The organism is Verrucosispora sioxanthis (assembly GCF_010560025.1).
Taxonomy (GTDB): domain Bacteria; phylum Actinomycetota; class Actinomycetes; order Mycobacteriales; family Micromonosporaceae; genus Micromonospora; species Micromonospora palythoicola.
The window spans coordinates 1-54,397 of sequence record NZ_SAIY01000016.1 but is presented as its reverse complement, the minus strand read 5'-3'; the positions used below and the strand labels follow the sequence as shown (position 1 = coordinate 54,397).

57 protein-coding genes and 2 pseudogenes are annotated in these 54,397 nt (G+C 71.6%); 21 read left to right on the top strand and 38 right to left on the bottom strand.

The window, feature by feature from the left end; genetic code table 11:
* The coding region (locus ENC19_RS29020) for a rhodanese-like domain-containing protein (protein ID WP_164450226.1) at positions 1-402 on the bottom strand (402 nt) is incomplete at its 3' end.
* A gap of 151 nt (positions 403-553) precedes the next feature.
* Between ENC19_RS29020 and ENC19_RS29015 the strand changes: the two genes are divergently transcribed.
* Complete coding sequence (locus tag ENC19_RS29015) at positions 554-820, top strand: metal-sensitive transcriptional regulator (protein WP_099846331.1); 267 nt, start codon at positions 554-556, stop codon at positions 818-820.
* 19 nt (positions 821-839) lie between these two features.
* Here the strand turns inward: ENC19_RS29015 and ENC19_RS29010 are convergent, their stop codons facing one another.
* The gene (locus tag ENC19_RS29010) at positions 840-1,463 is read right to left on the bottom strand and encodes a DUF6518 family protein (protein ID WP_164450225.1); all 624 of its coding nucleotides are present in this window, start codon (positions 1,461-1,463) and stop codon (positions 840-842) included.
* A 171-nt stretch (positions 1,464-1,634) separates the two neighbouring features.
* On the opposite strand from ENC19_RS29010, the gene ENC19_RS29005 reads away from it, so the two are divergent.
* Both ENC19_RS29005 and ENC19_RS29000 read left to right on the top strand, forming a co-directional pair.
* Positions 1,635-2,294, top strand: a complete 660-nt coding sequence (locus ENC19_RS29005) for a hypothetical protein (protein ID WP_164450224.1) — start codon at positions 1,635-1,637, stop codon at positions 2,292-2,294.
* Between the two features lie 39 nt (positions 2,295-2,333).
* Positions 2,334-2,771: a VOC family protein gene (locus ENC19_RS29000; protein ID WP_164450223.1), complete on the top strand. Its 438-nt coding sequence runs from the start codon at positions 2,334-2,336 to the stop codon at positions 2,769-2,771.
* Positions 2,772-2,788: 17 nt separating this feature from the next.
* Here the strand turns inward: ENC19_RS29000 and ENC19_RS28995 are convergent, their stop codons facing one another.
* The gene (locus ENC19_RS28995; RefSeq protein ID WP_164450222.1) at positions 2,789-3,163 is read right to left on the bottom strand and encodes an ArsR/SmtB family transcription factor; all 375 of its coding nucleotides are present in this window, start codon (positions 3,161-3,163) and stop codon (positions 2,789-2,791) included.
* 43 nt (positions 3,164-3,206) lie between these two features.
* Here ENC19_RS28995 and ENC19_RS28990 point away from each other — a divergent pair, with 43 nt between their 5' ends.
* Positions 3,207-3,686 (top strand): SRPBCC family protein, encoded by a 480-nt coding sequence (locus tag ENC19_RS28990; RefSeq protein ID WP_164450221.1) that lies wholly within the window; start codon positions 3,207-3,209, stop codon positions 3,684-3,686.
* A 24-nt stretch (positions 3,687-3,710) separates the two neighbouring features.
* On the opposite strand, the gene ENC19_RS28985 is transcribed toward ENC19_RS28990, so the two are convergent.
* From ENC19_RS28985 to ENC19_RS28970, 3 genes are all read right to left on the bottom strand, one after another.
* The gene (locus ENC19_RS28985; protein ID WP_164450220.1) at positions 3,711-4,925 is read right to left on the bottom strand and encodes a MalY/PatB family protein; all 1,215 of its coding nucleotides are present in this window, start codon (positions 4,923-4,925) and stop codon (positions 3,711-3,713) included.
* Positions 4,926-5,335: 410 nt separating this feature from the next.
* The gene (locus tag ENC19_RS28980; protein ID WP_164450219.1) at positions 5,336-6,112 is read right to left on the bottom strand and encodes an HD domain-containing protein; all 777 of its coding nucleotides are present in this window, start codon (positions 6,110-6,112) and stop codon (positions 5,336-5,338) included.
* A gap of 465 nt (positions 6,113-6,577) precedes the next feature.
* Positions 6,578-6,760, bottom strand: coding sequence for a hypothetical protein (locus tag ENC19_RS28970; protein ID WP_235945213.1), 183 nt, complete (start codon positions 6,758-6,760; stop codon positions 6,578-6,580).
* A 54-nt stretch (positions 6,761-6,814) separates the two neighbouring features.
* Between ENC19_RS28970 and ENC19_RS31160 the strand changes: the two genes are divergently transcribed.
* From ENC19_RS31160 to ENC19_RS28960, 3 genes are all read left to right on the top strand, one after another.
* Positions 6,815-6,943, top strand: a complete 129-nt coding sequence (locus ENC19_RS31160) for a hypothetical protein (protein ID WP_268968114.1) — start codon at positions 6,815-6,817, stop codon at positions 6,941-6,943.
* A 193-nt stretch (positions 6,944-7,136) separates the two neighbouring features.
* Entirely contained in the window at positions 7,137-9,326 is a 2,190-nt protein-coding gene (locus tag ENC19_RS28965) for an EAL domain-containing protein (protein WP_164450218.1), read from the top strand.
* Complete coding sequence (locus tag ENC19_RS28960) at positions 9,323-9,646, top strand: hypothetical protein (protein ID WP_164450217.1); 324 nt, start codon at positions 9,323-9,325, stop codon at positions 9,644-9,646. The genes ENC19_RS28965 and ENC19_RS28960 overlap by 4 nt, the downstream gene beginning before the upstream one ends.
* A 337-nt stretch (positions 9,647-9,983) precedes the next feature.
* Here ENC19_RS28960 and ENC19_RS28955 read toward each other — a convergent pair whose 3' ends face one another.
* From ENC19_RS28955 to ENC19_RS28925, 8 genes and pseudogenes are all read right to left on the bottom strand, one after another.
* Positions 9,984-11,555, bottom strand: coding sequence for a pectate lyase family protein (locus tag ENC19_RS28955; RefSeq protein ID WP_164450216.1), 1,572 nt, complete (start codon positions 11,553-11,555; stop codon positions 9,984-9,986).
* A 40-nt stretch (positions 11,556-11,595) separates the two neighbouring features.
* The gene (locus ENC19_RS28950; RefSeq protein ID WP_164450215.1) at positions 11,596-12,987 is read right to left on the bottom strand and encodes a pectate lyase family protein; all 1,392 of its coding nucleotides are present in this window, start codon (positions 12,985-12,987) and stop codon (positions 11,596-11,598) included.
* A gap of 215 nt (positions 12,988-13,202) precedes the next feature.
* A complete protein-coding gene (locus ENC19_RS28945; protein WP_328824404.1) occupies positions 13,203-14,357 on the bottom strand; it encodes a Gfo/Idh/MocA family protein in 1,155 nt (384 codons plus the stop codon).
* 105 nt (positions 14,358-14,462) lie between these two features.
* A complete protein-coding gene (locus ENC19_RS30825; protein ID WP_328824403.1) occupies positions 14,463-15,437 on the bottom strand; it encodes a mannitol dehydrogenase family protein in 975 nt (324 codons plus the stop codon).
* Between the two features lie 28 nt (positions 15,438-15,465).
* Positions 15,466-15,951: pseudogene (locus ENC19_RS30820) on the bottom strand (mannitol dehydrogenase family protein); the annotation flags it as partial.
* Positions 15,942-17,243 carry an enolase C-terminal domain-like protein gene (locus ENC19_RS28935; RefSeq protein WP_164450213.1) on the bottom strand — a complete coding sequence of 434 codons (1,302 nt, stop codon included), beginning with the start codon at positions 17,241-17,243 and terminating at the stop codon, positions 15,942-15,944. The gene ENC19_RS28935 and the pseudogene ENC19_RS30820, both read right to left, overlap by 10 nt.
* The gene (gene uxaC / locus ENC19_RS28930) at positions 17,240-18,667 is read right to left on the bottom strand and encodes a glucuronate isomerase (RefSeq protein ID WP_164450212.1); all 1,428 of its coding nucleotides are present in this window, start codon (positions 18,665-18,667) and stop codon (positions 17,240-17,242) included. Before uxaC ends, ENC19_RS28935 begins: the two co-directional genes overlap by 4 nt.
* 24 nt (positions 18,668-18,691) lie before the next feature.
* Positions 18,692-20,020: a Gfo/Idh/MocA family protein gene (locus ENC19_RS28925; RefSeq protein ID WP_164450211.1), complete on the bottom strand. Its 1,329-nt coding sequence runs from the start codon at positions 20,018-20,020 to the stop codon at positions 18,692-18,694.
* A 236-nt stretch (positions 20,021-20,256) separates the two neighbouring features.
* On the opposite strand from ENC19_RS28925, the gene ENC19_RS28920 reads away from it, so the two are divergent.
* The 7 genes from ENC19_RS28920 to ENC19_RS30810 all read left to right on the top strand — a co-directional run bounded on the left by ENC19_RS28920 (position 20,257) and on the right by ENC19_RS30810 (position 26,090).
* Positions 20,257-21,387, top strand: coding sequence for a LacI family DNA-binding transcriptional regulator (locus ENC19_RS28920; protein ID WP_164450210.1), 1,131 nt, complete (start codon positions 20,257-20,259; stop codon positions 21,385-21,387).
* A 19-nt stretch (positions 21,388-21,406) separates the two neighbouring features.
* Complete coding sequence (locus ENC19_RS28915) at positions 21,407-22,747, top strand: ABC transporter substrate-binding protein (protein ID WP_164450209.1); 1,341 nt, start codon at positions 21,407-21,409, stop codon at positions 22,745-22,747.
* 30 nt (positions 22,748-22,777) lie between these two features.
* A complete protein-coding gene (locus ENC19_RS28910) occupies positions 22,778-23,761 on the top strand; it encodes a carbohydrate ABC transporter permease (protein ID WP_164450208.1) in 984 nt (327 codons plus the stop codon).
* The gene (locus tag ENC19_RS28905) at positions 23,761-24,645 is read left to right on the top strand and encodes a carbohydrate ABC transporter permease (RefSeq protein ID WP_164450207.1); all 885 of its coding nucleotides are present in this window, start codon (positions 23,761-23,763) and stop codon (positions 24,643-24,645) included. Before ENC19_RS28910 ends, ENC19_RS28905 begins: the two co-directional genes overlap by 1 nt.
* Positions 24,629-25,261 (top strand): hypothetical protein, encoded by a 633-nt coding sequence (locus ENC19_RS31635; RefSeq protein WP_164450206.1) that lies wholly within the window; start codon positions 24,629-24,631, stop codon positions 25,259-25,261. Before ENC19_RS28905 ends, ENC19_RS31635 begins: the two co-directional genes overlap by 17 nt.
* Positions 25,258-25,587: a DUF6807 family protein gene (locus tag ENC19_RS31630; RefSeq protein ID WP_328824402.1), complete on the top strand. Its 330-nt coding sequence runs from the start codon at positions 25,258-25,260 to the stop codon at positions 25,585-25,587. Before ENC19_RS31635 ends, ENC19_RS31630 begins: the two co-directional genes overlap by 4 nt.
* 122 nt (positions 25,588-25,709) lie before the next feature.
* Positions 25,710-26,090: a DUF6807 family protein gene (locus tag ENC19_RS30810; RefSeq protein WP_309246104.1), complete on the top strand. Its 381-nt coding sequence runs from the start codon at positions 25,710-25,712 to the stop codon at positions 26,088-26,090.
* A gap of 102 nt (positions 26,091-26,192) precedes the next feature.
* On the opposite strand, the gene ENC19_RS28890 is transcribed toward ENC19_RS30810, so the two are convergent.
* The 4 genes from ENC19_RS28890 to ENC19_RS31155 are packed head-to-tail and all read right to left on the bottom strand — an operon-like array spanning position 26,193 to position 28,799.
* The gene (locus tag ENC19_RS28890; protein ID WP_164450205.1) at positions 26,193-27,089 is read right to left on the bottom strand and encodes a CHAT domain-containing protein; all 897 of its coding nucleotides are present in this window, start codon (positions 27,087-27,089) and stop codon (positions 26,193-26,195) included.
* Entirely contained in the window at positions 26,990-27,583 is a 594-nt protein-coding gene (locus ENC19_RS28885; RefSeq protein WP_164450204.1) for a hypothetical protein, read from the bottom strand. The genes ENC19_RS28890 and ENC19_RS28885 overlap by 100 nt, the downstream gene beginning before the upstream one ends.
* A complete protein-coding gene (locus ENC19_RS28880; protein WP_164450203.1) occupies positions 27,580-27,786 on the bottom strand; it encodes a hypothetical protein in 207 nt (68 codons plus the stop codon). Before ENC19_RS28880 ends, ENC19_RS28885 begins: the two co-directional genes overlap by 4 nt.
* Positions 27,732-28,799: a tetratricopeptide repeat protein gene (locus ENC19_RS31155; protein ID WP_164450202.1), complete on the bottom strand. Its 1,068-nt coding sequence runs from the start codon at positions 28,797-28,799 to the stop codon at positions 27,732-27,734. Before ENC19_RS31155 ends, ENC19_RS28880 begins: the two co-directional genes overlap by 55 nt.
* A 195-nt stretch (positions 28,800-28,994) precedes the next feature.
* On the opposite strand from ENC19_RS31155, the gene ENC19_RS28870 reads away from it, so the two are divergent.
* Genes ENC19_RS28870 through ENC19_RS28860 form a run of 3 tightly spaced genes read left to right on the top strand, consistent with a single transcriptional unit; the run spans position 28,995 to position 31,402 of the window.
* Positions 28,995-30,308: a S8 family peptidase gene (locus ENC19_RS28870; RefSeq protein ID WP_281604406.1), complete on the top strand. Its 1,314-nt coding sequence runs from the start codon at positions 28,995-28,997 to the stop codon at positions 30,306-30,308.
* Positions 30,292-30,963: an RNA polymerase sigma factor gene (locus ENC19_RS28865; protein ID WP_309246098.1), complete on the top strand. Its 672-nt coding sequence runs from the start codon at positions 30,292-30,294 to the stop codon at positions 30,961-30,963. The genes ENC19_RS28870 and ENC19_RS28865 overlap by 17 nt, the downstream gene beginning before the upstream one ends.
* Complete coding sequence (locus ENC19_RS28860) at positions 30,938-31,402, top strand: hypothetical protein (protein WP_164450201.1); 465 nt, start codon at positions 30,938-30,940, stop codon at positions 31,400-31,402. Before ENC19_RS28865 ends, ENC19_RS28860 begins: the two co-directional genes overlap by 26 nt.
* A gap of 48 nt (positions 31,403-31,450) precedes the next feature.
* On the opposite strand, the gene ENC19_RS28855 is transcribed toward ENC19_RS28860, so the two are convergent.
* The gene (locus ENC19_RS28855; protein ID WP_164450200.1) at positions 31,451-32,476 is read right to left on the bottom strand and encodes a hypothetical protein; all 1,026 of its coding nucleotides are present in this window, start codon (positions 32,474-32,476) and stop codon (positions 31,451-31,453) included.
* A gap of 180 nt (positions 32,477-32,656) precedes the next feature.
* Positions 32,657-33,664: a LacI family DNA-binding transcriptional regulator gene (locus tag ENC19_RS28850; RefSeq protein WP_164450199.1), complete on the bottom strand. Its 1,008-nt coding sequence runs from the start codon at positions 33,662-33,664 to the stop codon at positions 32,657-32,659.
* A 178-nt stretch (positions 33,665-33,842) separates the two neighbouring features.
* On the opposite strand from ENC19_RS28850, the gene ENC19_RS28845 reads away from it, so the two are divergent.
* From ENC19_RS28845 to ENC19_RS28830, 4 genes are read left to right on the top strand one after another with little or no spacing between them, the layout of a single operon-like run.
* Entirely contained in the window at positions 33,843-35,111 is a 1,269-nt protein-coding gene (locus ENC19_RS28845; RefSeq protein WP_235945203.1) for an ABC transporter substrate-binding protein, read from the top strand.
* The gene (locus ENC19_RS28840; RefSeq protein WP_164450197.1) at positions 35,108-36,106 is read left to right on the top strand and encodes a carbohydrate ABC transporter permease; all 999 of its coding nucleotides are present in this window, start codon (positions 35,108-35,110) and stop codon (positions 36,104-36,106) included. The genes ENC19_RS28845 and ENC19_RS28840 overlap by 4 nt, the downstream gene beginning before the upstream one ends.
* The gene (locus tag ENC19_RS28835; RefSeq protein WP_093402815.1) at positions 36,103-36,969 is read left to right on the top strand and encodes a carbohydrate ABC transporter permease; all 867 of its coding nucleotides are present in this window, start codon (positions 36,103-36,105) and stop codon (positions 36,967-36,969) included. The genes ENC19_RS28840 and ENC19_RS28835 overlap by 4 nt, the downstream gene beginning before the upstream one ends.
* 35 nt (positions 36,970-37,004) lie before the next feature.
* The gene (locus ENC19_RS28830; RefSeq protein WP_164450196.1) at positions 37,005-39,341 is read left to right on the top strand and encodes a beta-xylosidase/alpha-l-arabinosidase; all 2,337 of its coding nucleotides are present in this window, start codon (positions 37,005-37,007) and stop codon (positions 39,339-39,341) included.
* A 111-nt stretch (positions 39,342-39,452) separates the two neighbouring features.
* On the opposite strand, the gene yidC is transcribed toward ENC19_RS28830, so the two are convergent.
* The 18 genes and pseudogenes from yidC to ENC19_RS28745 all read right to left on the bottom strand — a co-directional run.
* The gene (yidC, locus tag ENC19_RS28825; RefSeq protein ID WP_164450195.1) at positions 39,453-40,367 is read right to left on the bottom strand and encodes a membrane protein insertase YidC; all 915 of its coding nucleotides are present in this window, start codon (positions 40,365-40,367) and stop codon (positions 39,453-39,455) included.
* Positions 40,368-40,413: 46 nt separating this feature from the next.
* Entirely contained in the window at positions 40,414-40,746 is a 333-nt protein-coding gene (locus ENC19_RS28820) for a DUF6412 domain-containing protein (protein WP_164450194.1), read from the bottom strand.
* 82 nt (positions 40,747-40,828) lie between these two features.
* Positions 40,829-41,599 carry a hypothetical protein gene (locus tag ENC19_RS28815; RefSeq protein WP_164450193.1) on the bottom strand — a complete coding sequence of 257 codons (771 nt, stop codon included), beginning with the start codon at positions 41,597-41,599 and terminating at the stop codon, positions 40,829-40,831.
* A 14-nt stretch (positions 41,600-41,613) separates the two neighbouring features.
* Positions 41,614-42,069 carry a hypothetical protein gene (locus ENC19_RS28810; protein ID WP_164450192.1) on the bottom strand — a complete coding sequence of 152 codons (456 nt, stop codon included), beginning with the start codon at positions 42,067-42,069 and terminating at the stop codon, positions 41,614-41,616.
* 76 nt (positions 42,070-42,145) lie between these two features.
* The gene (locus ENC19_RS28805; RefSeq protein ID WP_164450191.1) at positions 42,146-43,069 is read right to left on the bottom strand and encodes a hypothetical protein; all 924 of its coding nucleotides are present in this window, start codon (positions 43,067-43,069) and stop codon (positions 42,146-42,148) included.
* Positions 43,066-43,662: a phage tail protein gene (locus ENC19_RS28800; protein WP_164450190.1), complete on the bottom strand. Its 597-nt coding sequence runs from the start codon at positions 43,660-43,662 to the stop codon at positions 43,066-43,068. The genes ENC19_RS28805 and ENC19_RS28800 overlap by 4 nt, the downstream gene beginning before the upstream one ends.
* On the bottom strand, positions 43,643-45,682 hold the full coding sequence (locus tag ENC19_RS28795; protein ID WP_328824401.1) for a putative baseplate assembly protein: 2,040 nt from the start codon (positions 45,680-45,682) through the stop codon (positions 43,643-43,645). The genes ENC19_RS28800 and ENC19_RS28795 overlap by 20 nt, the downstream gene beginning before the upstream one ends.
* A gap of 154 nt (positions 45,683-45,836) precedes the next feature.
* Positions 45,837-46,241, bottom strand: a complete 405-nt coding sequence (locus ENC19_RS30800) for a hypothetical protein (protein ID WP_235945202.1) — start codon at positions 46,239-46,241, stop codon at positions 45,837-45,839.
* Positions 46,238-46,699 (bottom strand): GPW/gp25 family protein, encoded by a 462-nt coding sequence (locus ENC19_RS28790; RefSeq protein WP_164450189.1) that lies wholly within the window; start codon positions 46,697-46,699, stop codon positions 46,238-46,240. Before ENC19_RS28790 ends, ENC19_RS30800 begins: the two co-directional genes overlap by 4 nt.
* The gene (locus ENC19_RS28785; RefSeq protein ID WP_164450188.1) at positions 46,696-47,034 is read right to left on the bottom strand and encodes a hypothetical protein; all 339 of its coding nucleotides are present in this window, start codon (positions 47,032-47,034) and stop codon (positions 46,696-46,698) included. The genes ENC19_RS28790 and ENC19_RS28785 overlap by 4 nt, the downstream gene beginning before the upstream one ends.
* Positions 47,034-48,629 (bottom strand): phage baseplate assembly protein V, encoded by a 1,596-nt coding sequence (locus ENC19_RS28780; RefSeq protein WP_164450187.1) that lies wholly within the window; start codon positions 48,627-48,629, stop codon positions 47,034-47,036. The genes ENC19_RS28785 and ENC19_RS28780 overlap by 1 nt, the downstream gene beginning before the upstream one ends.
* 352 nt (positions 48,630-48,981) lie before the next feature.
* A pseudogene (locus ENC19_RS30795) lies at positions 48,982-49,386 on the bottom strand (CIS tube protein); the annotation flags it as partial.
* Positions 49,386-49,721 (bottom strand): hypothetical protein, encoded by a 336-nt coding sequence (locus ENC19_RS28770; RefSeq protein ID WP_164450186.1) that lies wholly within the window; start codon positions 49,719-49,721, stop codon positions 49,386-49,388. The gene ENC19_RS28770 and the pseudogene ENC19_RS30795, both read right to left, overlap by 1 nt.
* Positions 49,722-50,880: 1,159 nt before the next feature.
* A complete protein-coding gene (locus ENC19_RS28765; RefSeq protein WP_093402636.1) occupies positions 50,881-51,360 on the bottom strand; it encodes a phage tail protein in 480 nt (159 codons plus the stop codon).
* 1 nt (position 51,361) lies between these two features.
* On the bottom strand, positions 51,362-52,606 hold the full coding sequence (locus tag ENC19_RS28760) for a phage tail sheath family protein (protein WP_164450185.1): 1,245 nt from the start codon (positions 52,604-52,606) through the stop codon (positions 51,362-51,364).
* A 31-nt stretch (positions 52,607-52,637) separates the two neighbouring features.
* Positions 52,638-53,330 (bottom strand): carboxypeptidase-like regulatory domain-containing protein, encoded by a 693-nt coding sequence (locus ENC19_RS28755; protein ID WP_164450184.1) that lies wholly within the window; start codon positions 53,328-53,330, stop codon positions 52,638-52,640.
* Positions 53,327-53,935: a glycine zipper family protein gene (locus tag ENC19_RS28750; protein WP_164450183.1), complete on the bottom strand. Its 609-nt coding sequence runs from the start codon at positions 53,933-53,935 to the stop codon at positions 53,327-53,329. Before ENC19_RS28750 ends, ENC19_RS28755 begins: the two co-directional genes overlap by 4 nt.
* A gap of 12 nt (positions 53,936-53,947) precedes the next feature.
* Positions 53,948-54,397, bottom strand: a 450-nt coding sequence (locus ENC19_RS28745) for a hypothetical protein (protein ID WP_235945201.1), incomplete at its 5' end; no start/stop codon positions are given.

Sequence of the window (54,397 nt, the reverse complement as noted above, 5' to 3'; positions counted from 1 at the left end):
GACGGCGAGCAGCACGACCCCGCCGGCGACGAGGCGGACCTGGCGTTCCAGGCTCCACCGCTGCCGGCCGCGCTCCACCGGGCCACCCGCGGCCACCCAGGCGTTCATGCCGCCGGTGATGACGGTGGCGTCGGTCAGACCGGCGTCGGCCAGCCGGGTGCAGGCCGCCGTGGCCCGGTTGCCTGACTGACACATCAGCAGGATCCGGCCGCCCGCGTCGTTGACGATCCGACCCAGGTGCGCGTCGACCTGGTCGAGCGGCAGGTTGATCGAGGCCGGCACGTGTGCGGTCTCGAACTCGCCCGGGGTGCGCACGTCGACGATCAACACGTCGGGGTTGTCGGCGATCAGGGCTCGTGCGGTGGGCACGTCGATGGTCGGGGAACTGCTCCTGGCGGTCACGGACACTCCATCCTCAGGTTCGGTGATATACCCTAGGGGGTATCTGATTCGAGTATTGACCACGAATCGGCGAACGGCAAACGGCTCGCGGCCGGGCGTCGGGAAATACCCCCCGGTGTACTGTTGTTCGACGAGCCGGGAGGGGTGGGAGATGCAGGTCGACGAGGACGCGGTCGGTGATGTGGTCAAGCGACTGCGCCGTGCCGAGGGTCAGATTCGCGGCGTCATCGGCATGCTCGAGGACGGGCGTGACTGCGCCGAGGTGGTGACCCAGTTGGCGGCGGTCTCGCGCGCGTTGGACCGGGCCGGATTCAAGATCATTGCGAGCGGCTTGGAGCAGTGTGTCAGCGGCTCCGCCGGGGAGGACCGCAAGGCCAACCTCGAACAGATGGAGAAGCTGTTCCTGTCACTGGCCTGAGGTGCGCAGTCTGGTTGGGTCAGCGGAACCCGGCCAGCAGGAACGCCGCCAGGCCCGCCAGCGCCAGCGGCACCGCCGCGGCGAGGGCCAGTACCCGCTGCCGGTTCGTCCGCGCGGCCAGGACGAGGGCCAGCAGGCCGAGCGCGATCCTGATCAGCGCGTCCCAGATCGGGTCGTCGCCGTAGTTGGGGTCGCCGATCCGGCGAATCTCCAGCCCCGCCTCGGCGAACAGCACGGCGGCCGGCAGTGCCGGTCCGACCACCTGTCGCCAGCCTGTGCCGCGTGCCCAGGTCCCGGCGATGCCGAAGAGCACCCCGGCGAGGACACCGAAACACATCCACAGCAGGGATGTCGGTGCCCACAGCACGGCCCAGTCGTCGCCCTGCACGAGTGCCGCCGTGACGTAGTAGCCGGGCACCGCGATCACGAGCGCGACAGCGGCGCCCGCCGCCGCGCGCAGCAGGCCCGACCGGACCCAGCAGCCGAAGATGAAGGCGGCAACCGCCCACACCGCGCTGGAGTTGCCGAGGTTGCCGACCGGATACGGCACGTACTTGATCCAGATGAAGTCGACGGCGCCGAGCAGCATGCCGCCCAGCACCGCCGCGAGCGCCACGTGTCGGTTGTCGGGTCCAGACCGCATGACACGCGAGAATACCGGGTATGCATCGATATCGCGCGTCGGGGCGCCGGACCGCCTCGATCAGCTCCCTTGCATACCCGTGCGGCCTTCCGGGTACGTCGATCAACGAGGACGGCCCCGGGGCGGTGCGCCGACCGGAAAGCCTGCACGGGCCGGGATGGGGAGCGAGGAATGTCGAAGCGAAGCCGGTTCGCCGCGGCGGGGGTGGTGGCACTGGCCGTGGGAGCCGTGGGGTGCGGTGACCCGGGTGGCACCGACGACGTCTCCGCCTCGCCGACGGTGACGGGTTCACCGATCGCCGAGGCCACCACCACGACGGTGCCCATGCCCACGGCGTCGACGTCGGCCAGCCCGGAGCCGACCGCCACCCCGGCGGTGCTGTCCGGCACCCGCCAGATCACCATCACCCGGATGGACGGCTTCGAGGCCGGACTGTCGTTGACCGACGACGGCCGCCTGGCCGAGGTGGACGACGACAGCGGTCGGCAGTTGTTCGTGCCGACCCCACTGGGCGGGCAGGACTTTCTGATCCGGTCGTACCGTGGGGCCGGCGGTGGCCCCGGCACCGGCGACCCGGTCTGCTGGCAGGTCCGCAACCCGGGCGGCGGCCGGCCGCTGCTGGTGGAGGGCGCCGCCTGTCGGAAGGACGAGCCACGACAGCAGTTCGCCATCACCGCCGCCGACGCGGATGAGGGGTTCCTGATCAGCAACAACTCGGCGTACCTGCGGACGTCACGGGACGCCGGGTTGATCCTGGAGGAGTTGGGCGACGGGCCGCCGACGAGCAGCTTCCGGTTCAACGATAACGGGCCGGCACCCAGCCGGGACTGACCGAGCCGCGTTTCCCACCTATGTCGGAGGTGACCCGGGATGGTCGAGCGGGAGAACACTCCCAGGCTGTGTCAGGTGGTGCTCGACTGCACCGACGCCAGGTCGCTGGCGGAGTTCTACCGGGCGCTGCTGGGCCTGGTCTACCGGCCCGGCGACGAGCCGCCCGAGCCCGGGCAGGTCGATGAGCGCGGAGCTGACTGGCTGGTGTTGAGGACCCCGGAGGGCAGCCCGCAGTTGGCCTTCCAGCAGGTTGATTCGTTGCCGCGACCGAGCTGGCCGGACGGCCCGGTGCCCCAGCAGCTGCATCTGGATCTCAGCGTGACCTCTGTCGAGCAGTTGGTGGCGCAGCACGAGCGGGTGCTCGCCCTCGGCGGTCGCCTGCTGGCCGACCGGCTGGCCGGCCCCGACGAACCGTTCCGGGTGTACGCCGACCCGGAGGGGCACCCGTTCTGTGTCTTCGTGACGGCCGCCGGCTGACGGCGCCGGTACGGCGGTCACCCTGCCCGGTGGCCGGGCGCACGGCCTTCGAGGTCGTGTCTGAGGGTGGCCAGCATTCCCACTGCGGCGCTGGCGTAGTCGCCGATCCACCGGTCGTGGATGTGCTTGATCGGTAGCGGATCGAGGTGGTTCCACCGCTCGCGGCCCTTGCGCTGGGCGATGACCAGCCCGGCCGCCTCCAGCACCCGCAGGTGCTGCATCACCGTGCAGCGGTCCAGCTGAGGGAACCGCTCGCAGAGAGCACCGGTGGTGCGTGGCTGGTTCTTCAACGCGTCGAGGATCTGTCGGCGGGTCGACGACGCCAGCGCCTTGAAGACGCGGTCCTCGTCGACCGGTTCCGGGCCGGAACGCTCTCCCTGGCGACTCGACATGTTATAAAGCTATAACATGTCGAGGATGTGAGAGGGGAACGCCGTGGACCTGCGATTCAAGATCGCCGGGCGGATCAGCCGCCCGGTGCACGAGGTGTTCGAAGCGGTGGTCGACCCCGACCAGCTCTCCCGGTACTTCACCACCGGTGGCGCGAAGGGCCGGCTGGTCACCGGCGCCACGGTCACCTGGGATTTCGCCGACTTCCCCGGAGCCTTCCCGGTCGAGGTGGTCGAGGTGGAGCAGGACCGGCGGATCGTGCTGCGCTGGGAGGCCGCCGACGGCGCCCAGTCCACCACCGACACCCCGGTCAGCGGAGCGTCCTACTTCACCACCGTCACCATGGAGTTCGAGTCACTCGGCGACGACAAAACCCTGGTTACCATCGCCGAGCAGGGGTGGCGGCCCACCCCGGAGGGCCAGGAGGCCTCGTACGGCAACTGCCAGGGCTGGACCCAGATGCTCTGCTGCCTCAAGGCGTGGCTGGAACACGGCATCAACCTGCGCGAGGGGTTCTTCGCCTGACCGTGCCCCCGCCGCGACGCAGCCCTAACCGGCCGTCGCGTGGTGCTCGGCGACAGCACGGCCCATCCGGGTCACCGCCTCGGTCAGGATGTCCGGTGCGGTGGCGAAGTTGAGCCGTACGAAGCCGGCACCGCCGGTGCCGAAGACATGCCCGGAGCTGAGGGCGACCCGCCCGCGGTCGAGGAACAGCTTCGCCGGCCCGGCGACGTCGGTCACCACCCCCGGCTCGTCGCCGACCGGACCACTGTCGATGCCGAGTGCGGTGCAGTCCAGCCAGGCGAGGTAGGTGCCCTCGGGACGGTGGTACCGGATGGCCGGGGCGTGCCGCGCCAGCAACATTCCCAGCAGCTCGCGGTTGTGGTCGAGTCCGACCAGCAGCCGGTCCAGCCATTCACCGCCGTCGCGGAACGCGGCGGTGTGCGCGATGACGCCCAGATGACTCGGCCCGTGGCTGACCTCCTCCGGGATCCGCCGCAGGTCGGCGACCGCCTGCGGGCCCGCCACCACGAGCGCCGACTTCAATCCGGCCAGGTTCCACGCCTTCGAGGCGGACAGCACGGCCAGGGCGTCCTCGGCACCGGCCACCGTCAGGTACGGCGTGAACCGCGCCCCCGGCAGCACCAGCGGGGCGTGGATCTCGTCGGAGACCACCCGCACCCCGTACCGGCCGGCGAGGTCGGCGACGGCTTCGAGTTCGTCGCGGCGGTGCACCACGCCCGTCGGGTTGTGCGGGTTGCACAGTAGGAACACCGCCCGGCGACCGTCCGCGCGGGCCCGGCGGAACGCCTCCTCCAGCGTCGAGGTGTCCATCCGCTGGTCCGCGCCGAGCGGTGCCTCGATCACCCGCCGGTCGGCGTGGCTGACAAAGGCATAGAACGGCGGGTAGACCGGTGCGCAGACCACGACCGCGTCGCCGGGACCGGTGAGCAACCGGAGCACCTCGACGATGCCGAGCATCACGTCCGGAACCAGGGTCGTACGGTCGACCGGCAGGTCGGACCACCCCCACCGGCGGGCCGCGAAATCGCCGAGCGCCTCGGCGTAGTGCGTCCCGCAGGCGTACCCGGTGTCACCGCGCCCGACCGCGTCGTGCAGTGCCTCGGCGACCGGCGCGGCCAGCGGGACGTCCATCTCGGCCACCCACAGCGGCAGCACGTCGTCGGCGTACTGGCGCCACTTGACGCTGGTACGTCGCCGTAGCTCGGCCAGGGACAACTGGGTCAGCGGATTCACCGTCACCGCCGATCAGGGGGCGGGCTGGGCATGCCGGAGCTCCTATCGGAGAGGTCGTCGGAAAGCGCCTAGATCACCGCATCCTACCCAGCGCGGACGCACCCGCGACGGGTGGACGATCCGCGCCCGCCGTGGCCAGGCTGTCCGGCGACGGACGGCATTGCTGCATCGAGCCAACGGGCACGGGACGGCTTCCACCGAGGCGTCCGAGGCGGACTCGGGGTTCGGACGGTGCCGCTCAGGTGGGGTGACGCGGCGTCCACGCCCTGTGTGCCGCGCGCTGTCGAGCTGAGGGCCCGGACGGATCAGGGGCGTCGTCGTCTCCGGCGGCGACGTGTTCTACGTGCCCTGGCGCAACCTCGGCGCGGCATCGCAGCGTCACTCGTGTGGCCTACGCGGCGTCGATCGGAAGGCTTTCAGGCGGGGTGCGCGGGTTGGTCGAGGATGGCGCTGAAGCGCTGCTCGGCCAGGTCGAGCTGGTCCAGGATGTGTCGCTTGACCGCCTCGGGCAGGGGAGTGTCGGCACGGGTGACGAGGTCGCGGTACACCGGCACCAACGGCCGGTACTTGCGGGCCGACGACTCGACCTTCGGGCCGACCGAATGGATCACCCCCACACCGTTGTCGGTGAAGTCGGAGATCTTGATGACCCGCGCCCACGGTTCCCGTTCGAGACTGGCCGCGACATGCTCCCGGTACTGCTCGTACCGGTCGCGCCCGGGATCCCACGGCGGGTTGGTGACCGCCGCGACCAGCCGCGCCACCCGCGAGCCGAACCGCTCGGCCAGCGCCCCCAGGGCCGCCGACCTGACGTCGGCGCTCAGAACCTCCTCAACGCCGCCCGCCTCTCCGCTCGGCTCTCCGCTCGGCTCTTCACCGCCGGCCAGCTCGGCGGGATGGTCCTCGACGGCGTCGTGCAGCAGTCCGGCGACGATCACGTCGACGTCGCGTACCTGGTAGTGGTGCAGCATCCGGATCGCCACCCGGAGCAGATGGTTGACGTACGGCTCCCGGGACCGCCGATCATCGCGGTGCAGCCACCCGGCCAGCTCAAGCGCCTCCTCGAGCCGGCCACGCTCCTCGGCCCCGAACCCCTCGATCTCCAGCCGGAACCGCTCCCGCAGCCCGGCCTCGCCGTGCATCTCGGTGATCGCGTGCATCGGCATCGTGGCCAGATACGGCGGCAACTCCATCCGTCCCTTATATCCGATCACCCCCACCATCCGGCGGACCCGCCCCTCCCACCCACCCCTCACCGGTACGCCGGCCCAGCTGACGTCCCCCGATTCGTGGCAGTCCTGACGTTCGCCACGCCGACCTCGCGCCACCTTCACTGCCACAGATCCGGAGCCTTCGACGGCGCCCAGCAGATTCGGTGGCGGGGTGGGGGTTCTCCACAGTGGGGCGGGTGTCCACAGGCGGCGCCCGGGTGGGGTCCCCGCCAGCGTGAGATCGACCTGCGCCGCGACGCCCTACTGGCGACCATCGGCATCTTGGTGGTCCGTTTCGCCCATCGTCGCCTGATGCACGAGCCCGACACCGTACGCCGGGAGACCCTGGCCATCCTCGCCACCCGCCGACCCACCGCAGCCCGCCGAGGCTGACCGGGCACCGGCACGGACGCACGAAATCGCAGCCTCACCAGGCGCGACCACTCGTCACCAGTTGGTGGCCTCGCCGCGCCGGTCGATGACGTACCCGGTCAGCCAGATCCAGCCGTCGTAGGCGTGCCGGTCGCTGACCGAGACGACGCGCAGGGTCAGCGCCCGACCACCGGCGAACTGCACCGAGGCGCGACCGTCGATCCGAAGCAGGTCGGCGGGAGTCGGGGGCGCGGTCACCAGGGGCCCTGGTTCGGTGGTCGACAGCCCCGGGCGTGCGTCGACGAGGACCGGGTGTTGAAGGAGTTCCGGTTGGAGGACGGCATCCCGGCCGCGGCACGGGTACGCGCGATGCTGCACCTGTACCGGGCGGACGAGCGGTTCCGGCGCCGAGTCGATCACGAGGCCAGGCGCATGCGTTGACATGTGCCGCGATGGCGGGCGGCGCCGCCCTCGACCTACCGCGTCGCGCGCAGGTGGCGCTTGGACACCTCGGCGGCCGTTTGACGGAAATCCGACGCTGCGCTGTCTCGTGAGCGAGACCCGATAAGGTCACTTACGGCGTTGACATGGATTCACATTGTGACCGCGCGACGGTTCGCCTCGGGGGTGTGCGATGGCGCCGAGCAAGCGACAAGCCGTCCTGATCGGAGTGAACCAGTGCGGCTACGACGTGCAGCTTCCCGCGCTGCGGTTCGCCGAGAGCGACGCGCAGGACCTGCGGGCCGTGCTGCTCGACCAGGATTACGGCACCTTCGACGACGGTGCCGTCAAGATGTTCATCGGGCCGGACGCCACCTGGCGTGAGATCAAGGCGTACCTGCGCGAGATCGTTGTCGGGTCCGGGCCGTCGGACGTGCTGCTGGTCTACTTCGCCGGCCACGCGCTGGTGCCGGAGTGGAACGACCAGCTCGACGCGTACCTGGTGACCGCCGACCTGGATCCGGAGGTGCTGCCCCGGGAGCCGGACAACGGGCTGCGGATGTCGTTTCTCAAGCAGGACGTGTTCGAGGCGTTCGCCGGCACGTCGTTCCTGGTGCTCGACTGCTGCCAGGCGGGCATCTACGCCGACGCCGACCGGCGACACGCCGCGGCGATGCACACGTACCGGACCCAGGTCGACCGGCACAGCGCCCTGCTCGCGTGTCCCCGGGGCGGTGTGGCCAGGGAGAGTCCGGAGTACGGGCACGGTGTGCTGACCCATCACGTGCTGCGGGCGCTGCGCGGTGACGCGGCGGACGAGGGGCGCCGGGTGTCCTTCGCCCGGATGGTGGCCTTCGTGGCGGAACAGGGGATCGACCCGCCGCCCGCGCAGTGGGTGAAGACCTACGGTCCAGCCATCCCGCTGACCCAGCCGCCGGTGTCCCGGCACGACCGGCAGGCGCTCAACACGCCGGCGAACCCCGGCATCATCCGTCCCTGCAAGAATCCACTCGAGGACCACGGCAACTCGATCATGCAGTTGCTCGGCCGGATGTTTCGTGGCCTGAATCGACCGAGGTACCACGCCCAGCAGGGCGGCCCCGCCGAGCGGGTGGAACTGATCCGGTACGCCGTCGACGCGGATTCGGTGGCGGTGGTGGAGTTCATCGGCGACGACTTCCGGGTGATGGACAAGACGGCGCGGTTCGACCGGGACCTGTTCCGGCCGATGCTGGAGCTCGCCGCGGACGAAGCCGTGCAGTACCGCACCTCGATGCCGGGCCATGTGGTCTCCGACGGTGGCCGGCGACGGATGCTCTGCGTCCCCGTCAAGTACGTGGACGAGCGGGTCGTCGCCCTCGCCGTCGTCAACCCGGCCCCCGCGCAACTGGAGATGGGGGAGCCGCTCGCGGTGATCCTGCGCGCAGTGTGGGATTCCGACCCGGTCGACGATCCCGTCGAGTCGGAGATGACGGTGATGACCGCGCTGCGCATCGCGTTCGGACGCCTGCCCGCGCCGGTGTACGAGTACGCGTTCACCATCTACCAGAAGCTCATCGACTCCATGACCATGGTGTTCCAGCCGGTGGTGGAGCTGAGCAGGCACCCCGCTGGAGTCGGCGTGCACAGCTTCGAGGCGCTGGCCCGCCGCAACGAGCGGGAGATGAGCGCACCGCTCGCGGCGCTGCGGATGGCGTACGACTGGGGCGACCGCTTCATCATCGAACGTGACGCTCTGCTCGTGTCGAAGGCCATCCGGTCGTACGCCGAGGCCGCCGGTGCGGCAGGCTGGCAGGGCATCAAACCGCTGTCGGTGAACGTCGCGGTCCGCTCGCTGCTCCGCGACGCATATCTGCAACAGGTGAGCAAGGCGCTCACTGAGGCGGACGTCAACCCCGGGACACTCACCCTGGAGATCTCCGAGCAGGATCCCATCGAGCCGGGGCCGGGCGAGGACTGGCCGCAGAAGCCGCTGGACTACTTCCACCGCAGGCTCACCGCACTGGCCAAGAAGCTGCACATCAACTTCGCCGTCGACGACTTCGGGGTCGGACACGCATCACTGGCGCGGATGGCCGAACTACGGCTCACCCAGATCAAGGTGGACCGGGCTGTGCTGCACCACCCGCTGGCCGTGGACGAGCTGCGGCTGGTGACGCAGGTGGCGCGCTATGCCAGAGATCAGGGAGACGCTCCCCATCCACGTGCCGTGGTGGTCGAGGGCTACGACGACGAGGCGCCGGTCAGCCTGCGACAGATCTGGGATCTCGGCATCCACCACGTGCAGGGATACTTCTGCGGCGCGGTGGCCAGCACCAGCCTGCGTCCGTTGGACGGGGACATGCTGGAACAGATCGCCTCGCGGGTCAAAGGAGAACGATGAGCGTCGTCAGACTGCAACTGCCAGCCGAGGTGCTGGACGAGGTCGATCTGCCGTACGAGGGTGTCCGTGGCGTGGAAGCCATCACGATCGCCGTGGAAGGGATTGCCGTGATGGCCAATCTCGCCACCCTCGCCGCCGTGCAGCCGCAGTTGGGCGCGCTGGTCGCCGCGATCCGTCACTGGCGCCTGCGCGACGAGCGGCCAACAGTCGTGTTGACGGCCAAGGGGCCCGGTATCGACATCCGCGTCGACCTGCCGCGAAACGTGGACACCGCCATGCTGCTCGACTGCCTCCGGCCACTGTTCGAAGGCCGAGAGTGAGGAAAGCCAGCCCGAGGCGGAGGATCCGCTCGGCACCGGCCGGGGCCAGGTCGGCGAGCACGGTGAGGATGGTCGCGTGTGCATCGCCCGCAGATTCTGCCGTACGCGATCACGGCCGGCTCCCGTCGGCGGCGTGGCGGTGCCCGCCGCCCGTGGCACCGTGCCGCTGGGCGGACCGTGCGCTGGCAGGGTATTGGTGTGCTCCCTTTGCTCTGCTTCAACCCACGCATCGGTTACGGGGCCAATCCGTTGCGTCAGTTGAAGCAGAGCAAAGGGGGCGGAGGGAACAGTGGTGGGAGCCGTCGGGTGGCGACGGCTCCCACCGGGTCGGTGCGGGCTAGCTGGCGTACGTCTCGAACTCGGCGACCCGTGGGGTGCCGGTCGAGCTGGTGATGTCGAAGGTGATCTTGCGGAGGGAGGTCGAGTTGAAGCTGATGACGCCCGCGCCGGTGCCGGTGGCGAGGACGGCGCCGGTGTCGTGGTTGAGCACCCGCCAGTTGCGGATGGTGCCGACGGAGCCGGACGCCTCCCGAATGTTGATCTTCGACACGGTGGTGGCCGAACCCCACTTGATCGAGATCTGGCCGGTCGTGCCGCTCGGTGACCAGGCGGTGTTCATGTTGCCGTCGCGCACGTCGCCGTAGCTGGTGCCGCTGGCCTTGCTGGAGCCGTCGGAGCCGGCACCGATGCTGAGGTTGGTGCCGCTGGGCTGGCTCGGCGTCGGCGTCGGGTTGCTGGTCGGTGGTGCGGTGGTGGTGGTCGGTCCGGGGGTCGGGCTGGTCGGCCCGGCGGTCGGGCTCTGCGGCGTGCAGTTGCCGTTGGAGGTACGGATGCCCTTGTTCGCGCCGGCGGTCTGGCTGACGATGCTCGGCACGCAACTGGCCGCGTCGAGCCGGTACGAGTACGGGATGCTGACGCTGGTGTTGGAGGTCGGGTTGGGGCCGGCCGGGTTGGTGTCGCCACTGCGCGAGGACCAGGTCACGTTGTCGAAGATGTTGCCGCTGACCTGCCAGTAACCGGCCGCGTCGGTGTAGAAGGTGCCCAGCACGTCCTTGGAGTTCTGGAAGTAGTTGTTGTCCACCTTGGCGCGTGCCCCGGCCCGGGAGTTGATGCCGGACTCGTTGAGGCGTACGTAGTGGTTGTTGTAGATGTGGGCGATGCCGCCGCGCAGCAGCGGCGTACGGGAGTCGATGTTCTCGTACAGGTTGTGGTGGAAGGTGACGTAACCGTTGGACGTGTCGCTCTCGCTGGACCCGATCAGGCCACCCCGGCCGGAGTTGCGCAGGATGCTGTAGGACAGCGTCACGTACTGGGTGTTGTTCTTCATGTCGAACAGGCCGTCGAAGCCCTCCGACTCGCCACCGGAGGCCTCCAGGGTGACGTGGTCGACCCAGACGTTGCGGACGTCGGCCTCCATGCCGATGGCGTCGCCGCCGTTCGAGGTCGGCGAGCCGGACTTCTTGACGTTCCGGACGGTCACGTTCTGGATGATGATGTTGCTGGCCTCGCGGATGTGGATGCCGATCTGGTCGAAGACGGCCCCGTTGCCGACACCGAGGATCGTGACGTTGCTGATCTGCTTGAGTTCGATCACGTCGGCGGCGGTGTTGCAGCTCGAACCGGACACCTTGGTGGTGTTGCCGTGGTTGATGGTTCCCTCGACCTGGATGGTGATCGGGGTGCTGCTGCTGGCCCGGTTGCACAGCGCCGCGTGGATCTGGGTGCCGCTGGTGGCGCGTACGGTCTGCCCGCCCGCGCCGCCGGTGGTGCCACCGTTGCCGGTCGCGAAGCCGGTGGCGCTGCCGACCGCGGCCGACGCCTGCGGCGTCGTCAGCGTCACGCAGACCGCGGCTCCCACGGCGGTGGTGGCCAGCCCCGCGAGGAGCCGGAGTGCGACTTGTCGTTTCATCCTCGTCTCACCTTCCTGGTTGGTGGTGGTGGTGTGGGATCTACAGCGGTAGGCGGTCGGCCCCGGCGAGTGGACGGACCACCAGCGGCACCAGCGGAGCCGGCAGCACCGGGCCGTGCCGCAACGTCGGCGTCCAGCCGGCGTCGGGGCCCAGGTCGGGATCGTGTCCGGCGTTGTACGCGGCCACCAGGTCCACCGGGCGGGACGGCGCACCGGCCGAGCTGACCCAGTTGCCCCGGGTGGTGATCGCCGTGCCGCCCCAGTCGTAGAGCAGATCGGCGGAGCTGACGTCGGCACCGAGGGTGAAGTGGTTGCTCTCGGCGTGCACGGCGGACTGGACGCCGACGCCGATGGCGTACTGGAAGCCGTCACCGCCGAGCCGGTAGGCGTTGTTGTAGACGTCCACCTGGCCGAAGCGGACGCGGGGCAGCCGTTGCAGCCCGCCGTCGAAGAAGTTGTGGTGCAGGGTCACGTTGAGCCGGCCGACGTCCGGGCCGACCGTGTTGGACGAGCCGATCAGCATCAGCTTGTCGCGACCGGAGAACCGGTTCCAGGAGACGGTCACCAGGCTCGCGGTGTGGGTGATGTCCAGCGCGCCGTCGTGCACCTGGTAGGGCCGTCCGAAGTACACGGGCTGGGCGCTGTCCGGGTTGTCGCCGTCGGTGAAGGTGTTGTGGTCGATCCAGACGTTCTCGCTGCGGCGCACCGAGACCAGGTCGTACTGCGAGTTCCAGTTGCCGGCCTCGCCGTCGGTCGGTGACCAGGCGGGGAAGCAGTCCCGGGCGTCGTCGAAGGTGATGTTGCGGACGATCACGTTCGTCGCCCGGTCGATCATCAGGGTCAGGCCGGTCAGTCGCGCTCCGCGCAACCCGATGATCGTGGTGTTCGGGCCGACGTTGATCTGGGTCTGGTGGGTCTGGTTGGTCACCGACCGTCGCCGCGCCTCCTCCAGCGGCCCGCTCGGTGCCACCAGACCCCACACCGCCGGGTCGTACGCGGCCAGGTACGCCTCCAGCGAGTACCCGGGATCGGCCAGGTCGGCGCAGTCGAGCAGTCGACCGTCGGCGGCCTCGAACCCGTCGACGTCGCCGCTGACGTACACGATCTTGGCGGTGGCGTTCGTCGCGTTCGTGGCGTTGTCGCCACCGAGCGCCGCGACCAACTCCGCGCGGCTGCTCACCACGTGGATCTGCTCGGCCGCGGCGGCGGATCCGCCGGTGGTGCCGGGACCGGCGGCGGCCCAGCCGTCACCGGCCGGGAGAGCCTGCCGGCCGAGCTGTCGGGCCAACGTGGACAGTGGAGCCCGGACGGCCCGGTCGCGGTGGTTACCGGAGGGCGTACCCGCGTCGTCCGACGGTTGCGCCACGGCGGCGGTGGGGAGGACGGTCAGGGCGATAATCGTCGATGCCGCGGCGGCGGCAAGTCTGCGCATCGGCTCGTTCCGTTTCCTTCGTCGTTGTTTCTTATTAGTGACGAAGGTTACGGTCGCGTTTTCACAAGGGTCAATATTAATGATGTGCAGATTTGTTGCAGTCAGTTCTGTCGGGTGGCATCGCCCCGACATGCTCTGTCGGGAAATCGCTGCTCATCGCGTTGTTGCTGATTCTGCGTGGGTTGGGAATTTGCAGTTTGTTGCGGTGGTGCCTCCTATTCTTGCCCGCCTGGTTCGGCGCGCCAGGGCGCCGTCGCCCACGACACGCCGAGTTCCGACGGCAGTCGGCCCTCGTCGACCACCCGACGTAGCACCTCGTTGATCCCGCGTATTCGCAGCACCCGCTGCGCGCCGGCACCGACAGTTTCCACCAGGTCGCCGTGCAGCAGCGCCGGCTCGGGTGCCGCCCGCAGGGCGGTCAGGACGGCGGTGAACGGGGCGGTCCGGGCCAGCGGCGCGATCAGCGGTGCCTGTGGATCGGCCCGGTGGGCAAGCAGGTTCTCCAGCAGCCCGCGCCGGCCGGGCACCGTGCGGGCGGTGGCCTCGCCGGGCAGCAGCAGCCGGTCGGTCGGGTACTCCAGCACCGCCCGCCCGGCGGCGCCGGTGACGATCACCTCTCCGGCGATGAAGTCCTCCCCGGCGAGGGTCACCGCGGCCACGATCGGTGGTCCGTGCCGAGTCCGTACCCGCAGCGCGGCGGTGTCGTCCACCTCGATCGGCCGTACCCGGTACCGCTCCACCTCGATGCTGACCGGCTCCACCGGTCGACCACCGAGCGCCTCGGCGACCGCCAGGCACTGCATCACCGCGTGGGCGAGGGGATTGGCCAGCGCGCCGTCGAGCACCGGTCGCCCGTCCAGCAGCCGGCGCCCGGCCCAGGGCGCGCGGGCGTAGTAGGCGTCCGGGCGTTGCCAGGCCGCCACCGTGGCAATGCCGTTCACCGCGCCCACCCGGCCGGCCGACACCGCGTCCGTCAACGCGCTCAGGGCCGCCGAACCGAGCGCCTGGAACCCGACCTGTACCACCCGGCCGGTGGTGGCCAGCGCCCCGGACAGTTCCTCGTGCTCGGCGGTGGACAGCAGCGGCGGCTTCTCCAGCAGCACGTCCGCCCCGGCGGTGACCGCGTCCCGGGCGATCCGCAGGTGGGTGTGCGGCGGGGTGCAGATGACCACCACGTCCGGGGTGACGTCGGCGAGCATCGCCCGGTGGTCGGTGAACACCGGCACGCCGGTCGGCACCGGCGCCGCCGGTTCGCACTCGATCGGCCGGGTGTCGACCAGGGCGACCAGCCGGACCCGCCCGGTCTCGTGCAGCGGCCCGATCACCCGACGGTGCCAGCGCCCGTGCCCGTTCGCCCCCACCAGCGCCACCCGGGGCACCGGTGCCGCGCGACCCCCGAGTTGCCGTGGTGCGAGCCAATGCGGCGCGGGCGGGGTCGACGCGGGTCGATCCCGCCGCGGCCCCATCAGCCGACGTCACCGTGCACCGGCCAGGTGGCGCGTACCCCGTGCTGGTGCAGGTCGGTGAGCCAGCCGATCACGTCGGTGCGGACCTGCGCGTCGGCGGCCACCTCGGGCGGCACGACCTCGTCGAGGCCGAGCATGGCATCCACCGCACCCGCCGGGGTCCGTGGCGCGGCGGCCAGCGCGGTCCGATCCGCTCCGCCAGTGGGTCGTCGAGGGGAGCGACCGGCCGTCGTCGGCGCTGCCCTGGGCGAACCGGATCCAGGCGGCGACGACCAGCGCCGCCCACCGGGCCGGCCGTCCGGCCGCGCGCAGGTCGGCGACCGTGTGCAGGATGCGCTGCGGCAGCTTCTGCGATCCGTCCATCGCCACCTGGAAGGTACGGTGCCGGATCGCCGGGTTGCCGAATCGTGCCAGCACCTGTTCGCCGTAGTCGACCACGTCCACCCCGTCGGGCGGGACGAAACTGGCGGCCACGTCCTCGGCGATCAGCCGGCGCAGCACGGTGTCCAGGTGCGGCAGCGCGAGGGCCTCGGCGATCGTGTCGCAGCCGGCCAGCGCGCCGAGGTACGCGGTCGCCGAGTGCACGCCGTTGAGGGCGCGCAGCTTCAGCCGCTCCCACGGGCCCGCGTCCGCGCAGAGCACCGCCCCGGCGCGGTCCCAAGCGGGCCGACCGCCGGGGAAGTCGTCCTCGATGACCCACTGGGTGTACGGCTCGGCCGCCACCGCCGCGAGATCCTCGACGCCGAGCGCCCGCTGGGCTGCCGACAGGGTCTGCGCGGTGCTGGCCGGGACGATGCGGTCCACCATGGTGCCCGGGAAACCGACCTGCGCCTCGACCCAGTCGACCACATTGTGCGGTGTGCCGGCGTACGCTAGGGACTGGGTCACCAGGCCGCGCAGCCGGCGGCCGTTGGCGGGCAGGTTGTCGCAGCTGACCAGGGCGGATCGGCCCGGCGTCGGCGGCGGCGCGGGCCAGCAGGCCACGCACCAGCAGCCCCGGCACGGTGGCCGGCGGTCGCTCGGTGGTCAGGTCGGCGACCAGGTCGGCGTCGGGACGCAGCGTGCCGGCGGCCGGATCGAGCTGGTACGCCTTCTCGGTCACGGTCAGCGTGACCACCCGGATCGCCGGGTCGGCCAGCAGGGCCACCACCGCCTGCGGATCGGCGGCGGCCAGCCGCACCCCGGCCAGTGACCCGACCACCCGGGTGCGCTGGTCGGCTGCGGAGAGCGTGCTGACGCTGAACAGGTTGTCCTGGTCGGTCAGGGTCGCCACCAGCGCCGCGTTGCGGGGGGCCACGCCGACGATGCCCCAGTCGCCGCCGGCCAGGCCGATCGCCTGCTCGGTGTAGACCGCCTGGTGGGCGCGGTGGAAGGCGCCGAGCCCGAGGTGCACCACGCCGGCCGGCACGGTGCCGGGGCGGACCAGTGGGCGGGCCTCGGCGGGCAACCTGCGCACCGCGCCCAGCCCGAGCCGGGACGCGCCCACGGTCACCGCCATGCCGGGCCGTCCGGGAAGCGGAAGGTGGCGATCGACTCCGGCCGCATGGTGGCGCTGTAACCGGGCGCGGTCGGCAGCAGGTAGCGCCCGTCGCGGGTGCGCACCGGGTCGACGAAGTGCTCGTGCAGGTGGTCGACGTACTCCACCATCCGTCCCTCCAGACTCGTGCCCACCCGCAGGTAGTCGAAGATCGCCAGGTGCTGCACGTACTCGCAGAGGCCGACACCGCCGGCGTGCGGGCAGATCGGCACCCCGAACTTCGCCGCCATTAGCATTTCGGCGAGCACCTCGTTGACCCCGCCGACCCGGCAGGCGTCGATCTGCATCACGCCGATCGCCTCGGCCTGCAACAGCTGCTTGAAGATGACCTTGTTGGCGGCCACCTCGCCGGTGGCGACCCGGCACCGTCCGTCGGTCAGCTCGTCCATCGCACGGGCGATCCGGGCGTGGCCGAGGATGTCGTCGGCGTGCGTCGGCTCCTCGATCCAGTACGGGTCGACCTCGGCCAGCGCCGTCATGTTGGTGATCGCCTCGTCGACGTCCCAGACCTGGTTGGCGTCCATCATCAGCAGCGCGTCCGGGCCGATCTCCGACCGGATGATCCGGGCCCGCCGCAGGTCGTCGGCGGGCGGCCCGCCGACCTTCATCTTCATCGCCCGCCACCCCTGCGCGTACGCGGCCCGGGTCAGCGCCCGGACCTTGTCGTCGGGATAGCCGAGCCAGCCCACCGAGGTGGTGTACGAGGGGAAACCGTCCCGCTCCAGCAGCGCCAGCCGGTCGGCGAGCCCGTCGCGTCCCTTTTCCAGGATCGCGGCTGCCTCGTCGGCGGTGAGCGCGTCGGTGATGTGCGTGAAGTCGACGTTGGCCACCAACTCGTCGGTGGGCAGCTCGGCCAGGTAGCGCCACATCGGCTTGCCGGCCACCTTGGCCCGCAGGTCCCACACCGCGTTGACCAGCGCGCCGGTGGCCATGTGGATGACCCCCTTCTCCGGGCCGAGCCAGCGCAACTGCACGTCGGCGACGAGCGAGCGCCAGAACGCCACCGGCTCGGCGGTGATCTCCGCCAGGCCCCGTCCCCGTACGTGGTGAGCCAGGGCCTCGACGGCGGCGCAGGTGATCTCGTTGCCGCGGCCGTTGGTGAAGGTGAACCCGGCACCGGTCGGGCCGTCGTCGGTGCTCAGCTCCACATAGGTGGCCGAGTAGTCGCCGCGGTTGATCGCGTCGGAGCCGTCGCCGCTGGCGGCGGTGGGAAACCGCACGTCGTGCACGGTCACCTCGGTGATGCTGGTCATGCCCTCTCCCCGAACTTGAAGACCCGCTTCGGCAGCCGGTACGCCAGGTCGACGATGGTCTCGGCGGCCTCGTCCATGGGCAGCCGGTGCTCGGCGACCAGCCGGGCCAGGAAGCCGGCGTCGACGCGGCGCGCCACGTCGTGGCGGACCGGGATGGAACAGAACGCCCGGGTGTCGTCAACGAACCCGGCCGTGTTGTAGAAGCCGGCGGTCTCGGTCACCGACTCCCGGAAGCGCCGCAGCACCTCGGGGGAGTCCAGGAACCACCAGGGAGCGCCCAGCAGCAGGGCGGCGTACCCACCGGCCAGGGGCGCCAGCTCCCGGGTGAAGGTGTCCTCGTCGAGGGTGTACAGCACCACCCGCAGCCGGGGATCGTTGCCGTACGCGTCCAGCAGCGGAGCGAGCGCGTGCACGTACTCGGTGACCTGCGGGATGTCGCCACCCACGTCGCGACCGTGCCGGGCGTGCAGCCAGCGGTTGTGGTTGCGCACCGCGCCCGGGTGCAACTGCATGACCAGGCCGTCGTCGAGCGACATCCGGGCGAACTCCAGCAGCATGTGGGCCCGGAACGCCTCCGCGTCGCCCGGCTCCGCCGCGCCCCGCCGTGCCCGGTCGAACAGCCTCGCCGCGTCGGCACCGAGATCGAGGGTGCGGGCGGTGGGGTGGCCGTGGTCGGAGGAGGTGGCACCGGCGGCGATGAAGGCGGCCCGCCGCGCCCGCAGGGCGGCCAGATAGCCGGCGTACGTCCCGGTGTCCTCTCCGGCGATCTCGCCGAGCGCGTCGACGTTGCTCGACCAGCCCTCGAAGTCCAGGTCGACGACGTTGTCGGGGCGGAAGGTGGTGACCACCCGCCCACCCGGGCCGCCCCAGCCGTCGGCGGCGAGCTTGGCGTGCCGACCCAGGTCGTCAAGGGGCGACTCGGTGGTGGCGAGCACCTCGATGTTGAACCGTTCGAACAGTGCCCGGGGCCGGAAGCCGGGCTCGGCGAGCCGGGCCGCGAGGGCGTCGTACACATGGTCGGCGGTGCCCGGGGTGAGCCGGGTGTCGACCCCGAACACCTCGGTGAAGGTCTGCTCCAGCCACAGTCGCGACGGGGTGCCCCGGAACAGGTGCCACCCGGCGGCGAAGCGACGCCAGATCCGCCGCCCGTCGGTCTCCACCGGGCTGCCGTCGCGACTGGGCACGCCCAGTTCGCCGGGGGAGACGCCCTGGCTGAGCAGCATCCGGGTCAGGTAGTGGTCGGGCACGATGAGCAGCTGCGACGGGTCGGGGAACGGCTGGTCCTCGGCCAGCAACGCCGGATCGACGTGCCCGTGCGGGGAGATGATGGGCAACCGCGCCACCAGCGCGTACAGCTCCCGGGCCAGCGCGCGTTGGCCCGGCTCGGCGGGGAGGAGCAGGTCGGGTCTGGTCGAGGTGGGCACGGGCAGCGGCTCCTGTGGTCGGTGTCAGTCGAGGGTGAGCAGGTCGGCGACCCGCACGGGGGCGCCGGTGTCGAAGGACCGGTTGGCGGCCAGGCCGGTGAGCAGGGCCAGCGCCCCGTCCCGGGCGGTCGCCGCGCGGTGCAGCGGATCGGGTACGCCGCCGAACAGCACCTGGGTCATCCGGGCGTCCGCCCCGCCGTGCCCGTGCCGGGTGTAGCCGTCGACCTCGATGCGTTGCGGCGGTGCCCAGAAGGGGCGCAGGGTCAGCGTGGCGGCGCCACCCTCGGCGGCGGCCTGGTCGCCGTGCAGCGCGGCACCCTTCAGCGCGCCCGCGGCCGCCGGGCTGACGAACTCGCTCTCGGTGACCTCCAGTTCGAGGCGGCCCCGGCTGCCGTTGACCATCACCCGGTATCCCTCCCAGGGCGCGTACGCGGTGAGGTGGTAGGTCATGGTCGCCCCGGTGGAGTAGGTGGCCAGCACCGCCATGTCGTCCTCGATGCTGACCCCGGGGGCGAAGACGTTGCGGTCGCGGTGGTAACCGTCCTCGACCTCGGCGTCCAGGTAGAGCTCGCGCAGTCGGGGGTGCTCGGCCAGCCGCAACGCGAACGGGTCGTCGTCGGCGGCCGGCGAGGCGTGCGCCCGGTCGTAGTCCCGAGCGTAGCCGTGCCGGCGGCCGTCGTCGCCGTAGAAGAACAGCCGGCCGGCCGCGTACACCTGCACGGGTGTGGCGTCCAGCCACCAGTTGACCAGGTCGAAGTGGTGGCTCGCCTTGTGCACCATCAGGCCGCCGGAGCTGGCCTTGTCGCGGTGCCAGCGGCGGAAGTAGTCGGCGCCGTGGCGTACGTCGAGCAACCACTCGAAGTGCACCGAACCGATCTCGCCGACCGCGCCGTCGGCCAGCAGCCGCCGCAGCTGCTCGTGCAGCGGGTTGTAGCGGTAGTTGAAGGCGACCGTCACCCGTCGGCCGGTGCGACGTACCGCGTCGAGGATGCGCTGGCAGCGCGGCGCGTCGGTGGTCATCGGCTTCTCACAGACCACGTCGCAGCCGGCCTCCAGCGCGGCCACCACGTACCCGTCGTGGGTGACGTCCACGGAGGTCACCAGCACCACGTCGACGCGCTCCTTGGCCAGCATCGCGGTGAAGTCACTCGCGTGGTAGGTCGGCACGGGCCGGTGGCCCAGCTCACCCAGCCACCGGTTGTGGGCGTCCATCCTGGCCTGGTTGACGTCGGCGAAGGCGACCAGCTCGGCGGTGTCGGCGTGCTCGCGCACCAGCGCCCGGACGAACATCTCGGCACGGGCGCCGGTGCCGACCACGGCGTACCGGGCCCGGGTGCCGGGTAGCGGTGACACGGAGCGATCCTCCTCGATCTTTCTGCAAACCTTTGCATCGAAGTAACCACGGTCGATCGGCTCGCGTCAACGACGGCGGAAAAATCGGCGGCCTTTGCCCCGATTGAAGGGCTTACCTGTGCATGACAAGCGGTCTGCCGAAACACAGTTGTAACCATCCACCGTTGACAGTGGCACAACCGTTTGCATTAATTGGCGGCACCGTGACCGCCGACACATCGACGAAGGGGGCCTGGATGCCAGTCACCATCAGGGACGTCGCCCGGGCCTCCGGAGTGCACATCTCCACCGTCTCCCGCACCTTCTCGGCACCGCACCTGGTCAACCCGGAGACCCGGGTACGCGTGCTCGCGTGCGCCGAGGATCTGGGTTACCGGCCCAATCGCGCGGCCCGCGCACTCATCACCGGCCGTACCCACAACATCGGGCTGATCATCGCCGACATCGCCAACCCCTTCTTCCCGCCACTGATCAAGGCGGCGGAGAGCCAGGCCCGCCACCGCGACTACCACGTCTTCGTCGCCGACACCAACGAGGACGCCGCCGCCGAGGAGGAACTGGTCCACGCGCTGGCCAAGCAGGTCGACGGGGTGCTGCTGTGCAGCCCCCGGATGAGCAACAGCCTGATCGAGCAGCTCAGCCGGGAGGTGCCGCTGGTGGTGGTGAACCGGCAACTGGCCGGGCTGCCGTGCGTGCTGATGGACGTCGGTCAGGGCGCCCGCTCGGCCATCGAGCACCTCGCCGGCTTGGGCCACCGGCAGATGGCGCTGCTCGCCGGGCCGCGCGGCTCGTGGACCAGCCGGGAACTCCGGCGGGCGGCCAGCGCCGCCGCCCGGGCCGCGGGTGCGGACCTGACGGTCCTCGGTCCCAACCCGCCCACCGAGACCGGCGGTCTCGCCCAGGCGGAACAGGTCCACCGGGCCGGCGTCACCGCCGTGCTCGCCTACAACGACCTGATGGCGATCGGCCTCCTGGAAGGGCTCGACGCACTCGGGGTCCGGGTGCCGCAGGAGATCAGTGTCGTCGGCGTCGACGACATCTCCCTGAGCCGACTCACCCGCCCCAAGCTGACGACGGTGGCCACGCCAACCGCGGCCGCCGGCCGGACGGCCGTCGACATGTTGCTGCAACAGGACACCGATCTCCCGCGTACCGCGCGGGGCGGCGGTGCCACCGTGGCAGTCGGCGTCCGTCGCACCACCGCACAGGTAATGCTCCAGACCGAGTTGGTCATCCGCGACTCCACCGGGCCGGGCCCCTACGCCGGCCGGGAACGTCCCGGAACCGCTGCCGCTGGCCCGGGCCCGCATCGCCGTGCGGACCCGGGCAACCCGGTCGTGGCCGCCGGTGACGTGGTCGCCTCCTAACGCCAAGGAGTGAGCGCACATGCACCCCGCAACACACCCCACCGCCAGCGCGTCCGACGGGCGCACCTACCGTACCCTCCTGCCACGCCGCCGGTTGCTGCGCGGCCTGCTCGCCGCGGTCGTGGCCCTGCCGCTGGTCGGCGCGGCGGCGGCCTGCGGCGACGACGCCGCATCCGACGGCAAGACCAAGATTTCGATCTTCTGGTGGGGTGGTGACGCCCGGGCCCAGCTCACCGAGCAGGCGCTGGACCTCTACACCCAGAAGAACCCGGACGTCGTCTTCGAGAAGGTCTGGCAGGCCAACCAGGGCTACTTCGACAAGCTCGCCACGCTGACCGCCGGCGGCAACCCGCCGGACATCTTCCAGATCGACGACAACTTCCTCGCCGAGTACGCGGCCCGCAACGCCACCCTGGACCTGGCGCCGTACCAGGACTCCGGTGCCCTCGACACCTCCAAGTTCCCGCCCAGCCTGCTTCAGTACGGGGTGGTCGACGGCAAGCTCGCCGGCGTGGCCGCCGGGGAGAACACCCAGGGTCTGGTTTACAACAAGACGCTGCTGACCAAGAACGGCCTGCCCGAGCCGACCACCGGGATGAGCTGGGAGGAGCACATCGCCTGGGCCGAGCAGGTCAGCGAGAAGACCGGCGTACCCGGCACCCAGGACCCCAGCGCCGACTACAAGGCGCTCTGGGTCTGGCTGCGCCAGCAGGGCAAGGACCTCTACGCCGGTACTGAACTCGGGTTCACCGTCGAGGACGTGACCAGGTGGTTCGAGCTGTGGAAGGGGGCCCGGGACCGGGGTGCCACGCCGACCCCGGACGTGATCCACGAGGGCAACGCCACCGACATCACCAAGCAGCTCGTGGTGACCGGCAAGTCGGCGACCTCCTGGGTCTGGGTGAACCAGATGCCGGAGTTGAAGAAGAACACCTCCGACGAACTCGGTGTGATCGCCTACCCGGGTGACCCGAGCGGCCAGTGGGCCCGTGCCTCGATGTACTGGTCGGTCTTCCGGGGCAGCAAGAACGCCGACATCGCGGTCGATGTGATCAACTTCCTGGCGAACGACCCCGACGCGGTCAAGCTGCTCGGCACCGACCGGGGCCTGCCGTCCAACCTGGACCTGCGCCGGGTCATCAGCGACGACACCACCGACGAGGCGATGAAGCAGTCCATCGCGGTGGAGACCGAGCTGGCCAAGACGTTCGGCGAGGCGCCGCAGGTGCCGATCAAGGGCCACAGCAAGGTCCGCGCCGAGCTGACCAAGGCCGCCGAGAACGCGCAGTACGGCCGGGCCACCCCCGCCGAGGCCGCCGCCCAGTTCGTCGAGGCATGCAAGGCGGCAATCGCCTCCTGACCCGCCGCACCACCCGGAGAGGAGCAGTTCGTGGCCCTGACCACGGCGCCCGACCCGACCCGACGCGGCACCGGATCCGTCCGGCCCGACGCCAACCGGCGCGGGACCGGACGGATCCGGCACGGTGAAGGTCTGGCCGGATACGTTTTCCTGTCGCCCTGGCTCATCGGTCTGATGGGCATCACGGCGCTACCCATGCTGTTGTCGCTGTATCTCAGCTTCACCGACTACGACATCCTCACCCCGCTGTCCGAGGTGGAGTGGGTCGGGCTGGCCAACTACGAGCGGATGTTCACAGGCGATCCGTCGTGGTGGCACTCGGTACGGGTGACACTCAGCTTCGCCCTGATCGCCGTACCGCTGAAACTGGCCGCGGCGCTCGGGGTGGCCCTGCTGCTCAACCGGGCCTGGCGTGGTGTCGGGCTGTTCCGCGGCCTGTTCTACCTGCCGTCGCTGCTCGGCGGCAGCGTCGCCCTGGCCATCGTCTGGGTCAACATGTTCAACCGGGAGGGCGCGTTCAACTCGTTCCTCGCCCTGTTCGGCATTCAGGGCAAACCGTGGGTGAACGACCCGGACTGGGCGCTGGAGACGCTGATGGTGCTGGCCATCTGGCAGTTCGGCGCACCGATGGTGATCTTCCTGGCCGGGCTCAAGCAGGTGCCGACCGAGCTGTACGAGGCCGCCTCGGTCGACGGGGCCGGCCGGTTCCGGCAGTTCGTCAACGTGACCCTGCCGATGCTCTCCCCGGTGATCTTCTTCAACCTGGTGCTGGAGACCATCAACGGTTTCCAGGGTTTCACCGCCGCGTTTGTGCTCAGCAACGGCACCGGCGGGCCGGTCGACTCGACCCTGATGTACACGCTCAACCTCTACATCACCGGCTTCACCGACCTGGAGATGGGCTACGCCTCCGCGATGGCCTGGGTGTTCCTGATCGCCATCGCCATCATCACGGTGGTCTTCTTCAGCACCGGACGGTTCTGGGTGCACTACTCCGACGGGGAGGACCGCTGATGGTGGCCGGTACCGTCGCCCCGCCGGGGGCGACCCGCCCGCAACGCCCCCGCAGCCGCTCCTGGCTCCGGCTGGTCGTGCTGCTGGCCATCGTCGCGGTGGTGCTCTACCCGCTGTTCTGGATGATCGGCACCTCCGTCAAGTCGCAGGAGGAGATCGTCAACAACATCGGTCTGCTGCCCCGCGACTTCACCCCGGGCAACTACCTCGACGGGTGGACCAACTTCGACGTCAGCTTCGCCCGCTTCTTCCTCAACAGCGCCCTGGTCAGCCTGCTCACCGTGGTCGGCAACGCGGTGAGCTGCCTGCTGGCCGCGTACGCCTTCGCCCGGCTGAGGTTCCGGCTGCGCGGGCTGTGGTTCGCCGTCATGATCGGCACCCTGCTGCTGCCGGGGCACGTGCTGATCGTCCCGCAGTACATCCTCTTCCGCACCCTCGGCCTGGTCGGTGGGGAGTGGCCCTACCTGCCGCTGCTGATCCCGCAGTTCCTGGCCACGGAGGCGTTCTTCGTCTTCCTGATGGTGCAGTTCATGCGCGGCATCCCCCGCGAACTGGACGAGGCGGCCCGCATCGACGGCGCGAACGCGTTCGGCATCTTCCGGCACGTGATCCTGCCGCTGAGCCGGCCCGCCCTGGTGACCACCGCGATCTTCTCGTTCATCTGGACCTGGAACGACTTCTTCCGGCAACTGGTCTTCCTGTCCGACCTGAGCGACTACACCGTCCCGGTGGCGCTGACCCTGTTCATCGACTCGACCAGCCAGAGCGCGGTCGGTCCGATGTTCGCCATGGCGGTGCTGTCCCTGCTCCCGGTCTTCGGATTCTTCGTGGCCTTCCAGCGGATGCTCGTCGAGGGGATCAACACCAGTGGACTCAAGGGCTGACGCTCGCACCGGGCGACGCGAGCCCGGGCGGGACTGGCGGGACACCGTCAGCGACGCCGCCGACCTCGCGTTGCTGGGCATCCTGACCGTGCTGGCCGCAGCGCCGGTGCTGACCGCCGGTGCCGCGATCGGCACCGCCAGCGCGACCGTGCACGACTGGCTCACCACCGGCAGTTGGCCGCCCGCACGGCGTACGCTGTCGCGCTTCGGACGGGGACTGCTGCCGGGCGTACCGGCGGTCCTGGTCGGGCTGGCCGCCGCCGGGCTGCTCGTCGCGGACCTGGTCGCGGTGGCCACCGGCCGCGTCCCGGGCGGTACGGTGGCGCTGGTCGTCACCATCGCCGTCGCGGCGTCCCTGCTCGGCTACGCCGCCGCGATCGTGGTCGAGGTGGGGCGTGCCGGCGGCACCGGGTGGCGGTCGGCGGTCACCCGGGCCGCCCGCGCCTGCCTCGACCACCCCGCGAACTGGGCCGCGCTCGCCGGCACCGCGCTGGTCGTGGTCCTGCTGGGCGTGCTCGTCACCCCGGTGGCGGTGCCGATCCTCGCCGGGTACGCGCTGGCCGCCGTGCACGCGGTCGCCCGCCGTCGACACGTCACCCGCGTGGAGCTGTCGTGACCGACCCACAGCTTTCCGTCGACGGTACGCCGGTCGCCCGGTACGTGCTCGCCCCCGACCTGGACGCCCGGCACGGGCCCCGGCCGTACCTGCATCCGGTGCGCACCCTGGCCGGCACCCCGGTCACTGACGCGCTGCCCGCCGATCACGTGTGGCACCTGGGGGCCTCGCTGGCCGTGCAGGACGTGGCCGGCACCAACCTGTGGGGCGGGCGGACGCGTGCGCGGCACCGGGTACACCTGGCGCGCCGACCACGGCCGGATCGTGCACACCGGCTGGACGCACCGGGCCGCGGACCGGCTCGACCACCAGCTGCACTGGTGTGACCCTCCGGCCAGGTGCTGCTCACCGAGCGGCGCGCGCTGGCCGCTGCGGCGGTGCCCGGTCACCGGAACGCGTGGCGGCTCGACGTGACCAGCACCCTGACCGCGCCGGCCGACCGGGACGCGTGCTGGGCAGCCCGGCCACCAACGGCCGCCCCGGCGGGGCCGGCTACGGCGGGTTCTTCTGGCGGGCGGTTGCCGCCGAGCCACCCGAGGTGTTCACCGCTGCGCGCCATGGCGAGGAGGCGGTCAACGGGTGCGCCGATCCATGGGTGGCGATGACCGGGCGGGCGCCGGAGGGCGGGGCCTACACCCTGGTCTTCAGCGGTCTCGGGCCGGGCGACAGGTGGTTCGTGCGGACCACGATGTACCCCGGGGTCTGTGTGGCCTTCGCTTTCGAGGAGACCGCCACGATCCGCGCGAACACCAGCCGGCACGGTCACTACCGCGTCGTCGTCGCCGACGGCCAACTCGACCGCCACACCGCCGCCGCCCTCACCCGCTGACGCCATCGAAGGCACCACGATCTGTGGCGGTCCAGGTGGTCGACACGCCGCTCGCGGAACTCCCGCACCGCCACGGATTCCTGGCCGCAGCGCCACCGTCGGTCAACCGGCGCCCAGGCAGACGAACGCCGCCGCGGTGGCCCGGGCGGTGCCGTCGCCGGCGGCGACGAATGCCTGCTGGGCCTCGGCGAGGGCGTGCGCCGGTCGGGCGCCGGCCCGCATCCGCCGGTGCAGGTCCAGCATGAGCGCGGTGGTCGGGTCGGCCGGCACCGGTAGCACCGTGGCGATCAGGCACCGGGTGCCCAGGGCCAGCAGCACCGCGGCGAATCCCATCACCTCGTCGCCCGGGCGAATGCCGGTCAGCCCCGACTCGCAGGCGGAGAGCACCACGCAGCCGGGTGGACGGGCGACGCGTTCCCACTCGTACGCGAACAGCGGTCCCCCGGCGAGCTCCAGGGTGGAGAACTGTGGATTGTCCGCGCGGAACGTGCCGTGAGCCGCGATGTGCACCAACCCGGCACCGTCCAGTGCCCGGGTGAGCGCGTCGGCGGTGGCGTCCGCCCCGGTGAGCAGTTGGGCTCCCGGCAACACCCGGGCGAGCCGGCGGACCTCGGCCTGCCCGGCCGGTAGCCGCGGGCCGCTGGCCAGGACCGGTGGTCCGGTCGCCGCCTCGCGTCGATCCGCGCCGAGCCATACCGTGGCCGACGGGGCGACCGTGACGGCGCGACCGGCACAGGTCGGCAACTCGGCCCAGCCGACGGCATGCAGCTCACCGACCGGAACGACCACCAGGGGCCGGTCGGCCAGACGGCGTCGCACCGGATCGAAGAGCTGACGGTCGAGTGCCGCGGCGGCGTGTGCGGCACCGGCCTGCGCGGCGGCCGAGTCCCCGGTGGTGATCAGTCGGCGTAGCCCGAACCGGTGCCATCGGACCAGCTTCGCCGCCTCGGCGAGCGGGCCGAGGTCGTGCAGGCTGACCCGACCGTCGCGGACCAGCACCGCCCGGAGCCGATCGCCGTGCGCCACCAGTTCGACCAGCACGCGCGAGCCGAGCCGCTCGGCCAGGGCGTCCACGGTGGGCGGGGCGACCACCTCGCTCCCGCCGGGCATCCGCCGGGCAAGGTCGCGGATGCGGTGTTCGAGTCGGCCTGCCGGCCGCGCAGGGCACGTACCGGACGGTCGGCCAGCACCGCGTCCTCGAGCAGCCCGCTGACCATCCTCAGCTCGGCGAGCGTGGCGACCAGCTCGGGGTCATCGGGCGGGAGCGCCGAGCGCATGCGCAGCGTGTTGGCGCGCCACCGCTCCGACCAGGCGAGGACCCGGGCCGGTGCGCCGGCGCGGACGGCGACGTCCAGCCCTTCGGCCGCCAGTTCCTGCCCGTACGCCCCGCTGTGGGCCCGCAGTTCCGTGGCGCCGAGCGAGGTGCGGTGCCGGTCGAGCACGGCCAGTCCGCGCCGGAGGGCGCGGGCCGCGCCGGACTCGTCGCCGCTCAACCGGCGTGACAGTGCCAGGGCGTACCAACCCTGAGCCCGTCGGGGAGCGGTGCCCGGCCCCGCGCCCGGGCGGCCCGGCCGAACAGCTCCATGGCGCGGTCGGTGCGGCCCGTGGCAGCCGCCAGCAGACCGGCGTCGATGCGGGTGATCAGCGCGGGATCCGGCCAGCCGGTGGCGTCGAGCTGGTCGGCGGTCCGGACCATCGCGGTGAACAGGGCCGGCGAACGGGTTCCCTGGCGGAACTCGGCGCGTAGCTCGACGTGCCGGGCGAACGCGGCCCAGGTCCGGCGGCCCTGGCGCCGGAACTGGTGCGGGCGGCCGCCGCAGCTGCGGTCGCGGTGTCCAGGTCACCGGCGAGCAACGCGGCCCGGGCCTGGGCCAGCAGCGCCTCGGCGAGATCGGAGGCCATCCCACGGCGGCGTAGTTCCCGGATCGCCACGGCGGCGACCTGCACCGCCTCGTCGACCAGCGGCACTGACAGCAGCAGCTCGACGCGGTCCAGCAGCAACGCCGGCCGGGGCACGGCCAGTCGCCGGTACTCCTCGCCGACGTCGGCGAAGCAGCGCAGCGCGGCCGCGATGTCACCGCGCCGGCCGGCCGCGATCCCACCGTTCCAGCGGGCGTCGGCCGCCGCCAGGTCCAGGCCGAGTCCATGGAAGACGGCCGCCGCCCGGGAGAGGTCGTCCGCGCCACCGACGGTGCCCCGGTGGGCGTTGAGCAGACCCCGGTTGTTGCGGGCCCGTGCCTCCAGCAGCAGGTCACCGTCGCGTTGGGCGATGTCGATGGCGTGGCCGTAGTCGCGAACCGCTTCGTCGTATCGTCCGCGGTAGTGCAGTACCACCCCGCGCTGCATCCGGGCACGCCCGGCGTCCGCACCGGTCAGCTGGGGCAGCGCGTCGGTTACGGCCCGCAGCGCCGCCGCGGTACGGCCGGCGTTGGCCAGTACGTAACCGAGACTCATCTGCGCCAGCGCCCGGGTCCGGGCGGTGCCGGCGGTGCGTACCGCCCGTCGCAGGTGACGTAGCGCGCCGGGTAGATCGTTGAGTTCCCGCAGAGCCAGGCCGATCGCCCGGTCGGCGGTGGATCGTTCGTCGTCGTCGGCGGTGCTGGCGGCGAGCACCCGCTGGGCGATCGCGATCGCCTCACGCGGACAGCGCTGGACGGTGTCGAGCGCCGCCATGGCGGTCCCAGCACCGGCGTCGGTGCTGCCGGGCATGGACAAAGAGTTCCCCATTCATGACGGTGCGTCAATGTCGACCGCCCCGGCTCATCGCCCTCGCCGGCCTGGGCTGGCCATTCGATCAATTGACATCCGCCGATTACTTGGAAGAATCGGGGAGGTCCGGGGGACTTTCGCCGCGTCGACCACCGGTGGCGCGTGCCGCTGCCCGGACCGTTCTTGGAGGACCTCGTGCTTCCTGATCATCGCGTCGCGTCGCGTCCCGAACCCGGGCTGTCCCGACGGTGGCTCCTGGCGGCGTCCGCCCTGGCTACGACCGCGGTGTCGCTCGGCGCCGGACTGCGTCCGCCGCCAGCGCGCGGCGACCTCGACGACGACAAGGCCTACCAGCTCGCGTTTGCCGAAGCGCTCAACGCCGATCGCGAGGTGCGGCGGCACACCACGTCGGGCCGGGAGATCCTCTACCGACCCCGGCAACTGCTGACCGCGGACGCGGACACCTGGCGGGTCGCCGCCTGGCTGCGCAACGGCGGCCACGCGGTGACCGTCGCCGACCGTTTCGCCGGTGTCACCCGGCTGCTGTTCGCCGGGGAGACCGACATTCCCGGGGTGGTGACGAGGCTGCGCGATCCCCGGCAGTGGCCCGGCCAGCCGGTGCCCGCGGTCCAACCGCACCACGTGCTGCTCGGTCTGGGCAACATCATGGGCAATCCGGGCGGACCGCCCAGGACGGTCGCTGCCCTGCCGCCACCGGATTCGGCCCGGCTCGGCGAGGGGGCGGGGGTGACGGTCGGCATCTGCGACACCGGCATCTGGCGGCAGGCGGGCGACGTCCACCCGGAGTGGCTCGGCGGCGCGTACCTGCCGGAGTCCGACGACGAGGACCCGCTCTACGTCCACGGCGACGTGCTCGCCCCGCAGGGCGGTCACGGCACGTTCGTCGCCGGGGTGGTCCGGCAGGCCGCGCCGGGCGTGCGCGTCGACCCGGAGTCGGCGCTGGGCCCGACCGGCGTCGGTGACGAGGCGATGCTGGTGGCAGCGCTCGGTCGGCTCGCGCCGGAGGTGTCCGTGGTGAATCTCTCGCTGGGCGGTTTCACCCTCGACGACCAGCCGTCGCTGCCGCTGGCCAACGCCGTGGCCGGACTACCGTCGACGACCGCGGTGGTGGCGGCGGCCGGAAACGCCGGCATCAACCGACCTGTCTGGCCGGCCGCGCTGCACCGGGTCCTGTCGGTCGCGGCGGTCGCCGCGACCGACACCGGCCCGGTGCCGGCGACCTACAGCGGCTTCGGACCGTGGGTCGACGCCTGCGCCCTCGGCCAGCACGACAGCACGTTCGTCGACGGCCGGTTGCCGTTGCCGGGTCGGCCGACCCGGCGGTTCCGCGGGTTCGCCACCTGGGCCGGTACCTCGTTCGCGTCGGCGTACGTCGCGGGTCGGCTCGCCGCACTGATGACCACCGCCGGCCTGAGCGCCGAGGCGGCACGGCTGGCGTTGCTCGCGGCGCCGCGCTGGCATCCCGACTACGGTGTCCTCGTCGGATGAGCGCCCGGACGGGGATGTCGTGCTGACCGATCGCAGCGCCACCGACCTGGTGTCCGCCGCGACGCACGGGGATGAGTCGGCCTGGGCCGAGCTGGTGCGCCGGTACACCCCGCTGGTGTACTCGGTGATCCGGTCCCACGATCTGGGCGGCGCCGACGCGGCCGATGTCAATCAGACCGTCTGGTTGCGGCTGGTGGAACACCTGAATCAGGTACGCGAACCCGAGGCGCTGGCCGCCTGGCTGGCCGTGACGACCCGGCGCGAGTGCTACCGGATGTCCCGCCTCGGCCGGCGTACGCAGCCGGTGGACCCGTCCGACGGTGCGTTCGAGGCGTACCACGGGACCTGGGCGGACGTCGCGGCGCCGGACGAGGACCTGCTGCGAGCCGAGCGGCGCCAGGCGCTGCGGGAGAGCTTCGCCCAGCTTCCGCCGCGGTGCCAGGAGCTGCTTTCGTTGCTGACCGCCGATCCGCCGCTGACCTACCGGGAGGTCGCCGGTCGGCTGGGCCTGCCGGTCGGCAGCATCGGGCCGACCCAGGCCCGCTGCCTGCGCAGGCTGCGCGACTCCCCGGCCCTCGCGTCGTACCTTGAACCGGGCGGGACGACCGGACGGAAGTGGGGTGAACGCGATGGAGCCGTGGCCGCCGGTCGATGACGACCGGTTGAAGGCGGAGCTGGGCGCGGCGCTCTGGGACGCCGGGGGAGTTCCCGAGGAGTACGTCACGGCGGCGCGGGCGGCGTTCGCCTGGCGGACGGTGGACGCCGAACTGACCCTGGCCGAGCTGGTCTTCGACTCGGCAAGTGGTGCGGAGCCGGCCGGGCTGACCCGGTCGGCGGGTTCCGTGCGTACCCTTTCCTTCCGCGGTGGCCCCGTCGTCGTGGAGATCGAGGTGACCGACGCCGGGATCGTCGGGCAGCTCTCCCCGGCCGGCGGCGGTCGGGTCAGCGCCCGCACGACCAGCGGCACCTACGAGGAGGCCCCGGTCAACGAGGTGGGCCTCTTCTCCCTGGGTGCTCCGCCGCCCGGTCCGATCCAGCTCCGGGCCGACGCGGGCGGACACACGGTGGTCACCGACTGGGTCTGCCTGCGCTGACGGGGGCCGCGGGTCGTCCGGCCCGCGGCCCCCGCGAGGGCGTCGGGACTATCGCCTGCCGGTGCTGATCAGATACTGCACGCCACCGAGGTCGGCCCGCCTCTCGCCGTTGTTGTCCGGCCCGAACTGGGTCACGTTGAACGCGATCTCCCCGTCGGACTCGGCCTCGGCCGAGAAGAGCAGCGAGAACCGCAACCGCTCACCGGGGTTCAGCTCCAGGTTCCCCAGGAAGGCCCGGGTGGGCTCCACGATCTCCACCTGGGTCCGGCCGACCGGGCGTATCCCCGCGCCGACCGCGCCACCGGCCCGCCAGCGCTCGAAAAGTTCCGGACCGAGGTCGACGACGACCCGACCGCCGATGGCCCGCAGCGGCTCGGCGGCCGCGAAGGTCACCTCGTTCCTGGAGGGCACCCTCAGCGTGTTGCCGATGGCGAAGGGCCGCACGACCGGTCCTGCGCCCGGGTTCAGCAGGACCGAGTCGACGTTGCGCCACGCGATGTTGTTGTTGTGGCTGGCGTTGATGGGGATGCTCGGACCCTCGACGGTCATCGGGTCGGAGTCGGAAATCCAGCGGGCGATCAGGCAGAAGTGACCCGGCCCGGGCACTCCGGTCCACGGGATGGTGACGGTCGTGACGCCCGGGGCGGCGATGACGCTGCTGGCCCCGATCTCGGTCCAGTGGGTCGGCCAGGTCGCGCCGCCGCCGGGCGTGGTCCGGTAGACCCGGAGCACGCCGCTGCCGACGCCGGAGCCGTACGGGCCGGGATTGCGCAGCTTGACGAAGACGTAGTTGGTCACCCCGACGATCGGGTTCTGGCTGGTGGCGCACTCGACGGCGGTCGGGCAGACCTTGATGTCGGGGCTGATCCACAGCGGCTCGAGCAGGTGCGGCTCGACCCCGACATCGGCGGCGACATCCTTGATGTAGACGTCGGTGCGGGCCGTCGCGGCCGCCCGCTCCGACGCCGGGAAGGGTGCGGCTGCGGCTGCGGTGACCGCCAGCAGACTGGTCAGCGTCGCTCCCGCGAGGACCACCAGGGCGGCTCTGCGGACACGTCTTCCTGCACTGCTCATGGCAGGTCTCTCCCATCGACGGGGGCTGGGCCGACGCGGTTCGTTTCCGTACCGTGTCGGCGCGGTTTCGTCATTCAGGAGCGGGAAGACGGGCTGGAAATACCGTCGCCGGGGCACCGCGCTGTCAGATGGCGCGACGACCGGCAAAATGTCCCCGGATCGTGTGGCCCGCGACCTCGGTCAATCAGGCAGCGCCTGGCAGGAGGAGCGGACGACCAGTTCGGTGGGCAGCCGGATGTGGGTGTCCCGTTCGACGCCGGCGATCAGGTCGATGAGCAGGCGCAACGCCTCGGCGCCCATCCGCTGCAGCGGCTGCATTATCGTCGTCAGCGGCGGGTTGACCAGCGCCGATTCCGGGATGTTGTCGAAGCCGATCACGGAGAGGTCGTCGGGGACCGACAGGCCCAGGCTCCGGGCGACGTCGATCGTGGAGATCGCGGAGAGGTCGTTTCCGGCGAAGACGGCGGTCGGGCGGTCGGGCAACGAGAGCAGCTCGGCGGCGGGCTCGGCGGCGCTGTCGACCCGGAACCCGCCGACCCGGACCAGCCGCTCGTCCACCGTCACGCCCGCGTCGGCCATGGCCTGCCGGAAGCCCGCCTCGCGGAGCCGGGACGATTCGAGGTCGGCGCGTCCGCTGATGTGCCCGATGCGGCGGTGGCCGAGGGACAGCAGGTAGTTGGTCGCCAGGACGGCACCGGCGAAGTTGTCGGAGTCGACGGTCGGCAACCCCGACGGGCCGGTGTGCGGGTCCACAGCCACGACGTGGAAGCCCTGCTTGGTCTCCACCACGGTCGGTGTGACGATCACGGCGCCGTCGATGAGCGTGCCCGACAACCGGGCCAGCGAGCGGCGTTCCCAACCCACGGCCGTCCCGGCGCCGTCGCCGCCGGAGTACGCCAGCAGTTGGTAGCCGGTGCCGGCGACCTCCACGCTGGCGCCCTTGAGCAGTTCGGTCGAGAACGGCTCGAACTCGGCGACCAGGATGCCGAGCACGTTGGTGCGATGGCTGCGCAGGCTCTGCGCCCCCAGGCTCGCCTCGTAACCGAGTTGACGGATGACCTGCTGGACCCGTTCCACGGTCGCCTGTGCCACTCCGTAACGGCCGTTCACCACCTTGGAAACGGTCGCCACGGAGACGCCGGCCGTACGGGCCACGTCCGACATCTTGACACGCTGGGGAAACGCCACGCCGATGATGATAGAGGGCCGGCGGGCCGGTTACGTAGACGAGTCGAAAACGTTATCGACACCGATTGACACTGGATTACCTTGCTGAAAAACTCGCTCAGGCCGAGCACCCGACTGACTGGTCGAGGAGACATCGATGGCTATAAAGCGCCGTGCAACCACCTTTCTAGCGCTGTCCATGACAACCGCACTACTCGTCGCCGGCTGCGGCGGCGGTGGCGAGAGCGAGGCACCTGCCGAGAGCGAGCTGTACAAGAATCCGGTGACGCTTACCTGGTGGCACAACGCCTCCCAGGACGGACCCGGTAAAGAGTACTGGGCGAAGGTCGCCAAGGACTTCTCCGCGCTGCACCCGACGGTCACGATCGAGGTCGAGGGCATCGAGACCAACCAGCTCCAGCGCACCCGGCTCCCCGCCGCGCTGCTGAGCAACGACCCGCCGGACATCTTCCAGGCGTGGGGCGGTGGCGAGATCCGCGAGCAGGTCGAGGCCGACTACCTCAAGGACATCACCGACCAGGTGAAGGACGAGGTTGCCAACATCGGCAGCGCGGTCGAGATCTGGCAGGTGGACGGCAAGCAGTACGGTCTGCCGTACCGGATGGGCATCGAGGGCATCTGGTACAACAAGGAACTGTTCCAGCAGGCCGGCATCACCGCTCCGCCGGCCACCTTCGACGAGCTGAACGACGCGGTCACCAAGCTCAAGGCGATCAACGTCATCCCGATCGCGGTCGGTGCCGGTGACAAGTGGCCCGCCGCGCACTGGTGGTACAACTTCGCGCTGCGCGCCTGCTCGGTCGACACCCTGCGCAAGGCCAGCCTCGAGAACAACTTCGACGACCAGTGCTTCGTCAAGGCCGGCCAGGACCTGAAGGCCTTCATCGACACCAAGCCGTTCCAGCCCAACTTCATCGCCACGCCGGGTCAGAACGACCCGACCAGCGCCAACGGCCTGCTGGCCAACGGCAAGGCCGCGATGGAGCTGATGGGTGACTGGAACAAGGGCACCCTGGACACCGTCACCGAGGACCAGGAGGCGCTGAACAAGTTCATCGGCTGGTTCCCGGTTCCGGCCATCACCGGTTCCGCCGGTGACCCGAAGGCGGCCCTGGGTGGCGGCGACGGCTTCGCCTGCGCCAAGAACGCCCCGGCCGAGTGCGTCGAGTTCCTCAAGTACATCGTCAGCCCCGAGGTGCAGAAGGGCTACGCCGAGACCGGCACCGGCCTGCCCGTCGCCAAGGGTGCCGAGGACGGCGTGAAGGACCCGGCGCTGAAGTCCATCCTGGAGGCCACCACCAGCGCCACCTACGTGCAGCTCTGGCTGGACACGGCGTTCGGCAGCACCGTCGGCAACGCGATGAACGACGCGATCGTCGCCATCTTCGCCGGCAACGGCACCCCCGAGCAGGTTGTCGAGGCCATGAAGGCGGCCGCGCGCAAGTGACCTCGACCAACCCGACCCTGGACCTCGCCGGCGGCGCTTCCGCGCCGCCGGCGGGACCCCGGCCTGCCCGACGCTCGTCAGCTCGGGCCGCCGAGACCCGACGCAAGTGGTACGAGATCATCGGTCTCACGACACCAGCCGTCATCGTCTATGTGATGTTCGTGCTGGTCCCGATGGGCTTTGCCTTCTACTACAGCCTGTTCCGCTGGCGTGGTGTCGGACCACCCACCGACTACGTAGGCTTCGACAACTACGTCCTGGCGTTCCAGGACCCGATCTTCCTCGACGCGCTGCGCAACAACGCGATAATCGTGTTCGGGTCACTGCTGATCCAGGGGCCGATCGCCCTGGGCGTGGCCCTGCTGCTCAACCGCAACTTCCGCGGCCGTACGCTGTTCCGCCTGCTGGCGTTCGTGCCGTACGTGCTCGCCGAGGTCACCGTCGGCATCATGTGGAAGCTGCTGCTCTCCGACGCCGGCACGGTCAACGCCATGCTGGAGTCGCTGGGGCTGGGCAGCCTGGTGCAGGCGTGGCTCGCCGACCTCGACGTGGTCATCTGGACGATGCTGGCCGTACTCACCTGGAAGTACGTCGGTTTCGCCATCATCCTCCTGCTCGCCGGCCTGTCGAACGTGCCGCAGGAGCTGAACGAGGCCGCCGCCATCGACGGCGCGAGCTGGTGGCAGATCCAGCGTCACGTGACGCTGCCACTGCTGGGACCCACGATCCGGATCTGGATGTTCCTGTCCATGATCGGTTCGTTGCAGGTCTTCGACGTGATCTGGGTGACCTCCGTGCCTGCGGTGCGGTCGCTCGGCGCGTCGGCGACCATGGCGACGTACATGGTGGACAACGGGTTCTTCGCCCGGCTGTGGGGCTACGGCAACGCGGTGGCGGTCATCCTGTTCGCCATCTCGTTCGTCGCGGCGGTGCTGTTCCAGCGCTTCCTCCTGCGTCGTGACATCGAGGGCGCCATCACCAGAAGGGCAAACTGATCGTGGCCGCGAACGCCGTCCTGTCTCCGACCGCCAAGCGTCGCCCGATCTCGTGGGGGAACCCGCTCACGTACGCGCTGGCGCTCGCGGTCGCCGCAGTGTCGATCACTCCGGTGGTCTACGTGATCGTCGGCGGGTTCCGTACCACGCCGCAGATCGTCGCCGATCCGGCCGGCCTGCCCGACCCGTGGGTCTGGGACAACTACTCCCGGGTGCTGACCCAGAGCGACTTCTGGCGGCAGGTGTTCAACAGCGCCGTGGTGTCCCTGGGCACCACCATCGGCGTCGTGGTGCTGGGGGTCTGCGCCGCGTTCGTGCTGGCCCGCTACACCTTCCGTGGCCGTGAGGTGCTCTACACCTTCTTCACCCTGGGTCTGCTGTTCCCGGCCGGAGCGGCGATCCTGCCGCTCTACCTGATGCTGCGTGACCTCAATCTGATCAACTCGTACTACGCGGTGATCCTGCCGCAGGTCGCCTTCGCGTTGCCGCTGACGATCGTGATCCTGCGTCCGTTCCTCACCGCCATCCCCCGCGAGTTGGAGGACGCTGCCGCGATCGACGGCACCGGTCGGCTCGGTTTCCTCTGGCGCATTCTGCTGCCCCTGTCGCGGCCCGCGCTGGTCACCGTCGGTATTCTCGCCTTCGTCACCAGTTGGAACGCGTTCCTGCTGCCGCTGCTCGTGCTGGGTGACGCGAGCCTGCACACCCTGCCGTTGGGCGTGCAGAACTTCTCCAGCCAGTACACCTCCGACACGGCGGGAATTCTCGCCTTCACCTCGCTGGCAATGTTGCCGGCACTCATTTTCTTCACGTTCGCCGAGAAGCAGATCGTCGGTGGCCTCCAGGGCGCGGTCAAGGGCTGAGCGTCAGCGGCACCAACACAAAGGGGTAACACAGCATGACTGAGGTCCGCGAGGTCGTGGGCGGGCCGGCGCCGGTGCCGGCCCAGACAGGATCGGGCCACGGCCGGCCCGACCGGTACGGGTCCGATGGGGAGACGCGCGTACGTGAACTGCTCGGTCGGATGACGATCGAGGAGAAGGTCGCGCAGCTCGTCGGCTTCTGGGAGAAGGCCGAGGGCGAGGCCGTCGCGCCGCTGCAGGGCGAGTTCGGTGACATCGGCCGGCTCGAGGACTTCTCCCGGCACGGTCTCGGTCACCTCACCCGCGCCTACGGCACCCGGCCCGTCGAGGCCGTGTCGCGGGCGTCATGGCTGTGGAAGTTCCAGTCCGACCTGGTGACGGGGACCAGGCTCGGCATCCCCGCGATCGTGCACGAGGAGTGCCTGACCGGGCTGTCGGCGTGGAAGGCGGCCACCTTCCCCACCCCGCTGGCGTGGGGGGCCGCCTTCGACCCCGACCTGGTCACCGAGATGGCCGCGGCGATCGGGGCGTCGATGCGGGCGCTCGGCATCCACCAGGGGCTCTCCCCGGTGCTCGACGTGATCCGTGACCCCCGTTGGGGACGGGTCGACGAGTGCATCGCCGAGGATCCCTACCTGGTCGGCACGCTGGGCACCTCGTACGTGCGCGGGCTCCAGTCGCAGGGCGTGCACGCCACCCTCAAGCACTTCGTCGGCTACTCCGCCTCCCGCGCCGGGCGCAACTTCGCGCCGGTGCACGCCGGTCCGCGCGAGCTGGCCGACGTGCTGCTCGTACCGTTCGAGATGGCGATCCTCGACGGTGACGCCCGCTCGGTGATGCACTCCTACGCCGAGATCGACGGGGTACCCGTGGCCGCGGATCCGACGATGCTGACCGGGCTGCTGCGGGACCGGTGGGGCTTCGACGGCACGGTGGTGGCCGACTACTACGGTGTGGCGTTCCTGAACCTGCTGCACCAGGTCGCCGGTGACCACGCGGACGCCGCCGTGCAGGCGCTGACCGCCGGTGTCGACATCGAGCTGCCCACCGGCGACGCGTACCTGACCCTTGCGGAGTCGGTGCGTGCCGGCCGGATCGACGAGTCGGTGATCGACCAGGCGGTGCTGCGGGTGCTGCGGCAGAAGCTGGACCTCGGGCTGCTGGACGCCACCTTCACCGACGAGCCGGTCCAGGCGGTCGACCTCGACTCGCCCGAGCACCGGGCGATCGCCCGCCGCCTCGCCGAGAAGTCGATCGTCCTGATCGCCAACCAGGACGCGTTGCCGCTGCCGGCGGGCCGCCGGATCGCGGTGATCGGACCGAACGCGGACCGGCAGGGTGCCCTCTTCGGCTGCTACTCCTTCCTCAACCACGTGCTCGTGCAGCATCCCGACGTGGAGGCCGGCATCGAGGTGCCGAGCGTGCTCGACGCGCTGCGCGCCGAGTTCGGCCCGGAGCTCGTCACCTCGGCCCTCGGCTGCGCGGTGGACGACGACGACCGCTCCGGCTTCGAGGCGGCGGTCGCCGCGGCGTCCGCCGCGGATGTCGCCGTCCTTGTCGTCGGCGACCACGCGGGCCTGTTCGGGCGCGGCACCGTCGGCGAGGGATGCGACCGGGACGATCTGGAACTGCCCGGTGTGCAGCGGGATCTGGTCGAGGCGGTGCTGGCGACGGGCCGGCCCGTCGTCCTGGTGCTGCTGACCGGCCGACCGTACGCGATCGACTGGGCGCTGAGCCGCTGCGCGGCGGTGGTGCAGACGTTCTTCCCCGGTGAGGAGGGCGCCGGCGCGATCGCCGGTGTGCTCTCCGGACGGGTCAACCCGTCCGGCCGGCTGCCGGTCAGCCTGCCCCGGTCAGCGGGGGCGCAGCCGTACTCGTACCTGCATCCGACGCTCGGTGACGGCAACGAGGTGACGAACCTGCTGGCGACGCCGGCCGCACCGTTCGGCCATGGGCTGTCGTACACGACCTTCGGGTACACGGACCTGACGGTGCCGGCCACGGTGCCGACCGACGGGGCGCTGGCGGTGAGCGTGCGGGTCACCAACACCGGCGCGGTGGCCGGCGACGAGGTGGTACAGCTCTACGGCCGGGACCTGGTGGCGTCGGTGACCCGACCGGTGGCGCAGCTGCTCGGCTACCAGCGGGTCCACCTGGCGCCGGGTGAGTCGGTCACCGTCGCGTTCACGGTGCCCACCACCCGGTTGGCCTTCTCCGACCGGACGCTCACCCGCGTGGTGGAGCCCGGTGCCGTCGATCTCTGGGTCGGCACCAGCGCACGCCGCGACGTGGCGACGTCGACCACCCTGGTGGGCGACGTCGCACCGGTCACCAACGCCTCCGCCCGCTGGACGACCGCCGAGATCAGCTGAGTCCGTGACAGCCGACCACCGCCGCGATGGTGGTCGACCGCACGATCCAGGGCAGTTCCCGATGATCGGGAACTGCCCTGGTGCACATGCGCCGCGCGGCGACCGCACGACTCAGGCGGCACGCCTCCGGCGGCGGTTGGTCGGCTTCGCCCCGACCTTCGGTGCGGCCGGGCGGCCAGGCTCGTCGCCGTTTCCGTTCGGGACGGCCTTCGGCGTGTCGGCCCGCGCCCCCGGGCTGGTGGCACCGTCGACCGGCGGCGGATACCGGCGCAGCATCCAGGTCTGCTGGCCGAGCGAGAAGAGGTTCGTGGTCACCCAGTAGATGATCACGCCGATCGGGAAGATCAACCCGGAGACGAGCAGTGAGGCGGGGATGCCGTAGAGCATCAGCCGCTGCACCAGCCGCTGCGGCGCATCCGAGGCCCAGCCGCTGCGCAGGATCAGCTGGCGGCTGGACAGGTAGGTCGTGGCGACCAGCACGGCGGCCACGATCCGGACCGTGGCGCCGTCGGCACCGAGCAGGGCCAGATCCTGCCCTGTGGAGCCGAAGGTACCCGCGATCGGGGCGCCGAACAGCGTGGCCGACGAGGCGCTGTCGAACTGGGTGACCGACCAGCCGTACAAGGTCTTCAGCTGCTCCGGCATCGTCGGCTTGAGATGGCGCAACACGTGCAGCAGGCCGAGGAACACCGGGATCTGCACCACCATCGGCAGCAGACCCATGAGCGGATTTGCCTTCTCCACCCGGTAGAGCTCGACCAGCTCCCGTTGCAGAGTTTCCCGGTCGTCGCGGTGCCGGGCCCGGAGTTCGGCGATCCTCGGCTGCAACGCCTGCACCGCCCGCTGCGACCGGATCTGCCTGACGAAGACCGGGAACAGGATGACCCGGACGGTGAGCACCAGGAAGACGATGCCCAGCACCCAGGACCAGTCCGTACCCAGCGCGGACGCCTCGCCGAGCAGCCGCTGCCAGGCGCTGTGCCAGAACAGCAGGATCGCGGAGATGGCGTGATAGATCATGGACATGGAACACCCCTCGACGTGCGACTACGACTGATGTGAGCAGGAACGGTCACCAGCAGCGGTCGCCGACGAGCGGCAGAAATGGGTGAGGTGAGGCTAAGGCGACCGCGAGGGTCGCTGTGGTGGGCGCTCGGGGGCGGGCCCGGCCGGCAGCGTCCGGATCACGGTGGCGGGGCACGCCGGTACGACCCGAGCGCTCCCGCAGCATCCGACGGGTGATCCGCAGGTCGGGGTCGGCCACCAGTGCGGGGATCAGGGCAGCGGCGGCCAGCAGGGCGGTCAGCAGTGCTCCGGTCACCGCCGCCGTGCCGGAGAGCATGCTGGTGGCACCGACGTCGGCCAGTACGCCGACGAGGTGCCACAGCAGGCCGAGCCCGATCACGGGGCAACCATATCCGGTGGACGCCACCGGGGACGTCCGGTAATCGCCGGCCGCCGCGACGCGGCCGGTCGCGGCCCCCGCCTCAACCGTGCGGGTCCGGTTCGGCGCGCAGCGCGGCGCTGGCTCGCACCGCCTTGACGATCGCCGGGATCGCTCCGATCAGCAGCACCAGCGCCCAGACGATCGCGATGACCGCGAAGACCACGGCACCGACGGAGTCGAGGATGCTCACCAGGATCACCGGCACCAGACCGTGCAGGAACCCCAGCACCACCGTGCCGAGCAGGCTGGTCAGGATCAGCAGGACCAGGCCCTTGTTCTGCAGGAACTTCGGTTGGGCCAGGATCAGCAACCCGGCCCAGGCGAGCTTGAGCAGCAGCACCAGGCCGAGCATCGCCGCGGCCTCACCGACCGGGAAGAACCCCCACAGCGCCAGGTAGGCGAGCGTGCCGAACGGTGGCGCCAGGAACAACGACACCATGATCGTTAGCTCGACGAAGGCGAGCACCAGCGCCAGCAGGGCCACGAGGATCAGGACGATCGAGAAGATCAGGGTGGCGACGCCCTGGATCCGGCCGTGCAGCCGCTCCGGCAGCACCAGGCCCAGGCAGAACAGGCCGGTCGTCCAGAGCGCCGCCGCGTCGATGAGCGCCAGATAGCCCGTACCGCGGCCGGACGGCTCGCTGACCTGGCGTACGTCACCGACCTCGACACCGAGGTCGGCGGCGCTGCCGGCCAGTTCCGCGCCGGCGTCGCCGCCACCGAGCAGCAGCCCGGCGCCCACCTCCACGCCCACCGCCAGCACCAGCGCCAGCATCGCCAGCAGCAGGAACGGCTTGCGCAGCCCACCCATTTAGCCTCCTCGCCTCAGTCCCGCGCGATCGTGACGAGGCACCCGGCCGGACAACTCACCAGCACCGTGGTGGCCCGGTCGACGGCGACGCGGGCCACCGCGCCGCTGCCGTCGGCGGCGGGTTCCACCTCGTCGGTGACGGTGAACTCGGCGTCACCCGGGGCCGTCGCCCGCACGCTGAACGCCTGCGGACCGCGCAGGACCAGCGTGCGCAGTCCACCCGGGTCGGCGACGCGCAGTTCGCAGCGGCCGTCGACGACGAACTGCCCGGTGGCCGCCAGGCAGTCCGCGTCCACGCTGGCCGGATCGACGGTGCCGCGTCCGCCGCCGGCCCGGCCCAGCAGGTCGACGAGCGGATGCCGGGCCGTCGGGTCGCCCCGGTCGTCGCGGCCCGCACCCACCGCCACCGCGAACAGCACCACCAGCAGTACGCCGAGCGCCGCCAGCAGTGCCTTCTGCTGTCCGCTCATGTCGGCACTCCGCTTCGCTGCGTGCCGTCATGAGACACCGCCGCGCTGAGTTGATGATTCGCTCGCTGCCGCTCGCTCACCGCTGGTCCTCCGGCCCGACCTCGGTGAACCGCAACTGGTCGACGCCGGCGAAGTAGCGGTTCGTGCTCTGCGTCTTGCCGATCACGACCAGGGTGATCTCGTGCGTGCCGGGGCCGAGCCGTACCCGACCCACGTCGACCCAGTCGGTGACCCGCACCTTCGGACTGAAGCCGATGAACGGGTCGCCGACCTGCCGGCCGTCGATCAGGAAGACCGTGTTGGCGTAGTCGAACGAGGTGGTCAGCACGGCGGAGAACTGCCAGGTCGCCTCGGCCGGCAGCGCCACCGTGACGGTCAGCCGGTCGTTCACCGCACGACCGAGGAAGAACAGTTGGGCGTCCTGCGACCAGGTCACCTCGCAACAGTTCTGCTGCACCTGCACGGTGGCCCCGGAACCCGACGGCGACTCGACCCGCGCCCCGGTCGCCAGGGTCTCCGCCTCGACGGTCACCACCCGCGCCTGCGGTGGCGGCTCGTCTCCGCCGGCCACCAGGAACACCACCACCGCCGAGACGATCAGCACCAACGCCGCGGCCGCGGCGATCCAGGGCCAGGGCGTACGCTTCGGCGGCGCCACCGCGCGTACCTCGTAGGTGACCCGGCCACTGGAGCGGGAACTCTCCTCCGGTGCCGTGTTCGCCGAGTACGCGAACCCCGTCATGTCGTAGCGCCGGGGTGGGGTGCCCGCCGGCACGGCCAGGCGGACCAGGAACGACACCGAACCCTGGGCGGGTACCACCCGCTGTGGCTCGGTGACGGTGAACCACGGCCGTTGGCTGCCCTCGCCGGGTGCCACGTCGAACACCACGGTGTCCGGCGCGACGCCCGGGTTGGAGACGGTGAAGGTCAGCTCACCGGCGTTGCGGGCGTCCAGGGTGAACTGCTCGGCGGCGGCGACAACGGTCCATTCGGTGGTCATGACGGCTCCTCGGGAGCGGAAACGGAGGATGACGGTGCGACGACGGGTGACGGCACGCTGGCCCGCCCGACCGCCCGCTCGGCCGGGGCGTCGCCGACCGTGACCTCGGCGGTGACGGCGGCCGGCTTCTCCGCCGCCACGATCCGGTCGACCAGGGCCAGTTGGTCGGCGGCGGCCGGGGGCACCCGGACGACCAGGTGGAACGGCCGGTCGGCTGGCTCGTCGAGGACGAATCCGGTGACTCCGGTGGCCAACTCCAGGGCGGTACGCAGACCGTCCGGGGTGCCCCGCCAGGCGGCCAGCGCGGCACCGTGCGTCACCAGATCCCGAAGGCGGTTCAGCGGCAGCGGCAGCGGGACGTCCCGCCGGGGCGCGGTGACCAGGTGGTCCATCGCCACCCACCGGGCCAGGTACGCCACCATCGGCGCCGGTGCCCGGTACGGCGCGAAGAGCGCGTCGACCTCGGCCAGCACCGCCTCGTCCGGGGCGTGCAACGCCTCCATCACGTCCAGCAGCGCCCCCAGCACGCTGCCCGGCCCGGCCGCCCGCTGGTAGGCCGTGGGCAGCAGCCGCTCAATGCCCGCTCGTCGCATCCTGCCGCACCACCTCGATGTCGTGCTCGCCGGAGCAGAGCAGCCAGGTGTCCGGGACGGTCACCACGTCGGCGGTGGCCTGGTTGGCGCTGGCCGACCACTCTGTCGCGTCGCCGCTGCGGTGCACGCCGCGCTCCCCGCCGGCCAGCACCAGGCGGTCCGCCGGGCCGGTCGCGGCGACCGCGTCGACCGGCATGAACCGGGTCCGGTCGCGCAGCGGCAGCCCGCAGTTGACCGACACCGACATCCACTGCGGCTGCGCGGACAGCGTGTCCAGTCGCAGCACCCCGCCGCTCTGCGTCGCGGCCAGCGCGAGCGGACCGCTGAAGGCGAGATCCCGGCAGGTGCCGCCGAGCCAGCCCGCCGACAGCGCCTGCCACTTCACGTCGGATTCGAACAGCCGGGCACGGAAGCAGCCCTGGCCGGGTCGCTTCGGATCCGGTTCACCGGTACCGCTCCACAGCAGGGTGGCCGGTCCGTCGTACTGCACGGCGAGCACCCGGTTGTCGACGTTGGCCAGACCCACGTGGCTGAAGCTGCCGGGGCGGCCGGCGTTGCCGGACAGGTACACCCCGAAACCGGCCTGGGCGGCCACCGCCACCCCGGCCGCGCCGCGCTCGGAGACGAACGCCCGCACCGCGTAGAAGCCCCGGTCGGCGTCGGCGGGGTCGACCAGGATCTGCAACGGCACCGAACCGGGCAGCAGGGACACCTCGTACAGGCCGGTGTCGGTGGCGAGCAGCAGCGCACCCGCGCCGTCCCGGTCGATCCAGGCCAGGTCGCCGACCCGCGAGTCCAGGTCGGCCAGCAGCGACCAGGTCTCGCCCAGATCCGTGCTCAGGTGTACCCGGGAGCCGCCGTCGCTGCGGACGGTCGCCACCGCCACCGAACCGGCCCGCGGCACGATGCCCGGTCGCACCGGCGCGGGTGCCGGCACCACCCGCTGCACGGTCTCCCCGTCGTCGAAGCGTCCCGCCGGCTCCCAACCGGCCCCCGCGTTGGTGGAGCGGAACAGCACCGCCCCACTGCCGGCGTACCAGGTGCGCGGCTGGTACTGGTCGGCCGCGAGGGTACGCACGTGACTGTCCGGTGTCTCGTCGACCTCGAACCGCACCGACTCGACGTAGCGCACCCCCGGCTCGGCGTGCTCCAGCAGGCGGTACACGTTGGACGCCCGCAGCGGCTCGCCGAACGCCCAGCCGGTCGGGTTGAGCGTGCTCGGCAGCGGGCTGAGTGTCTGGTGCAGGCGGTCGTGGATGCGCCGGCGTACCGCCTCGACGTCCTCCTCCCGGCGGACCACCACCCGGGCCCGGATCGACACCGCCTTGTACCGCGCCCAGCTGGCCCGGCAGGCGGTCCCCAGCGAACGGCGGCGCTCCAGGTCCGCCTCGACCCGCAACCGGACCTCCTCGACCTCGTGTTCCCGCAGCACCGCCACCGGCAGTTGGCCACCGGGCCGCGCGCCGTCCGGCACGTGCGGCACCAGCACCACCTCCACCTCGCCGGGGCGGGCGAAGCTGTAGACGGCGGCCCGGGTGAAGGCACGGGCGCGGCTCACGCCACCGGCGGCGGTGGCGAGCACCTCGAAGTCCCGGGCGGTCACCGCGCGCTGCTGGGCGAAGAAGGCGTACGGCCCGCGCAGCAGCACCGACTCCATGGCCTCCATTTCCCGGCCACCGGCCGCCGGCAGTGGGTTGACCACCTTCACCCCCGGCAGCGGATCACGCAGGCCGGTCAGGGTGCCGGCGGCCACGTTCCCGGCCGGTCCGCCGCCCGCGCGGTACCACAACCGGACCTGCCGGCCCGCCGGTGGCACCGCCGCGACCGCGCCATCGCCGGAGTGCGCCGTCCCGTCGTCGGTGACCCGCAGGTCCAGCGCCGGTGCGAAGGTCACCGTGCCGGAGCACCGGTCCACCAGGTACGCCTTGTCCTGCGGGCCGAGCCCGGCGAAGCTGTCCACCGCGCGCCAGATCTCGAAGGTGCGCCCGTCGTGCTCCCGAGCCGCGGCACCCAGCTCCACCGAACCGGTCGGCACCTCGACCCCGAGCAGCAGGTCCAGCGGTTCGGCGGTACGCGCCAGCGGCGCCGCCCGGCGCGCAGCACCTGCCCCGGCTGCCCGGTGCCGACACCGAGCAGTTCCGCCTCCACCGGCTCGCAGTGGTGCATCCGGACGGTCACCTCGCGCTGCCCTGCGGCGAGCAGTGCCGGTTCGCAGGTGACGAAGACCACCGGCCGTGGGTCGGCCCCCGGGCGGCGGCCACCCGGGTGCCGGCGGGGATCCGCAGCGGGGCCTCGTCACCGCCGGTGCGGGTGAACCGGACGTCCGCCCAGGCCGCCGCGGGCGGGTGTCGGCTCACCCCGAGCAGGTTGAGGAAGGCGACGTACGCCTTCTCCGGCAACTGGTTCAGCCGGTAGATCATCACTTCGGTGAGGTGCGCGAACGCCTCCAGCAGCGCGACACCGGGGTCGTGTGCGGACAGGTCGGTCCACCCGGGGCAGGACTGCCGGATCCGGTCCCGGGCCTCGGTGACCAGGTCGAGGAAGCTCCGGTCGTCCAGGTGCGGCACGGGCAGCGTCATCGTGGCTCCTCGGTGTCCGGGCCGGTGCTCGGCCCGACGGGCGGGTCGTCGTCGGCGGGCAGCAGGTCGACCGAGAAGACCAGCTGACCGGGGGTGAGGCTGGCCCGGATCCGGTAGTCCAGCCGGATCACCAGCCGCCACGGGTCGTCGGAATCCGGTCCGGCGTCGACGTCGAGCACGTCGATGCGGTGCTCCCAGCGCGCGATGGCCGCGCGGACGTAGTGGATGGCCAGCCCGGCGGTGGTGTCGTCGTTCGGCGCGAAGACCAGCCGGTGCAGGCGGGAGCCGTACCCGGGTCGCATCAGCCGCTCGCCCGGCGTGGTCGACAACAGCAGGAACAGTGCCTGGCGTACCGTCTCGTCGCCGTCGGTCATCGCCAGGCCGCCGGCCGCGGTCAATCCGAGCCCACCGCCCTGACCCGGGTCGAAGCCGGCACCGACGAACCGGATCGCCCTCACGTGTCGGCCCCCACGAAACGCTGCCGGGGATCGCGCACCCGGTAGGTGAACTGGCCGGGCGGACTGCCGTTGGTGAACCCGGACAGGTGCGACAGCACGACCCGTCGGCCGCCGACGCGCACCCAGTCGCTGTAGCCGGCCCGCACCGCCTCGGTGCCGGTGCACGGCTTGACCGTGGCGCCGTAGTTCGGACAGGCGACGATCTCCCGTCCCTTCGGGTCGTCGGCCACCAGCACCGGTACGCCGGCCACCGTGACCCAGCCCTGGGACGCCCGGTTGCGGACCCGGCCGTCGTGGCTGCACCTGATCACCGAGTCGCGGTGGATCCAACGCATCAGCTGCCTCCTTCGTGGTGGGCACGGGCGAGCGCCCGGGCCTGCTCGGCGGCGGTCTGCGGGTCCTCGACGGCCTCGGCGTGCAGGAAGTCGACGCTGCGGGCCCGGACGACCATCGCCCGACCCGGCGCGGACAGCACCAGATCCGTCGCGGCGTGCAGGGTGGCCAGCTCCGGGGTCAGTTCCAGCCAACTGCCGGCGTCGGTGCTCAGCCGCAGGCTGCGCGTCACGTCGTCGACCACCACCTGCTGACCACCGGCGGTACGCAGCGACCAACGCCGGGCCCGCCCGTCGTCGACCCCGGTGTCGTACGGCTCGACGGTGCCGAACAGCGAGCCGAGCACCACGCCGGAGGTCGGCTCACCACCGGGCAGCGCCACCAGCACGCTGTCCTGCGGATCGGGCAACGCGACAAGCCCCTTGCCCCGGCCGGCTCCCGGGCACAGCACCGCCAGCCAGCCGGCGTCCGCCCCGCCGTACGCGGGCAGTTCCACCCGCACGCGGCCCAGACCGTCCGGGTCGGACACGTCGGTGACGGTGCCGAGGGTGACCACCGCTGGTGCCGGCGACCCGGAACGTGGCGCCTGCGGCGGCATGGTCGAGAAGCGACTCAGGTGACCGTTCGCGTCGACGGTGTGCACCACCTCCGTCACCACGTACGTGCCGGCCACCGGCTCGGCCACCCCGGTCAGCCGGATCCGCCGGCCGGGCCGCAGCGCGGGCGTGCCCTCGGCGGTCCCGTCGGCGGTGACCAGGGCGGCGGCCCGGGTGTCGAGCCGAGCCTGGGCCAGTGCGGCGATCTCGTCGTCGCTACGCCCCGGCTGGTCCAGGGCGGTACGTGGGCCGTCCGCGCCGACCTCGGCCGGATCGGGATCCGTCGGGGTGCGGCGCCCGCAACGAGGGGTGTCCACCCGCTGGACGATGGGTTCGGCGCGCTGCGGGTGCCAGCCCAGCACCGCGCTCTCCCCGGCGGCGCTGTCGGCGTTCACCGACAACCGCAGGCCGTGCACGTCGCGGCCCAGTTGCAGGGCGATCGGTTCGCCGTAGCCGTCCAGGGTGACCAGTCGCAGCACGTCGCCGTCGAGGATCAGGTGCAGCCCGGCCCGGCCGGTCACCTCGACGAGCAGGTCCAGGTCGTTGGGCCGGTGGTGGGGCAGCCGGTCGAGGTGCGGGCCGTCGACCTCCGCCTCGACGCGCAACCCCAGGTCGGCACAGAGTTCCGCGGCCAGTTCGGCGGCGGTGACCGACTCGAAGACCCGGATCCGTTGTCGCTTGCGCAGCCGGTGCAGCAGGTCGTACCCGCGAACCCGCAGGACGGCCGTACCGTCGGCGGCGTACTCGACCTCGACGGCGGTGACCTCCCCGGTGAACAGCGCCTCCGGGTGCCCGTCGAGCCGGACGTCCAGGCTCGCGCCGATCCGCACCGGTCCGGTCAGCGCGGCGGTGCCGGGCCCGGTGCGCAGCGTGGCCTCGCACTGGGTGGGCAGGTTCAGGCGGGCGGCGACTCGCACCGAGGTGACCTGGCCGGTCACCGCGTCGGGCAGCGGTCTGCCGCCGAGCAGCACGGTCAGCGCCCGGGGCGCGGCGGCGGTCACGATCCGCTCCCCGAAGTGCGTCGGCGGCGCTCGCTCCCGACGGCGCGGTGCCCGGTAGCGGCGGTACGGCGAGCGCGGTGCCGGCGGGCACGGCCAGCGGGTCGGTGATCCGGTTGTGCTCGGCCAGCAGCCGCCACCGCAGCGGAGAGCCCAGCGCGTCGTGGGCGAGCAGGTCGAAGCGTACGCCCGAGGTGTCGGCGGCGGTGCCGTCGCCGGCGGCAACCACGGCCGTACCCGGGGCGACGGTGGGGGTCTGCGCGGCGGACAGCTCCTCGGCGAAACCCTCCTCGGCGCGGCGGGCGTCCTCGGCCACCCGGACCAGCTTGAGCCGCAGCCACGAGCGACGCGGGGAGCCGGTGGCGGTGAACGCGTCGAAGCGCTCCGCCACCGCGACGATCACACCGGGCACGTTCCAGGTCTTGCCCCAGACCATCCGCACCAGCGGGGGCCGCAGCCAGCCGTGTTCCACCGCCGAGTTCTCGGCCAGCATCCAGAGTGGTCGGGTGAGCGCCCGCACGTCGGTGGGGCGGACCTGCCCCTCGGCGAAGTCGATGTCGAAGAGCAGGTCCAGCACGAGTTCGGTGCGGCCGCCGCCGGTGAAGAGCAGTGGGTCGTCGGCCAGCCCGACGCCGGTGAGCTGACCGTCGGCGCCACCCCGCTGACGCACCCCGGCGAGGCGGGTCACCTGCACCGTCTCGGGGTTGAGCAGGCAGTCGATCCGTTCGCCGCTGTCGATGAGGAAGGCCACCCGTTGCATCAGCCACCCGCCTGTTCCCCGTCGAGCCGCCGCATCCGATGCCCGTCGCCGCCGACCGGCTCGGAAATTGTCCACAGTGCCCGGTCGTCGGGCAGGACCGGCCACGGGTCGGGCCCGGTACGCCCACCGCGCGGCGGCGGTGCCGACTCCAGTTCCGGCCAGCGCAGGTCCGCGCCCACGGGCCAGCGTCCGTCGCCGGTGGGAAGCCCACTGCCGGGCCAGCGTCCATCACCGGTGACAGGCCTGTTGGGGCTGTCGCCGGGTCGGATCCGGTGTCCCGCCCAGCCGTCCCCGCCCGGCAGGCCGATGTCGGTTGTCCGCTGATGTTCGGCCACCAACCGGAGCATCGCGCGGTGCTCCGGTACGGCTCCGGTCGGGCGCGGCTCCGCAGCTGTCGGCGACGGCCCGGCGTGCCACCGGTCCCGCCCGGCGGAATGCGTGCCGGCCACGGCTGGCTGGCCCGCTGGTTCGGCGGGCCAGCCAGCTGCCCGACGTGCCGGCTCGCGGGGCCGGTGTGCGGGGCCGGACCGGTGAGCCGGGGTGCCGGGGCGTGCGGAAGCGCGGGCCCGGTCGTGGCCGGAGCTGCTCCGGGCCGCTGCGGAACGATGCGGAACCGGGCCCTGGTCGTGGCCCGGTCCGTCCCCGTCGATCTCCACGCCGGCTCGGCCGGCCTCGATCCGGCGCGGGCGCCGCAGCCCCGTCATGGGTATCCGTCACGGCTGTCGCCGCCTCCTGCGCTTCCCGGCCCCTGGTCGCGCGGCGCCACCGCTGGCGAGCGTCGCCCAGCCCACCCGGATCGTCCGGCCCACCCGGACCGACTGGCTCGCCCGGACCGCCGGGTCCGGGGGTCTCCGGACCGAGCGGGGATGTTCCCCTGTGGTCCCTTTGCTCTGCTTCAATCGGCGCACCGGTCGATGTCCGGATACCGGACGTCGGGTGATGCGTGGGGTGAAGCAGAGCAAAGGACATGGGGGAGTGGGTGGCGGGTGCCGGCCCGGAGGCCGGGCGGTGATCGGCCGACCACGGGTTCGCGTCGGCGGCCATTGCGGGATCGGCCGTCGCGCCGGGTCGGTGAACGTACCGCCCGGCTGGGTCGACCGACGTGACGGGTGGATGCTCCGGACCGTCCGCGCGTATCTCGCCCGACGGGCCGGCTGGATCCGCGTCCGGTCGGCCGACACCGTCCGGCCTGTGGCGGGCAGACCCCTGGTGGTACGCGCGGTCCGGCGCGGACACGACGTCTGCCGGCGGGGCGAGGGCCAGGTCCCGCAGCAGACCGGGGGCGTGGTGGTGACCACCCGCAGCCAGTGCTCGGGCGGCTGCCCCGGTCGCCGAGGCCGATCATCGGGCCCGGTGGTGACGGATGCGACGGTCCGACCGACGGTGCCTGACCGGCCGGACGAGCCGACCGGTGGCACCGGGGCGGTGGCGTCGACCGCACCGGCGAGACGGTCCACCGCGGCCGCCGCGGCTCGGAGGCGATCGGCCAGCCAGTTACGCGGGCGTCGGCGCGGCACCACCGGCCTCCAGTTCCAGGCTCTCGTAGCGCAGCGTCAGTGCCGCGATGGCGATCTCCTGCCCGAGCGTGTTCAGGTGGGCGCCACGCCAGTTGGTCGGCCACGCGTTGATCAGGTTCCAGCGCAGCACCTCCGCCGTGCCGGCGGCGTCGAGCAGCACCACCGAGACGTTGCGGCGGCTGACCGTACCTCGGGCGACCGCGTGCACCCAGTCCCACAGCTCCCGCGACGCGGTGAGGCCGAAGTGCAGGGTGACCGGCCCGTACTCCACCTGGCCCGGGACCATCCGGATCCGGTCGTTGCCCTGCTCCCGGTACGGCACCGCCGGAATGTTCACCTCCAGGCCGCTGACCTCGGTGAAGTGGCCGTTCGTCACCCCGTTCACCAGCAGCTTGAAGTTGTACGCCCGGTACGGGTCGACCGGGGTGCCCGGCTGTGGGGTGGCCGTGGTCGGCATGTCAGCCTCCAATCGTCTCGGTCTCGGTGCCGCCGGCCCACTGGCTCAGCTTGAACACCACGAACTCGGCGGGCTTGACCACGGCGATGCCGATGTGGGCGACCACCATCCCCGCGTCCCGGACGTCGGCCGGGTTGGTCTCCTCGTCGCACTTGACGAAGAACGCCTCCTCCGGCGTGCGTCCCAACAGCGCACCGTCGCGCCACACCCGGGTGAGGAAGGCACCGATGTCCCGCCGGATGGACCGCCACAGCGTGTAGTCGTTCGGCTCGAACACCATCCACCGGGTGCCGTTGGCGATGGCCTGCTCGATGGCGATGGAGAGGCGCCGGACGTTGAGGTAACGCCACTCGCTGGCCTCGGCGGCGAGGGTACGGGCGCCCCAGACCCGGATGCCCTCCCCGGGGAAGTAACGGATGACGTTGACGCCGCGGGGGTTGAGCACGTCGTGCTCGGCCCGGGTGACCAGGTGGCCCAGATCCACCGCGCCGCGTACCGGCTCGTTGGCGGGCGCCTTGTGCACGCCGCGCAGGGCGTCGGTACGGGCCCAGATGCCCGCCACGTGCCCGCTCGGCGGGGTGAGCACCAACTCGCCGCTGAGCGGGTCACGGACCCGCAGCCACGGGTAGTAGAGGGCGCCGAAGTCGGACTGCCGGGGTCGGTGCGCCACCGGACCACTCCCGCCGCCTCCGCCGCCGGAACCGGCGGGGGTGTCCGGCTCGGTGGTGTCGGCCGGTTTCGCCGAGCGGCCCGAACCGGGCGTGGCGACCCGGGTGAGGGCGGAGATGTCGTCGATGTCGGGCGCCGGGTCGCAGATGGCGACCATGGTGCGGGTGCGCTCGGCCATGCTCAGCAGCGCCTCGTGGGAGACCGGGTCGTGGAAGCCGGGCGCGGCCAGGATGGAGATCTCGTCGACCGCTTCCAGCAGGTCCAGACCGGCACGCTTGCGGCCGGTGCCGGAGACCGCGCCGCCCTCACCGACGTTGACCACCCAGCAGCGGGTGCCACCGTTGTCCAGGAAACCGAAGACGGCCCGGGCCAGCGGTGTGCTCTCCAACTGGTCACCGTCGGCGTACAGGCGGAGGAAGTCGGTCCAGTTGTTCACCGCGAGGGCCGCACCGAGATGGGCGGTGCGGTCCGGCGCGACGCCGACGAAGGCCGCAGTGCTGGTGCCGACCGGTCCGATCGGCCGGGCACCGCTGGGCACCTCCTCGACGTAGATGCCGGGCGAGAAGTAGGTGGGCATCGGTTCCTCCCGTGCGGGTCGGGTCGGCGGATCAGGGTGTCGGTGGCGCGCAGACGATGACGATGTCGGGTTCGGCCGGGTCGATCTCGGCGGTGAGCACCTGCCCTCGACCGGTGAGCCGGAGTCGGACCGGTGCCGGCCGGTCCGGGTCGTGGGGGACGCCGACGAGCCGGAAACGTCCGGCCGAGTCGGTCCGTGTCGCGTACGGCTGGCCGACGACCTCGACCCGCATGGACGCGAGGGGCTGCTCGGCCGGACCGACGACGCGTCCGTCGAGGGACACCATCTCCAGCTGCCGCAGCCGCAGCGGTCGTAGCACCGGTGCGGCCGGCCGGGTCGGGTGGGTGACCTGCACCGGCACGTCGATGAGCACCGCCGGCCGGGGCGGCGCGCCGAAGGCCGCCCACAGCGCCGGGTCGCCGGCCTCCAGCACCAGCGTGCGACCGTCCGCCGCGGTGGCCGCGACGAGCACCCGGTCCAGTGCCGCCAGGGACTCCGGGCCACCGGCGGCCAGCAGGTAGCGCACCGTGAACCGGTACGGTTCTGGTCCACTGCCGGTGCCCCGGGTCTGCCGGGCCGGCCGGATCTCCAGCGGCCACAGGGTCAACCGGCCCGGGTCGGCATCGGGCCGTGGCGGGCCGACCGGGACGGTGTCTCCCACCGTCCCGGCCAACCACGCCGTCACCTCGGCGGTGGCCGTGCGGATCGGACCGTCGTCGGTCATCGCGGCGGCGTCCCCTGGATCCGGTACGCGATGGCCTCGTTCCACACGTGCGGGTAGACGCCGATCTCGAAGTACCGGGTGAAGCGGTTGATCGGTGCGCCCGTGTGGTCGTGGTAGAGCAGCCAGATCGGCGCGATGGTGAACAGCACGTAGTTGGCCACGACCAGCGGGATGTACAGCGGACCGAGCAGCCGGGCCTGGAAGATGTGCACGTCCTCGTGGCGCTGGATACCGGGACCGGAGCCGGCGCAGACCGTGCCGAGCGTGGTGGCGTAGCGGGGAGAGACCCCTTCGACCACGTTCACCCGGCAGCTGTGCCGGGAGGTGACCCGGTCCAGCGAGTGCCCGAACACCAGGTGCAGAGCCAGATAGATCGCGCCGACGAGGGTGTTCAGCAGGCTCCAGGTGTGATCCACGATGAAGAGGAACACCCCGCGCGGGCTGGCCGCGTAGACCTCGGCCGCGGCGACGGCCCAGCCGAAGACCGTGCCGACGAGCAGCCCGATGCCCGCGCCGATGAGCAGCCCGACGCCGCCGCCGAGGAGTTGGCCGAGTACGGCGCCGGTGGCGACGTGGACGACGGCGCTGAGGATTCCGAAGACCATCTCCGGCTCCCCTCAGGCCCAGGAGCGGATGAACCGCGGCTCGTTGCCCTGCGCCAGCTGGATCGGCGTGGCCTGCCGGTTGCCCGGCGGCAGCTGGTTGATGCCCAGCGCGGCGGAGAAGATGACCAGGCCGTTGAAGAACGCGATGATCCATTTCTCGGCGCCCGCGTCGGTGGCGAAGGCGGCGGTGAGGTACGACAGCGCGAGCGCGATGCCCAGCGCGATCCACTTGCGGGCCTTGTCGGCGCTGGGGCCGATGAGTCCGCCGATGACGTTCGTGGTGAGCAGCGTCGCGGCGCTGGCACCGGTGAGGCTGCCCAGGGCCGCCCAGGTGAAGAGATCGTTCATCGCCGATCCCCCTTCGGAGTTGCGTACTGCCGGGTGGGGTGTGGGTGAGCCGCCGTGCTCGACGGCGGCGGCCGGCCGGTCGTCAGCCGGCGTCCGGCGGGCCCGGATTCGTGG

Coding starts and splice junctions, on each gene's coding strand:
- ENC19_RS29015 (WP_099846331.1), top strand. CDS start 554: ATGCAGGTCGACGAGGACGCGGTCGGTGATGTGGTCAAGCGACTGCGC.
- ENC19_RS29010 (WP_164450225.1), bottom strand. CDS start 1,463: ATGCGGTCTGGACCCGACAACCGACACGTGGCGCTCGCGGCGGTGCTG.
- ENC19_RS29005 (WP_164450224.1), top strand. CDS start 1,635: ATGTCGAAGCGAAGCCGGTTCGCCGCGGCGGGGGTGGTGGCACTGGCC.
- ENC19_RS29000 (WP_164450223.1), top strand. CDS start 2,334: ATGGTCGAGCGGGAGAACACTCCCAGGCTGTGTCAGGTGGTGCTCGAC.
- ENC19_RS28995 (WP_164450222.1), bottom strand. CDS start 3,163: ATGTCGAGTCGCCAGGGAGAGCGTTCCGGCCCGGAACCGGTCGACGAG.
- ENC19_RS28980 (WP_164450219.1), bottom strand. CDS start 6,112: ATGGAGTTGCCGCCGTATCTGGCCACGATGCCGATGCACGCGATCACC.
- ENC19_RS28965 (WP_164450218.1), top strand. CDS start 7,137: ATGGCGCCGAGCAAGCGACAAGCCGTCCTGATCGGAGTGAACCAGTGC.
- ENC19_RS28960 (WP_164450217.1), top strand. CDS start 9,323: ATGAGCGTCGTCAGACTGCAACTGCCAGCCGAGGTGCTGGACGAGGTC.
- ENC19_RS28955 (WP_164450216.1), bottom strand. CDS start 11,555: ATGAAACGACAAGTCGCACTCCGGCTCCTCGCGGGGCTGGCCACCACC.
- ENC19_RS28950 (WP_164450215.1), bottom strand. CDS start 12,987: ATGCGCAGACTTGCCGCCGCCGCGGCATCGACGATTATCGCCCTGACC.
- ENC19_RS28935 (WP_164450213.1), bottom strand. CDS start 17,243: ATGACCAGCATCACCGAGGTGACCGTGCACGACGTGCGGTTTCCCACC.
- ENC19_RS28920 (WP_164450210.1), top strand. CDS start 20,257: ATGCCAGTCACCATCAGGGACGTCGCCCGGGCCTCCGGAGTGCACATC.
- ENC19_RS28915 (WP_164450209.1), top strand. CDS start 21,407: ATGCACCCCGCAACACACCCCACCGCCAGCGCGTCCGACGGGCGCACC.
- ENC19_RS28905 (WP_164450207.1), top strand. CDS start 23,761: ATGGTGGCCGGTACCGTCGCCCCGCCGGGGGCGACCCGCCCGCAACGC.
- ENC19_RS28880 (WP_164450203.1), bottom strand. CDS start 27,786: ATGGTCCGGACCGCCGACCAGCTCGACGCCACCGGCTGGCCGGATCCC.
- ENC19_RS31155 (WP_164450202.1), bottom strand. CDS start 28,799: ATGCCCGGCAGCACCGACGCCGGTGCTGGGACCGCCATGGCGGCGCTC.
- ENC19_RS28860 (WP_164450201.1), top strand. CDS start 30,938: ATGGAGCCGTGGCCGCCGGTCGATGACGACCGGTTGAAGGCGGAGCTG.
- ENC19_RS28855 (WP_164450200.1), bottom strand. CDS start 32,476: ATGAGCAGTGCAGGAAGACGTGTCCGCAGAGCCGCCCTGGTGGTCCTC.
- ENC19_RS28845 (WP_235945203.1), top strand. CDS start 33,843: ATGACAACCGCACTACTCGTCGCCGGCTGCGGCGGCGGTGGCGAGAGC.
- ENC19_RS28830 (WP_164450196.1), top strand. CDS start 37,005: ATGACTGAGGTCCGCGAGGTCGTGGGCGGGCCGGCGCCGGTGCCGGCC.
- yidC (WP_164450195.1), bottom strand. CDS start 40,367: ATGTCCATGATCTATCACGCCATCTCCGCGATCCTGCTGTTCTGGCAC.
- ENC19_RS28815 (WP_164450193.1), bottom strand. CDS start 41,599: ATGGGTGGGCTGCGCAAGCCGTTCCTGCTGCTGGCGATGCTGGCGCTG.
- ENC19_RS28810 (WP_164450192.1), bottom strand. CDS start 42,069: ATGAGCGGACAGCAGAAGGCACTGCTGGCGGCGCTCGGCGTACTGCTG.
- ENC19_RS28805 (WP_164450191.1), bottom strand. CDS start 43,069: ATGACCACCGAATGGACCGTTGTCGCCGCCGCCGAGCAGTTCACCCTG.
- ENC19_RS28800 (WP_164450190.1), bottom strand. CDS start 43,662: ATGCGACGAGCGGGCATTGAGCGGCTGCTGCCCACGGCCTACCAGCGG.
- ENC19_RS30800 (WP_235945202.1), bottom strand. CDS start 46,241: ATGACGCTGCCCGTGCCGCACCTGGACGACCGGAGCTTCCTCGACCTG.
- ENC19_RS28785 (WP_164450188.1), bottom strand. CDS start 47,034: ATGCGTTGGATCCACCGCGACTCGGTGATCAGGTGCAGCCACGACGGC.
- ENC19_RS28765 (WP_093402636.1), bottom strand. CDS start 51,360: ATGCCGACCACGGCCACCCCACAGCCGGGCACCCCGGTCGACCCGTAC.
- ENC19_RS28760 (WP_164450185.1), bottom strand. CDS start 52,606: ATGCCCACCTACTTCTCGCCCGGCATCTACGTCGAGGAGGTGCCCAGC.
- ENC19_RS28755 (WP_164450184.1), bottom strand. CDS start 53,330: ATGACCGACGACGGTCCGATCCGCACGGCCACCGCCGAGGTGACGGCG.
- ENC19_RS28750 (WP_164450183.1), bottom strand. CDS start 53,935: ATGGTCTTCGGAATCCTCAGCGCCGTCGTCCACGTCGCCACCGGCGCC.